Origin of the sequence: Paenibacillus sp. FSL R5-0810 (assembly GCF_038002285.1) — a bacterium.
Classification (GTDB): domain Bacteria; phylum Bacillota; class Bacilli; order Paenibacillales; family Paenibacillaceae; genus Paenibacillus_AQ; species Paenibacillus_AQ lactis.
In genome coordinates this window covers 6111036-6167752 of record NZ_JBBOCF010000001.1, presented here as the reverse complement: position 1 = coordinate 6167752, position 56717 = coordinate 6111036, and the positions used below count along the sequence as shown (strand labels likewise).

General features: G+C 53.2%; 57 protein-coding genes and 1 riboswitch (2 of these 58 cut by a window edge). Of the genes, 12 read left to right on the top strand and 45 right to left on the bottom strand.

What is annotated here, in order from left to right; all coding sequences use genetic code 11:
* The 10 genes from MKX76_RS27435 to MKX76_RS27390 form a co-directional block, all read right to left on the bottom strand.
* Window positions 1-668, bottom strand: partial view of an ABC transporter permease gene (locus MKX76_RS27435; protein WP_341034925.1) — the 5' portion only. The gene continues 109 nt to the left of window position 1, outside the view; the window shows 668 of its 777 coding nt (coding positions 1-668); its start codon is at window positions 666-668; the stop codon falls past the left edge of the window.
* Entirely contained in the window at window positions 665-1597 is a 933-nt protein-coding gene (locus tag MKX76_RS27430) for an ABC transporter ATP-binding protein (RefSeq protein ID WP_213617256.1), read from the bottom strand. The genes MKX76_RS27435 and MKX76_RS27430 overlap by 4 nt, the downstream gene beginning before the upstream one ends.
* A complete protein-coding gene (locus tag MKX76_RS27425; RefSeq protein ID WP_007131651.1) occupies window positions 1594-1788 on the bottom strand; it encodes a PLDc N-terminal domain-containing protein in 195 nt (64 codons plus the stop codon). The genes MKX76_RS27430 and MKX76_RS27425 overlap by 4 nt, the downstream gene beginning before the upstream one ends.
* 37 nt (window positions 1789-1825) lie before the next feature.
* Window positions 1826-2035, bottom strand: a complete 210-nt coding sequence (locus MKX76_RS27420; protein WP_213617254.1) for a hypothetical protein — start codon at window positions 2033-2035, stop codon at window positions 1826-1828.
* Complete coding sequence (locus MKX76_RS27415; protein WP_213617252.1) at window positions 2028-2369, bottom strand: YxlC family protein; 342 nt, start codon at window positions 2367-2369, stop codon at window positions 2028-2030. The genes MKX76_RS27420 and MKX76_RS27415 overlap by 8 nt, the downstream gene beginning before the upstream one ends.
* Window positions 2353-2898 carry an RNA polymerase sigma factor SigY gene (sigY, locus tag MKX76_RS27410; RefSeq protein ID WP_341034924.1) on the bottom strand — a complete coding sequence of 182 codons (546 nt, stop codon included), beginning with the start codon at window positions 2896-2898 and terminating at the stop codon, window positions 2353-2355. The genes MKX76_RS27415 and sigY overlap by 17 nt, the downstream gene beginning before the upstream one ends.
* 1585 nt (window positions 2899-4483) lie before the next feature.
* Window positions 4484-4672 (bottom strand): hypothetical protein, encoded by a 189-nt coding sequence (locus tag MKX76_RS27405; protein ID WP_028407080.1) that lies wholly within the window; start codon window positions 4670-4672, stop codon window positions 4484-4486.
* A 190-nt stretch (window positions 4673-4862) separates the two neighbouring features.
* A complete protein-coding gene (locus MKX76_RS27400) occupies window positions 4863-5501 on the bottom strand; it encodes an MBL fold metallo-hydrolase (protein WP_144878984.1) in 639 nt (212 codons plus the stop codon).
* 3 nt (window positions 5502-5504) lie between these two features.
* Window positions 5505-6071 carry a thioredoxin family protein gene (locus MKX76_RS27395; RefSeq protein WP_210095660.1) on the bottom strand — a complete coding sequence of 189 codons (567 nt, stop codon included), beginning with the start codon at window positions 6069-6071 and terminating at the stop codon, window positions 5505-5507.
* A complete protein-coding gene (locus MKX76_RS27390) occupies window positions 6064-6684 on the bottom strand; it encodes a DedA family protein (RefSeq protein ID WP_007131658.1) in 621 nt (206 codons plus the stop codon). The genes MKX76_RS27395 and MKX76_RS27390 overlap by 8 nt, the downstream gene beginning before the upstream one ends.
* Window positions 6685-6837: 153 nt before the next feature.
* Here MKX76_RS27390 and MKX76_RS27385 point away from each other — a divergent pair, with 153 nt between their 5' ends.
* Window positions 6838-7152 carry a hypothetical protein gene (locus MKX76_RS27385; protein WP_210095661.1) on the top strand — a complete coding sequence of 105 codons (315 nt, stop codon included), beginning with the start codon at window positions 6838-6840 and terminating at the stop codon, window positions 7150-7152.
* Between the two features lie 341 nt (window positions 7153-7493).
* Here MKX76_RS27385 and MKX76_RS27380 read toward each other — a convergent pair whose 3' ends face one another.
* The 5 genes from MKX76_RS27380 to yyaC all read right to left on the bottom strand — a co-directional run bounded on the left by MKX76_RS27380 (window position 7494) and on the right by yyaC (window position 13768).
* A complete protein-coding gene (locus tag MKX76_RS27380; RefSeq protein WP_341034923.1) occupies window positions 7494-9935 on the bottom strand; it encodes an O-antigen ligase family protein in 2442 nt (813 codons plus the stop codon).
* 324 nt (window positions 9936-10259) lie between these two features.
* Window positions 10260-11444 (bottom strand): class I SAM-dependent methyltransferase, encoded by a 1185-nt coding sequence (locus MKX76_RS27375; RefSeq protein ID WP_144870071.1) that lies wholly within the window; start codon window positions 11442-11444, stop codon window positions 10260-10262.
* A gap of 26 nt (window positions 11445-11470) precedes the next feature.
* Window positions 11471-12154 carry a DUF6483 family protein gene (locus tag MKX76_RS27370; protein WP_144878981.1) on the bottom strand — a complete coding sequence of 228 codons (684 nt, stop codon included), beginning with the start codon at window positions 12152-12154 and terminating at the stop codon, window positions 11471-11473.
* A gap of 170 nt (window positions 12155-12324) precedes the next feature.
* Entirely contained in the window at window positions 12325-13122 is a 798-nt protein-coding gene (locus MKX76_RS27365; protein ID WP_144870069.1) for an alpha/beta fold hydrolase, read from the bottom strand.
* 106 nt (window positions 13123-13228) lie between these two features.
* Window positions 13229-13768, bottom strand: coding sequence for a spore protease YyaC (gene yyaC, locus MKX76_RS27360; RefSeq protein WP_144878980.1), 540 nt, complete (start codon window positions 13766-13768; stop codon window positions 13229-13231).
* A 187-nt stretch (window positions 13769-13955) separates the two neighbouring features.
* Between yyaC and MKX76_RS27355 the strand changes: the two genes are divergently transcribed.
* Window positions 13956-14180, top strand: a complete 225-nt coding sequence (locus MKX76_RS27355) for a DUF1128 domain-containing protein (RefSeq protein ID WP_007131665.1) — start codon at window positions 13956-13958, stop codon at window positions 14178-14180.
* Window positions 14181-14353: 173 nt separating this feature from the next.
* Here MKX76_RS27355 and MKX76_RS27350 read toward each other — a convergent pair whose 3' ends face one another.
* A complete protein-coding gene (locus MKX76_RS27350) occupies window positions 14354-15064 on the bottom strand; it encodes a pirin family protein (RefSeq protein ID WP_007131666.1) in 711 nt (236 codons plus the stop codon).
* Window positions 15065-15119: 55 nt separating this feature from the next.
* A complete protein-coding gene (locus MKX76_RS27345) occupies window positions 15120-16136 on the bottom strand; it encodes an asparaginase (RefSeq protein ID WP_144878979.1) in 1017 nt (338 codons plus the stop codon).
* 279 nt (window positions 16137-16415) lie between these two features.
* Between MKX76_RS27345 and MKX76_RS27340 the strand changes: the two genes are divergently transcribed.
* The 3 genes from MKX76_RS27340 to MKX76_RS27330 all read left to right on the top strand — a co-directional run bounded on the left by MKX76_RS27340 (window position 16416) and on the right by MKX76_RS27330 (window position 17692).
* Window positions 16416-16676 (top strand): GlsB/YeaQ/YmgE family stress response membrane protein, encoded by a 261-nt coding sequence (locus tag MKX76_RS27340; protein WP_007131668.1) that lies wholly within the window; start codon window positions 16416-16418, stop codon window positions 16674-16676.
* A gap of 49 nt (window positions 16677-16725) precedes the next feature.
* The gene (locus MKX76_RS27335; protein WP_007131669.1) at window positions 16726-17136 is read left to right on the top strand and encodes a YtxH domain-containing protein; all 411 of its coding nucleotides are present in this window, start codon (window positions 16726-16728) and stop codon (window positions 17134-17136) included.
* 136 nt (window positions 17137-17272) lie between these two features.
* On the top strand, window positions 17273-17692 hold the full coding sequence (locus MKX76_RS27330; RefSeq protein ID WP_007131670.1) for a DUF5665 domain-containing protein: 420 nt from the start codon (window positions 17273-17275) through the stop codon (window positions 17690-17692).
* A 126-nt stretch (window positions 17693-17818) separates the two neighbouring features.
* On the opposite strand, the gene MKX76_RS27325 is transcribed toward MKX76_RS27330, so the two are convergent.
* The 11 genes from MKX76_RS27325 to MKX76_RS27275 all read right to left on the bottom strand — a co-directional run bounded on the left by MKX76_RS27325 (window position 17819) and on the right by MKX76_RS27275 (window position 29953).
* Entirely contained in the window at window positions 17819-18799 is a 981-nt protein-coding gene (locus tag MKX76_RS27325) for a magnesium transporter CorA family protein (RefSeq protein ID WP_144878986.1), read from the bottom strand.
* Between the two features lie 129 nt (window positions 18800-18928).
* Window positions 18929-19699: a sigma-70 family RNA polymerase sigma factor gene (locus MKX76_RS27320; protein ID WP_007131672.1), complete on the bottom strand. Its 771-nt coding sequence runs from the start codon at window positions 19697-19699 to the stop codon at window positions 18929-18931.
* A complete protein-coding gene (rsbW, locus tag MKX76_RS27315; protein ID WP_007131673.1) occupies window positions 19696-20145 on the bottom strand; it encodes an anti-sigma B factor RsbW in 450 nt (149 codons plus the stop codon). Before rsbW ends, MKX76_RS27320 begins: the two co-directional genes overlap by 4 nt.
* 30 nt (window positions 20146-20175) lie before the next feature.
* The gene (locus MKX76_RS27310) at window positions 20176-20499 is read right to left on the bottom strand and encodes an STAS domain-containing protein (RefSeq protein ID WP_007131674.1); all 324 of its coding nucleotides are present in this window, start codon (window positions 20497-20499) and stop codon (window positions 20176-20178) included.
* 129 nt (window positions 20500-20628) lie between these two features.
* On the bottom strand, window positions 20629-22311 hold the full coding sequence (locus tag MKX76_RS27305; RefSeq protein ID WP_007131675.1) for a response regulator: 1683 nt from the start codon (window positions 22309-22311) through the stop codon (window positions 20629-20631).
* A 22-nt stretch (window positions 22312-22333) separates the two neighbouring features.
* Window positions 22334-23200 carry a CheR family methyltransferase gene (locus MKX76_RS27300; RefSeq protein WP_028405770.1) on the bottom strand — a complete coding sequence of 289 codons (867 nt, stop codon included), beginning with the start codon at window positions 23198-23200 and terminating at the stop codon, window positions 22334-22336.
* 111 nt (window positions 23201-23311) lie between these two features.
* Complete coding sequence (locus tag MKX76_RS27295) at window positions 23312-26971, bottom strand: response regulator (protein ID WP_341034922.1); 3660 nt, start codon at window positions 26969-26971, stop codon at window positions 23312-23314.
* Window positions 26968-28143, bottom strand: coding sequence for a SpoIIE family protein phosphatase (locus MKX76_RS27290; RefSeq protein ID WP_007131678.1), 1176 nt, complete (start codon window positions 28141-28143; stop codon window positions 26968-26970). The genes MKX76_RS27295 and MKX76_RS27290 overlap by 4 nt, the downstream gene beginning before the upstream one ends.
* Window positions 28144-28402: 259 nt before the next feature.
* Window positions 28403-28747 (bottom strand): general stress protein, encoded by a 345-nt coding sequence (locus MKX76_RS27285; RefSeq protein WP_007131679.1) that lies wholly within the window; start codon window positions 28745-28747, stop codon window positions 28403-28405.
* 91 nt (window positions 28748-28838) lie between these two features.
* Window positions 28839-29360 carry a hypothetical protein gene (locus MKX76_RS27280; protein ID WP_144870059.1) on the bottom strand — a complete coding sequence of 174 codons (522 nt, stop codon included), beginning with the start codon at window positions 29358-29360 and terminating at the stop codon, window positions 28839-28841.
* Window positions 29361-29425: 65 nt separating this feature from the next.
* Window positions 29426-29953: a DUF948 domain-containing protein gene (locus tag MKX76_RS27275; protein WP_007131681.1), complete on the bottom strand. Its 528-nt coding sequence runs from the start codon at window positions 29951-29953 to the stop codon at window positions 29426-29428.
* Between the two features lie 299 nt (window positions 29954-30252).
* Here MKX76_RS27275 and MKX76_RS27270 point away from each other — a divergent pair, with 299 nt between their 5' ends.
* Window positions 30253-30417: a DUF1328 domain-containing protein gene (locus MKX76_RS27270; RefSeq protein WP_007131682.1), complete on the top strand. Its 165-nt coding sequence runs from the start codon at window positions 30253-30255 to the stop codon at window positions 30415-30417.
* Between the two features lie 144 nt (window positions 30418-30561).
* Here the strand turns inward: MKX76_RS27270 and MKX76_RS27265 are convergent, their stop codons facing one another.
* From MKX76_RS27265 to MKX76_RS27255, 3 genes are all read right to left on the bottom strand, one after another.
* On the bottom strand, window positions 30562-32064 hold the full coding sequence (locus MKX76_RS27265; RefSeq protein ID WP_341035082.1) for a DHA2 family efflux MFS transporter permease subunit: 1503 nt from the start codon (window positions 32062-32064) through the stop codon (window positions 30562-30564).
* Window positions 32065-32113: 49 nt separating this feature from the next.
* Window positions 32114-32563: a MarR family winged helix-turn-helix transcriptional regulator gene (locus MKX76_RS27260; protein WP_007131684.1), complete on the bottom strand. Its 450-nt coding sequence runs from the start codon at window positions 32561-32563 to the stop codon at window positions 32114-32116.
* Window positions 32564-32812: 249 nt separating this feature from the next.
* A complete protein-coding gene (locus tag MKX76_RS27255; protein WP_144870055.1) occupies window positions 32813-33391 on the bottom strand; it encodes a hypothetical protein in 579 nt (192 codons plus the stop codon).
* 190 nt (window positions 33392-33581) lie between these two features.
* Here MKX76_RS27255 and MKX76_RS27250 point away from each other — a divergent pair, with 190 nt between their 5' ends.
* Window positions 33582-33917, top strand: a complete 336-nt coding sequence (locus MKX76_RS27250; RefSeq protein WP_028405767.1) for a hypothetical protein — start codon at window positions 33582-33584, stop codon at window positions 33915-33917.
* Window positions 33918-34103: 186 nt separating this feature from the next.
* On the opposite strand, the gene MKX76_RS27245 is transcribed toward MKX76_RS27250, so the two are convergent.
* Window positions 34104-34979, bottom strand: coding sequence for a cation diffusion facilitator family transporter (locus MKX76_RS27245; RefSeq protein WP_040739873.1), 876 nt, complete (start codon window positions 34977-34979; stop codon window positions 34104-34106).
* A 241-nt stretch (window positions 34980-35220) separates the two neighbouring features.
* Between MKX76_RS27245 and MKX76_RS27240 the strand changes: the two genes are divergently transcribed.
* Window positions 35221-35409 (top strand): hypothetical protein, encoded by a 189-nt coding sequence (locus tag MKX76_RS27240; protein ID WP_007131688.1) that lies wholly within the window; start codon window positions 35221-35223, stop codon window positions 35407-35409.
* 124 nt (window positions 35410-35533) lie between these two features.
* Here the strand turns inward: MKX76_RS27240 and MKX76_RS27235 are convergent, their stop codons facing one another.
* The 5 genes from MKX76_RS27235 to MKX76_RS27220 all read right to left on the bottom strand — a co-directional run bounded on the left by MKX76_RS27235 (window position 35534) and on the right by MKX76_RS27220 (window position 41009).
* On the bottom strand, window positions 35534-37165 hold the full coding sequence (locus tag MKX76_RS27235) for an ABC-F family ATP-binding cassette domain-containing protein (RefSeq protein ID WP_007131689.1): 1632 nt from the start codon (window positions 37163-37165) through the stop codon (window positions 35534-35536).
* A 185-nt stretch (window positions 37166-37350) separates the two neighbouring features.
* Window positions 37351-38379: an MBL fold metallo-hydrolase gene (locus MKX76_RS27230; RefSeq protein WP_007131690.1), complete on the bottom strand. Its 1029-nt coding sequence runs from the start codon at window positions 38377-38379 to the stop codon at window positions 37351-37353.
* Window positions 38380-38516: 137 nt separating this feature from the next.
* Complete coding sequence (gene cydS, locus MKX76_RS29810) at window positions 38517-38618, bottom strand: cytochrome bd oxidase small subunit CydS (RefSeq protein WP_007131691.1); 102 nt, start codon at window positions 38616-38618, stop codon at window positions 38517-38519.
* A 4-nt stretch (window positions 38619-38622) separates the two neighbouring features.
* On the bottom strand, window positions 38623-39660 hold the full coding sequence (locus MKX76_RS27225; protein ID WP_007131692.1) for a cytochrome d ubiquinol oxidase subunit II: 1038 nt from the start codon (window positions 39658-39660) through the stop codon (window positions 38623-38625).
* A complete protein-coding gene (locus MKX76_RS27220) occupies window positions 39657-41009 on the bottom strand; it encodes a cytochrome ubiquinol oxidase subunit I (protein ID WP_341034921.1) in 1353 nt (450 codons plus the stop codon). Before MKX76_RS27220 ends, MKX76_RS27225 begins: the two co-directional genes overlap by 4 nt.
* A 486-nt stretch (window positions 41010-41495) precedes the next feature.
* Between MKX76_RS27220 and MKX76_RS27215 the strand changes: the two genes are divergently transcribed.
* Entirely contained in the window at window positions 41496-42626 is a 1131-nt protein-coding gene (locus MKX76_RS27215) for a virulence factor (RefSeq protein ID WP_028405763.1), read from the top strand.
* Between the two features lie 159 nt (window positions 42627-42785).
* A riboswitch (Lysine riboswitch) is annotated at window positions 42786-42978 on the top strand.
* 175 nt (window positions 42979-43153) lie between these two features.
* Complete coding sequence (locus MKX76_RS27210) at window positions 43154-44545, top strand: amino acid permease (RefSeq protein ID WP_232239355.1); 1392 nt, start codon at window positions 43154-43156, stop codon at window positions 44543-44545.
* 199 nt (window positions 44546-44744) lie between these two features.
* Here the strand turns inward: MKX76_RS27210 and MKX76_RS27205 are convergent, their stop codons facing one another.
* From MKX76_RS27205 to xylA, 5 genes are all read right to left on the bottom strand, one after another.
* Window positions 44745-45887 (bottom strand): transglutaminase domain-containing protein, encoded by a 1143-nt coding sequence (locus tag MKX76_RS27205; protein ID WP_007131697.1) that lies wholly within the window; start codon window positions 45885-45887, stop codon window positions 44745-44747.
* A 106-nt stretch (window positions 45888-45993) separates the two neighbouring features.
* A complete protein-coding gene (locus MKX76_RS27200) occupies window positions 45994-48336 on the bottom strand; it encodes a YcdB/YcdC domain-containing protein (protein WP_341034920.1) in 2343 nt (780 codons plus the stop codon).
* A gap of 339 nt (window positions 48337-48675) precedes the next feature.
* A complete protein-coding gene (locus tag MKX76_RS27195; protein WP_007131699.1) occupies window positions 48676-49305 on the bottom strand; it encodes a bifunctional 4-hydroxy-2-oxoglutarate aldolase/2-dehydro-3-deoxy-phosphogluconate aldolase in 630 nt (209 codons plus the stop codon).
* A gap of 169 nt (window positions 49306-49474) precedes the next feature.
* On the bottom strand, window positions 49475-50971 hold the full coding sequence (xylB, locus tag MKX76_RS27190; RefSeq protein WP_251537541.1) for a xylulokinase: 1497 nt from the start codon (window positions 50969-50971) through the stop codon (window positions 49475-49477).
* Between the two features lie 165 nt (window positions 50972-51136).
* Window positions 51137-52453, bottom strand: coding sequence for a xylose isomerase (xylA, locus tag MKX76_RS27185; protein WP_028405759.1), 1317 nt, complete (start codon window positions 52451-52453; stop codon window positions 51137-51139).
* A 287-nt stretch (window positions 52454-52740) separates the two neighbouring features.
* Here xylA and MKX76_RS27180 point away from each other — a divergent pair, with 287 nt between their 5' ends.
* Together MKX76_RS27180 and MKX76_RS27175 are read left to right on the top strand one after the other, a co-directional pair.
* Window positions 52741-53913, top strand: a complete 1173-nt coding sequence (locus tag MKX76_RS27180) for an ROK family protein (RefSeq protein ID WP_144870045.1) — start codon at window positions 52741-52743, stop codon at window positions 53911-53913.
* Window positions 53914-54061: 148 nt separating this feature from the next.
* Window positions 54062-54265: a hypothetical protein gene (locus tag MKX76_RS27175; protein ID WP_007131703.1), complete on the top strand. Its 204-nt coding sequence runs from the start codon at window positions 54062-54064 to the stop codon at window positions 54263-54265.
* A gap of 117 nt (window positions 54266-54382) precedes the next feature.
* Here the strand turns inward: MKX76_RS27175 and MKX76_RS27170 are convergent, their stop codons facing one another.
* The 3 genes from MKX76_RS27170 to MKX76_RS27160 form a co-directional block, all read right to left on the bottom strand.
* Window positions 54383-54619, bottom strand: a complete 237-nt coding sequence (locus MKX76_RS27170) for a glutaredoxin family protein (RefSeq protein WP_007131704.1) — start codon at window positions 54617-54619, stop codon at window positions 54383-54385.
* Window positions 54620-54673: 54 nt separating this feature from the next.
* The gene (gene trxB / locus MKX76_RS27165) at window positions 54674-55615 is read right to left on the bottom strand and encodes a thioredoxin-disulfide reductase (protein WP_028405756.1); all 942 of its coding nucleotides are present in this window, start codon (window positions 55613-55615) and stop codon (window positions 54674-54676) included.
* Between the two features lie 133 nt (window positions 55616-55748).
* Window positions 55749-56717, bottom strand: partial view of a leucine-rich repeat domain-containing protein gene (locus MKX76_RS27160; RefSeq protein ID WP_144873158.1) — the 3' portion only. It continues 138 nt past the right edge of the window; 969 of the gene's 1107 nt are visible here — the last part of the coding sequence; the start codon falls outside the window, past its right edge; the stop codon is at window positions 55749-55751.

Below are 56717 nucleotides of genomic sequence, written 5' to 3'. Positions count from 1 at the left end.
CCGCCTGTAAGCCATTCCGTAGCGATTGCGCTCAAACGGCCAGGGCTCCATTGAAGATGCGAAGGGAGCAAGGAAGCGAGCATCGTCAGCGCGGCCGCCGAGCCCAAAGCGATGAATGCCGCAGCTGGACCGCGAAGCACCGCCCCGAGCGGGAGCACCAGGGTTACGATCCAAGCCAGCCAAGCGATGTAGAATGCACCCGCCCCGAGCATCGGGCCCCATTCCAGCGTACCGATCAGCTGAGAAGTATAATAAGCCGATCCTGCATACCCCAGGACGAACGAAAGAATCAGCAGAGACATCATCGCCGCCCACTTGGCGATCATCATGGGCAGCACGGATGACATCCGGGGCAGCACGAGCTCCGCCGTTCCGTTTGAGCGCTCCCCTGCCACCGTATTCATGGCGGACAGCACAAGTACCAGCAGACCAATCGTGCTGAACTGGCTCAAAGTAGAGGCCAGGATTTCCTCAGGCGGCGGTACCGTAATCAATGCAGCCGCTTCCGGCGGAATATCGCCGGACATCATCAGGATGTCGGGCAAGTAATACATCATGACCGGCTGCATGACGCCCAGGAGCAGGAATACCGCAGGTACCCATATCCATTTATATGACCGTGCGGCTTCCAACATTTCTTTTTTAAAATGAATCCAAAACATGCTCATGCCCCTACCACCTTCATAAACATATCCTCCAATGAGGAAGCCCCTGCTTCGATGCGCTGAAACCGGATTCCGACATCGGCCATTTCCCGCACCAATGCCGCCCTTGCTTCATCCATATCTTGAACGACCAGCCTTGCAGCTCGATTGCGAATTTCGGCCTCTTCGATAAAATGTCTCCCCGGTAAACTTCTTAGCCAATCAGCTTCCCGCTCCCCAGGCTCAACCTCCAGCAGCAGGAGCGGTTGACGGTATTTCGCCCGCAGTTCGGACAATTCGCCTTGTTCGGCAATTCGTCCGTCGACCATCAGCACCATGTGATCGCAGACCTCCTCTGCGTCATGAAGCACATGCGTCGAGAACAGGATCGTCACCTCGCCACGAAGCCGGTCCAGCAGATCCATCACTTCACGTCGCCCGATTGGATCAAGCGCGGATACCGGCTCGTCCAGCAAAATCATTTCCGGCTCGTGCACTAGCGCCTGGGCGATGCCTAGCCGCTGTTTCATTCCTCCGGAATACCCTGATATCCGGCGATTGGCGGCCTCTTGCAGGCCGACCATTTCAAGCACCTCAAGGCTCCGCAGCTTGGCTTGTTTGCCGGGCAAGCCCGACAGCTTGGCGCTGAAGATCAAATATTCCAGGCCGGACATCCAACCGTAAAATTTCGGGTACTGGGGAAGGTATCCGATCCGCTTTTGCCATCGCTGGTTATCCGCACCGGTTTCCCCAGAATTCCCGTATCGGATCTCTCCTTGAGATGGTGATAAAAGGCCTGCCAGCATGCGCATGGTCGTGGTTTTGCCGGCTCCGTTGGGTCCGAGCAGTGCGGTGCAGCTGCCCCGCTCCAGATTGAATGAAATGCCTTTGACAGGAGTCAAGCTCCCCATATGTTTGGTCAAGTTGTGAATGCGAAGCACAGGTTCCATCATGAAGCCCTTCTCCCTCCGATGAAGTAAGCGACGCTGCCGAGGATGTTCCCAAGCAGGATAATCAGCACCCACATCCATTTCGGTCCTCGAATTTGTTCCGTTTCCGCCTTGGTTAAAGACACCAGGGCCGTTACTGCCAGCACAGCCTGCAGCGCAATAATCGGCCAGATTAATCCCCAATTGATCTCCATTTTGATCACCCTTCATGTTTAATAGAAACCGGTCCCCTCATTTCCCGTTTTGTTGTCTCCGAACAACCAGCAAAACATAAAGGAGCAGCGGCAGCGGAAACGTGGTAGAGCCCCATATCCCCCAGAACCAAGCCCATTTCCCGAGCCCGCGCTTGCGCGCGTCAACGAACAGGGAGGTTCCCTGAGTCAGAACCAGCACGACAATCAGTACAATCAACCATAACGGGACCGTGCTTACATCATTCATGGGATCCCTTCTTTCCTGCGGATCTTAGTTTCCTGGAGCTTGCGAGAATCGCGATGCCTGCCAGCATGCTGGCTCCATGGATCAAGATCAGCACCATCGGAGCGGCCATCGCTGCCATACAAACGATGCTTACGATGAGCAAGGCTGTCAGCATAAAGAGCACAAGCTCGTATTTCATCCGGCGCCGCTTCCGCCGAAGGGTATGCGCCGCTAGCAGCTGAAATTCCTCCAAGGAGGGCGACGGTCCCTCGTCAAACACCCGCTCCAGGCGCTCGAGGTCCCTACTTAAGCCCTCCAGCAAAACCTCGTCCTCCCTATCAGGCTTGTTCGCCATCCTTCTTCAACTCCTTCCGCAATTGCTTAATGCCATAAGCGGTTCTAGATTTAACCGTACCTTCCGGTATGCCGAGCATACCGCCGATCTCTTCGTAACTGTAGCCGTAATAATGCTTCAGCAGAATCGCGATCCGATGCTCTTCGGACAACCCGGCAAGGCCATCCAATAAATCGGTCCACTCCTCCCCCTGCCGCTCCATCTGCCAGCGAAGCCGTCTGACCGACCGCTGCTGCTCTTCCTCGAGCCACCTCTTCTCCCGCTTCCGCTTTCGGGTGCGGTCGATATAGAGCCTGGTGGCAATCGTAATCATCCATGAAGAGAAGGACGAGGTCCCGTTATATCGCGGCAAATTCTCCATGCACCGAATCACGGTGTCCTGGGCGGTATCCTCTGCCACGTTCTGATCCATCGTGATCTTCAGTAAATATTTATATAGAAAGCTGTAATGATGCTTAAAGAGTTGCCCCATTGCATTCGTATCGCCTTGCTGCGCTTTTCGTATCCAATCCTCTTCTTCAAGGATCATTGCTAAACCATCACCTTCTTTCTCTTCCATCGTAATACGATCTGCTCAATGGAATCGTTCAAATCGATTTATATTTTCTTTTATCGGCAGCACTTGCAAGGGCAACTAATAGGATGCGTGCATGAACTCCGATAGGGCAAAGCCAAGGGTTCCGATAGGGCAAAGCCAAGGGCGCTAGGGCCTCCAATGGCCCTAGCGCAAGAGAATGGCCCTAGCGCAAGAGCAGCAGGCTATGTGCAGGGGCAGTAAACCGCGTGCTGGGGCGCCGATTGCGCTCCTCAAGTACTTAAAAGGAACTTGTTCCGGCAATGGAGGACGGTTTGTGCTCCACAAGTACTTAAAAGGGACTTGTTCCGGCAATGGAGGACGGTTTGCGCTCCACAAGTACTTAAAAGGGACTTGTTCCGGCAATGGAGGACGGTTTACGCTCCACAAGTACTTAAAAGGGACTTGTTCCGGTAATGGAGGACGGTTTGCGCTCCACAAGTACCTAAAAGGGACTTGTTCCGGCATTTGAGGGCCGTTTGCGCTCCTCAAGTACTTAAAAGGAACTTGTTCCGGCATTGGAGGGCCGTTTGCGCTCCTCAAGTACTTAAAAGGAACTTGTTCTGACAATGGAGGGCCCTTTGCGCTTCTCAAGTACCTAAAAGGGACTTGCTCTGGCAATGGAGGACGGTTTGTGCTCCACAAGTACTTAAAAGGGACTTGTTCCGGCATTGGAGGGCCGTTTGCGCTCCTCAAGTACTTAAAAGGAACTTGTTCTGACAATGGAGGGCCCTTTGCGCTTCTCAAGTACCTAAAAGGGACTTGCTCTGGCAATGGAGGACGGTTTGTGCTCCACAAGTACTTAAAAGGGACTTGTTCCGGCATTGGAGGACGGTTTGCGCTCCACAAGTACTTAAAAGGGACTTGTTCCGGCATTGGAGGACGGTTTGCGCTCCACAAGTACCTAAAAGGAACTTGTTCTGGCAATGGAGGACGGTTTGCGCTCCACAAGTACCTAAAAGGGACTTGTTCCGGCATTGTAGGGCCGTTTGCGCTCCACAAGTACCTAAATCCGGCATTTGAGGGCCGTTTGCGCTCCTCAAGTACTTAAAAGGAACTTGTTCTGGCAATGGAGGGCCCTTTGCGCTTCTCAAGTACCTAAAAGGGACTTGTTCCGGACAAAGTAGGTAGTTTGCTCTCCAGGACAGCTTGAACAACAAAGCTGCTGCAAATAAAAGAGCCCCTCATTTAGAACGCATGTTGAACACCGCGCCCTAAATAAGGAGCTTCAAGGTATACCTGTATGACAACAAATATGACTTCCATCGACGCCATCATAAAAAGGTGCCCTCGACTCATTTCCCTAAATCAACCCTTAACCATGTATTGTTCTACATTATTAGATTCTACAATACAGATTAATTCTATAATACAAACTGATTCTGCATTACTGAATGATCTGCGTTACTCGCCCTGCCCTGACTGTTCTACGTTATCCGTCCTACCCTGATTGGGCTACCTTATCCGCTCTGATTGACCTACAATATTCACCTTGCCCTGATTGATCTACGTTATCCGCTCTGCCTCCATGCAAGCCTACCTACTCATGGTACCTTCTATACTGCAGACGCTGATGCCATGGCTGCCGGACGAGCATTTCCCCCTTTACCAGCCGACTCCACACGATTGATGATATCTCCGGTTGCGCTCGCAGATGATGGTCTCTCGACATGCTTTCCTTGCTTCCGGCTACATATCCGTCCAAAAGCGACAACTCATCTTTTCTCACAGCGACTCCCCCTAATAACATCCAACCCCAACATAAAACCGCGCATAAAGGCCCATAAAATAAAAGAACGCAAACCGGGACGGATTCCACAGTCTGCGTGCTTCGCAATGGGTAACATTTAATTAACCGTATTGTATCAATCTTGTCTTCGTTTGTCTAGACAAATTTCTCGTTTTTTGTCGTAATTATGTTAGCTTCTGGCCGGCACGTACGGATTATGCTGTTTCTCATATCCGATTTTGGTCCGGGGTCCGTGTCCGGGATATACGACAACCTCGTCGGAAAAGGAATACAGCGTATTTTGGATGGAATGGATTAAATCCCGTTCCCGCCCGCCAGGGAGATCGGTACGTCCAACCCCCATCCGGAACAGAACGTCCCCTGAGAAGAGATCATTTCCACACAGAAAGCTGACGCTTCCCGGCGAATGGCCCGGCGTATGGTACACCTTGAAGGTTTCGCCGATCAGCTGCAGCTCTAGCCCATCTGCCAGATCATATTCAGCAGGATCGGTGGACAGCGGCGGACAAACCTCCGGCCATCTCGTCGATCCGTTCAGCTTCGGATTGGTCAGCCATTCGCTCTCCATAGTGTGCAGATAAACCGGGCATCCCTTCAGCTTGCGAATCTCCTCTACGCCGCCCATATGATCAAAATGCGCGTGCGTCAGCAGGATCGCTTCAATCTCCAAATCCGCGATCCGCTTCACAAGCGGAGCCGGATTCATGCCCGGATCAATGATGATCGCTTTGCCTTCCTCGCTGCCTGTCAGCAAATACGCATTGGTTTCCAGAGGGCCCAAGCTAAAGGTTTCAATATGAAGCGCCATCGTTTAAAACCCCGAAATGAGCTCACGCAGTTCCTTAATGATGACGGCATGAAACTCATATCCTTCCCCATAGGATTGGATGATTTTTTGTCTTGCAGCAGCGAGGTTGTCCTGGTAATCCGCGGCTTCGCGGTCAGGATTGTTCTGTTTAAACTCGATCATATGCTTCTGGACATGCGCAGGCCGAGGCCCCCAAGTCCCCATCACATAACCACCGGTATCGGCAAAAATAACGACCGGCACCGAACGCCCGCCCATAGTAAGAAACTGGTCCATCAGTTCAAAATTTTGTTCCAGAATGAACACTTCTGTCGGGATCCCCGCCGTTTCCATTGCCCGAAATACGACCGGCACGTTACGGACAACATCCCCGCACCAATCCGCTGCCAGGATAAGCACTCTCAGATCATCGCGGTAATTTAGACTTTCGAAGAACTCCCGATCTTCGGGATTCGCCCACTCGAACTGCTCGTATCCCGCTTTGAAGGCCTCTTGGTTCTTCTGCATTCCTTCAACAAACTGCTGCGGGGTGATACCCGTTCCCAAATAGGAAGCCACATGTTTACTCATCTTGTTTCGACCTCACTTTCGCTGATTTTATCCATTTGATCAAAAAATAAAGAATCATGACCGCCAAAGCCCCCAGCAATATTTCCTGCGTATAAGGCTTTGCCTTCTCGCCAATCTGTTCCCATCGGTCTCCCAGCATCCAGCCCAGATATAAAAATAAAGCCGTCCACGGAATGACCGCCAGCGTCGTCAGGAGCGTGAAGCGGCCCACATGCATTTTCGAGATCCCTGCCGGGATCGAGATAGCATGTCTCACAACAGGCACAAACCGCGCCGTAAAAATAACCCCGGTGCCGTATTTGGCGAACCATTCTTCAGCGTAATCCATGTGATGCTTTTTAATCAATATGTACTTCCCGTACTTCTCCAAAAACGGCCTGCCGCCATAGCGGCCGATCCAATAAACAAACAGCTGCGCCAGTACGCCGCCGACAGTCCCGAACAGCATGGCTCCGAGAAAATGAACCTCGCCCAGCGATATCAAATAACCACCGTAGGCCAAGACGATCTCGCTCGGGATCACCTCCACCATCAAGCCAAGCATAATCCCAAAGTATCCCAGCTGCTGAATCCATTCAAACAACCGGCCGACAATATCGTAAAAGAACTCCACGCCAAGGCCCACCTCTTTCTGTTTGCGCTGATTTCTTCTACTAGCCTATTCTACCATAGCCCCGGACATGCCTTCTACTGCGCCCATTTGCCGGAGACACTGTGACTTTCGCCCGAAGAAGGACATATGGTGAAGCAAAAGGAGTGAATAGCGATGTATTCTCCGAACACCAAACAACCGGGCAGCAAGATCCCCTCGCCGCGCGGCATCAGGCGGGCCTGCAGCAAGGAACTGTACCGGACGGCCAAACGTCTGAAGCAATTCATTCCGCCGGAAGCCGTTAAGCAAGGAGAGGAGCTGTACTACCGGAAAGTCATCGGCAACCTGATCTGGATTCATGATAATTACAGCAATAAAAAGCTGCTGTGCGACTGGTGGGAAAAAGAGGTCTGCGGCGAGATCGCGGAGCTGTGGCAGGTTCCGGAGCGGCAGCTCGCATCGGCATTCCGCGATGCCTTTGGCGGTTAGGCCATCGTGGCCCGCGTTTGGCCTAAGTAACAAGCGCCGCCCCTGGTTGCTGCCAGACTCGCGGCTAGGGTGGCAATTTCTTCGGTGAGAGCGGCAGAACCCGGTGGGAGCGCGGGAGCTCTAAATGTGCAGTTTACCTGCAGCGAGAGCAGCATGGTCTAGGTAACTAACAGCAACGCTTGCGCTGGGAGCAGCAATGCTGGGGACGGAGCATGGCCAACCTAGCTATGTAAAGCAAGGCTTGCGGTGGGAGCATTCGCGCTACTTGGAGCGCACAAAGCCTCGGTGAATACAGCATGCCTTTAAGCGGGCAGCCAGAGCTTTCCGCGAGCAAGCAGCAGCTAGGGCAGTGGCGGGTGTGTTGGGGCCTGCCCCGGGCGCGGCCGGATCAGCTGCCGCTTCCCGCGCCCGCTCCATCCCTCTAAAAAGGCAGCCTGCCGCTGGGCTTGCGCCGTCAAATGAAATCGCCGGTCGTTCCGGAGACCAGGCGATGCATGAACCCCTTCGGCGAGAGCGCGGTAGCGCTTCAGCATACCCATTGCCGCCGAAGCGGAGCGTCCGGCTCCGGACACATCCCCGGCGGCGCTTTGCTTCACGGCAAGCGAGGTTAGCGCCAGCACCGCCCGCGTCTGCTTATCGGAACTGTAGCGATCCAGCTCAAGGCTTTTGCGATACCAAACGGCGGCCGTATCGGCACGCCCTGCCAACGCATGCGCTTCCGCGAGCCTCCAGCTCAAACCTGCATGCTGAGGCGCATAACGCAGGCTTCGCTCCAGCACAATCACTTGCTGCTCTGGCGGCAGCAGCTCGGACAAGCCGAACGCAGCCGCGGTATTTGCGGGATTCCACGACAAGGCGGCTCGGAGCAACCCGCCCCGCTCCGCCTCACCCGCTGAAGCCGCCAATCGAAGCTTCATCTCGCTCATGCCCAATGAAGCGGTTAAGACCGCCCAGCATAGGAACCCAAGGAGAAGCGGGAGACGATGCCATTGTGCGGACAGCCGGAGCGCAAACCGGTGCGGCATACAGAATGGCTTAAGCGGAGTACCCGGGAAGTATCGCCGAAAGCCCTCCTTGGGGGAGTCGGTGCGTTGATGTCGGTAGTACCGTACGGTCGGCTTACGGGACGAGATCCAGTGCAGCAGACGGAATCGCCAGCACAGTATCGGTCTTCGCAATTCGGAGGGCGGGAATGACATCCGGCCCTTCAGCCCCGAACGCTGGGATGCGGTACGGCTCCATATTCCAGTCGGCTTAGATAGGAGATGACGCAATGCACCGATGGGTTGGGGGCGTTCTGTGACAGAAACTTCTCGCACGAAAGCGTTCTCCCCTTCTTCTTGCCTCATGGTCCGACACGCCAAAGGAGCCATTCCTGTCCCCATTGCGGACAGCCACAGCATAAGCAGCCATACCAGCGGATAGCTCCAATCAAAATCGATGGCTGCATGCACCGTCAGCACGAGAAATGGCGGCAGCAGTCTCGGACATGCCCTGCCGATCCCTGCAATCAAAGCAAGCAGCGCGGCACAGGCAATCAGCAGGCCGATAATGCCCGTATTGAGCAGCATATCGAGATACCCGCTGTGCACCTCGCCCCCGACATAAGGCTGGGACTGGATGGCGCGGTAAGACTGCCGCCACGTCTCTCCTCCCTGTCCCAGCCACAGCGACGACTTGGCCAGCTGCCACGCGTCGCTATAGATCAGGTGGCGCGCGCTAAGCGTAGCCGCGCCGCCAAGAGCCCGATCCTGCACCTGGTGCAGGATCGCAAGCCCCGCTGCGGCGCATCCCGCCGCAGCAGCAACCAGGGCCGCCGGCGCAAGCACGCGCCGCCGGGGGCCCCCGCTGTGCCGCAAGCGGCACAGCAGCAGGCCGGCGAGCACGCCGCCGGCCCAAAGCCCGGCCAGCCACAGCAGGCCGGGCAGCACCGCGGGCGCCAGCTTGGCATCGGCCAACTGGCGGTACACCAGCGCCGCGCTCGCCAAAGGCGCTGCGGCGGCAGTAAGGAGCGGCGCAATCCGCCGCCGCTCAAGGGCCAGCCCGGCCGCGCACGCAATTGCGGCCGCGAGCCAGGCGCCGCGCGACTCCGTGAGGAGCAGCGCGGCGGTGTAGGGCGGCAGCGGCAGCAGCGCAGCCGCTGCGCGGAGCGCGCCCGGCCGTGCCTGCAGCGCGGGCGCCAGCGCGAACAGGCGCTCAAGCAGGAAGGCGGCCATCACGGCCCCGAACGTATTCGGGTACTGCAGCAGGCCGCCAAGCCTCGCGCCAGTCGCGCTAACGGCCGGATCTGCCGTATGATAGATACCGTACGGCAGATCCAGCACGCCATAGACGTGAAGCAGCGCGCTTCCGCATAACACCGCGCCGATAAGATGCCATCCCAGCCTCAAGGATGCCATGCCTTCCGCTGTCCTGCTTACTTCCCAGGCTGCCGCCGCAAACGAACCGTAAAGTCCCCACAGGACGATCTCCTTCAGCGTACCTTCCATGCTGACGGGTCCTTGAAGACCATGCAGCACATAGATCCCAAGGATTCCCCCGATACCTACCGCTGCAATTGCCCGGTAAGGATCTCTCGTAATAACCGGAAGAGCAGCCCGGTGGTGAGAGGACCGACGGTATCCGCTGATCCGCGCTAGACCGAAAACCAGCAAAAGAAGACCCGCCCAGCTTGCAGCCGCCAAATACAAATCCGAATCAAAGAACCAGCCGGTTTGACTGCAGGCCGTAAGGAGCAGCCCTGTCAGCAGCAGACCGCCATACCATGAGCACCTCTGTGCCATTCGTGCCGCCTCCCCTCCCGTCCGTTCGCCGTCCTTATCGCCGCTTCCTCCTAAGGGTTAGAACGTATAAACGATGAACGGCTCATATTTCCCATATTCAAGATCTATTAGCAAGTGTGGACATGCCCGGGGGAGGATATTCTACAGGAACGAACGATTTCTAAAGTGTGTAGATGCCGCTTTGATTTGCCGCTCCTGATGCAATTTGAAGCGAACCCCCGCCCGCTTGATATATGGTTGGCATCGTAGGGGTTCAGTGCGTGAGGGCATACAAAAAGGCGACAAAAGCGGACACTCCCGCTTCTGTCGCCCTGATTATTAACGTTAAATCGATGATTGATCCGGCAGCAAATCCCTGCAGGCCCGCTCCAAATAAGGATCGGCCTTCAGAAAATCGCGAAATGCGGTATATTCCTGCCACAGCTTATCCCGCTCTCCGGCAGAGCCGCTGACCGCGCGGATCAAAATATTTTTCGGCGTATGCTCCATATCGATAAACTCCAGCAGCTGCGTCTTGTATCCCATCAGGTCCAGCAGCTTCGCCCGGATGGCGTCCGTGGCCAGCGCCGAGAAGCGCTCCTTCAAAATGCCGTGCGACAAGAGCGGCTCCATGACCGGACTGTTGATCTGGGCGAACAGCTCATGCTGACAGCAAGGCACCGACAGAATGACCGAAGCCCCCCAGCGTACGGCTTTCTCCAACGCGGCATCGGTTGCGGTGTCGCAAGCATGCAGGGTGACGACCATATCGACCCGCTCCAATTCGTCATATTCCGCGATGTCGCCGACAAGAAAACGCAGCTGGCTGTAATTCAGCTTTTTCGCCAGCATACTGCAGTGTTCGATCACATCCGCCTTTAGATCCAATCCGACAATATTCAGCGTTCTGCGCGCCTTCACCGCCAAATAGTGATACAGCGCGAACGTCAGATACGATTTGCCGCATCCGAAATCGACGATCGTCAGCGGACGATCCTCAGGCAAATGGGGGAGGACATCCTCCACCATCTCCAGGAAGCGGTTAATCTGCCTGAATTTATCGTACCTGCGTGCGAATACCTTCCCGTCCTCGTTCATGATGCCGAGCTCTACCAGAAACGGAACCGGCTCGCCTTCTTCAAGAATGTACGATTTCTTGCGGTTATGGGACATGTCCACAGACGTCTTGGTCGGGGACTTTGTCAGAATCGACACCTTGTATTTTTTCGAGATCAGAACCTGATAATCGGCTTCCGGCGTGTAAATCATCGCCTGGCGGAAGACATTCTCGAACATATCGATCAGGACGGCCTCCGCTTCCTCCGTCGGCACATTCTGGTGCGTCACCTTGGTGCCCGAATAGTAGGCAAACTGGTAATGAAGCTTGCTCTTGAGCTCGACCGGCTTGACCGTCACCTTGCTGTAGGTCATGCCTTCCCGTTTGCGAAGCTGACTCAGTGTCGCTGTAATTAACGCAGACTGCTCCATGATGTTATGAATCAATTTTCTTAAAGCTTCCAAAGGGTACATCTCACTTTCCTTATTAGATAGACCGGCTACTCCCGGCCGGACAGTTCTTCCTGCTTCCCCGGCATGAATCGCCGGCTCAGCTCCTCCATGCCCTCATGAACCTCCGCAAGCGGGAGCTGTCCTCTCTCCAGCTCCTCCGCAGGCTTCAGCAGAAGCCGATGATAGAAGCGGGTCGCTTCATCGGCATCGATCCCCCTGCTTTGCAGAAGCTGATAAAGCAGATTCTCCGCATCCGCGTAACGTCCTTCCTGCTCGGCATAGGCCATATCGTCACGAACCAGCCGAGCGGGCAGCTCGTACGCGCGGAGCCGTTCCTTAACGCTCCGGATTCTCCCCGGCAAATCGAATAATCCGGGATCGGCCCCGTTCAATGCGGATTTCAAATACAGCTGAAGCACTTTGGTGTAGAGATGAACAGCCTCATCCTCACGGCCCAGCTCCTGCTCGATCTCCGCCTCTTCTTCAAGCAGCCTGGCAGCCCCTTGAAGCCTGTCTGCTTCCAAGTAACCGTGATTGTAAAACAACTGCTCGATATCGGAGGCCGACAGTGAACGCAGCAGCTTGGAATTCAGACGAAACTGGCGCCGGAGCATGTCGTCGAGCTCCCATAAAGCCTCAGTATGCTTGCGCTCCTGCTTCAGGGCAAATACTTTGGCAATCATTTGGGTCATATCCTCTACCATCCGCATAAGATAATCTCTCCGTAACATGAGCTTGCCTCCCCTCATTATCCCTGACATGGGCAATGGCTAATCTACCGTGTATTGCTGACGTTTAAATTGTAGGCTATTCGGAATCAGAAAGCCAGCGGCCAGAACAAAGCGGATACCCCTGTTCGGGAATATCCGCTCATTCGTATGCATCTATTCGATTAAAGCGCTCATTCACTTTCCGCATGCAGCGACTTCATATAAGCAACGATTGCTTCGCCAAGCTTCTCCGGCGTCTCCATCATGCTCATATGGCCTGCTCCTTCAATTACGACCTTCGTCACATTGTCATGGTCTGTCGTAAAGCTGCGTTCCGGCGGAATTAAGGCGTCCTTCTCTCCGGCTACCAGCAGAATCGGCAGCGTCGAAGCAGAGAGCACATCCCGGCGGTCCGGACGCTCCCGCATCGCCAAGGCAGCGCCGATTGCGCCTTGGGGAGGTGTCAAATACCCGATTTCCTTCGCCCGCTGGATGCACTCCGGCTTAAGCTTCTCAGTGTCCGGCGCAAACAAGCCAGGCACGAGGTTATCCACGAAGGAGGTGATGCCCTCGCCTTGTATCGTACTGACCGCCTTCACCCGTTTCTCCTTCGCTTCCTCAGAATCCGGATAGCCGGTCGAATGGATCAAGCCGAAGCCGTGAAGTCGAGAAGCGTAACGCTGGGCAAACGAGAGCGTGATATAGCCCCCGAGCGAATGACCGAGCAGCACAGCCTTCTGAATATCCAGCTCATCCATCAGGAGCTGTACATCATCCGCCATCTGCTCGATGGTATACGATCCCATCGGCGCATCGGACCGGCCATGTCCCCGGAGATCCGGTACAATGAGTCTATATCCGGGAAGGTGCGGCAGAAGCTGCTCCCAGTAGGCAGAGCTTCCGCAAAATCCGTGGAGGAGGATGATCGGCTCCCCTTGTCCCTGATCGACATAACAAATTGTGGTGCCGTTGCATTGTACTTTTTCCATAGCGATACCCTTCTTTCTATCCAGCGGGTGCCGTCAGCCAGACACCCACATTTTATAAAAGAATGCTCTATAATTAAACCAAAAATCCCCGGTTGAAACGAATGTCTCACGGCCTAAGGCCAAAGGCCGAGGCGGCCTGGGAAGCGATTTGCTCCGCCATCTGCATGACCTGATACAAGGATGTTACCTGGAGCGTCCAATAGGGCTTCGGTCCGTGGACGTTGACAACGGCGGCAACGCTATACTGGCCGACGGCAGGCAGTTTGCCGCCCACGGACGCGGCCGGCGTAAGCGGACCCTCCATCGTGTAGAAAAAGCCTACGGAAGAAGGCTGGCCCAGACAAGCGTCAATGGCGATCATGATCTTTCCTTCCGGAATCTCCTTCAACCGGGTTTCGAGGTTCCCGGCATCGCAGGGCTCCTGCAGCGTTCCGATCACAAGCGGGAAGCCGTATTCCAGAAGTCGGCTTCCGGTTAACGGTCCCAGTGCATCCCCCGTCGAACGATCGGTTCCAATACATAAGAACACAACATCTTCAGCGTCATGCCGTTTGGAAATTTCCCGAAAAAATGGCCCCAGCTCCTGGCCCGACATCCTGACTCTTGCAGTCTGTGCCATCGGGAGCTTGCCTGCTTGATCGCTCATGACGGACCTCCTCATCAATATCCAGCCCATGGATTCCATTCGTGCCGGAATCGAAAAATGGGCAACGGGTTTTCCCTGATTTTACCCCATTCTCCTCGTTCTTGGCAAAACTATTGGTCGTTCTGTCGGGGCCGTGTTACAATACAGGGATGAATTGCGTAATCCACCTGAGAGGAAGGTGTTAACCATGGATTTGAATGAAAAGACCCAAGCCAACGTCGAGTATATGATTGAACAGATCAAATCAAAACTGCGCATGGCCAGTGCGGCCGCCATGCAGGCTTCCGCTTTTTCGGTAAGCCAATACGACGATATTTATGACTTATATGAAATGGTCATTACCAAACATAACCTCAGCATCTCGGAAGTCGAAGCGGTCGTCTCGGAGCTCGGCCGCCTTCGGGGCAAGTAATTAGAGCCTCTCTAGCCCCTCGCCTGAATATTCTTGCCAGTACCGCGGCACCCTGTCCGTGCCTGATCAAATCTTGGATTTGACGCTCTTGCAGAATAAACGCATTTACCATACCAAAGCCCCCGATGCTCACCTGTCCTAAAACGAGCACCGGGGGCTTATTGGGTTCATCCCTATGGCATGTCAATGATCATCATCTCCGAGAAGCCTTCACTCGCATTCCCGCGAAATTTGACCTTATCGCATTTCTGAATTCGAGCGGTATCTCCGGAGGTAAGGTCGAACACCCCTTCCTCCGTTGTGATTTCGACATGGCCGCTAATGGCATATACATGGATCCTTCGATCCTCGGACGGCAACGTCAGTTCATGTCCGGTCTCCAGCCTGCCGCTGTACATCTTCACATCCAATGTCATCGGCAGGCTCCCCGCCCCGCTTCCTGTTATGTGGATCGGAGACAGTGGATTCTGCGGCTGCCCTGCAAAAGCACCTTCATGATAACTGGATGGAAGACCCGGTTCGGCCGGCAGGAACCACATCTCCAAATACGATACATCCGCCGCGGGAGAGCTGTTTCTCTCGGCATGATATACGCCGGATCCCGTGTTTACGACATGTACGGTCCCCGGTTTCAATTCTTGATTGCCGGTGTCGTCCTCATACGTCAGCATTCCCTCAAGCACGACATAAACGATGACCAGGTCATGGTGAAATCTTCGATCGAAGCCCTCCAGCGGACCCAGCTTATATTCATTATGAGCCAGCAAGCTCCCGAAATGCTCATTATGCGGATCCACATAATCTCCAAAGGAAAAGCTGAATTCACCGTGTATTCCGTTATGATGGGTTGTATGTCTTTCCGCAGCCGTCATGATTTTGATCATGCTCGGTTCACCTCCGCCGTTTTACTAATCAATACCCCGGCGGAAATTGATCTAATCAGTTCGGACTAGGACCGTGGCCCAGCTTGAAGACCGTCTCCGCCCTGCCGACCTTGCGGCCGCTGTCGTTCAGAATGTCGGTCGGGAATGCCTGCGCCAAGCGCGAAATGGTCTCTTTATTGGCATAACCGATCTGCTCCAAGATGGATTTTGCAATCCAGCCCCACTCCTCCTCCGATCCATCCACGATTTTAAAGGCAACACCTAGTTTTTCCTTCTTAAGACCGAAGCAGTACACTCCTTTAAAACCGCCCTTCGCCACAATGTTGCTATCCTCCAGAAGAACCGTATCGACCTTGCCGCTGCCGGCTACCATGAGCGGGGATGCGTTCATCGCAGACGTTATGGTCAGCACAGCCTCTCTTGTTGCCTCGTCCTTGATCCGGTCAGGACATGCCAGCTTCATGTAGGCCGTCGCCAGCGCCTGCAGCGGCATGGCGAACACCGGCAGCCCGCACCCATCGGTTCCCGTTCGAATGTCGCCTTGAGCAAGCCCGGCGAGATCGGCGATCGTTCTTAGGATTTCCTGCTGCAGCGGGTGATCCGGCTGGTCATAGCCGCTTAAAGGCAGACCGGCCATTTGGCAATATGCGAGCATGCCGTAGTGCTTGCCTGAGCAATTGTGATACCAGCGGCTCCGGTCTCCGTCTGTGCGCAGGAGGCTTTCCTTGCTTGCATCATCAAGCGGCCAGCTGGGTGCGCAAACCATAAGATCTTCACGAATGTTCACCTTGCGCGCGAATTGCTGAAGCACTTCAATATGACGGGGCTCCCCGCGGTGCGAAGCGGCCATGATGGCAATTTCTTCGTCCGTTAATCCGTAGAACTCCGCCATTCCTCCTCGAATGGCAGGAATCGCTTGAAGCGGCTTCGCGGAAGAACGGGTAAACGCGACAAAACCCGGATCGCCTGTATATGCCTGTATCGCTCCTTCCTCATTCACGATACATATATGTCCATTGTGGGCGCACTCCACCATGTCCGCCCGATATTCTTGAACCAATACATTTTCCATGAGCATGAACTCCTTCTATATTCCGTATACAGCGCATTCCTATGTGAATAGGTTTTGAGTCATATTGACAGCGCATCCGACAATGAACCTGAATTTTTGCCAATCTGTATTCAGTATAAGACAAATATCAGCAAATGGCATGAGCCAAAATTCCACAACGGGCGGACATTAATTTCATTGTCGATTGTTGTTGATCTTGTTTCACGGTCAGGGCTCCCGTTTAAATACGAGATAAGCAAGCCCACTCGAAAGTCATTGCTCTGAAAAGGAGGCGATTTTATGTGGGGCATAGTTATTAGCATCGTCATGGCAATTATCATCGGGATTATCGGAGATGCGCTGGTTGGTCATGAAATGCCGGGCGGTATCGTCGGGTCCATGATCGCCGGTTTCATCGGCGCCTGGATCGGACCGTGGCTCTTTGGAGCCTGGGGCCCTGTCATTGGCGGATTTGCGATCGTCCCAGCCGTTATCGGAACCGCCATCTTCGTGTTCCTGCTCGGCCTCGTTGCCAAATTGTTTAAACGACGCACAGCCTAAAGTCTCGTATTCATATTCCACATTATATTAACTTAAAGGAGTGAAAGTTATGAATCACACAGAACAAGAATATCCAGTTCAAAGCGGCTCTCCATTTTTCAAAGGTGTATTTATCGGAGCGTTGGTGGGCGCTGCCGCAGCGCTGCTGTTCGCACCAAAGCCAGGACGTGAGCTTCGCGGGGATCTGTCCGAGAAGCTGAGTGTCGTGACCGATAAAACCAAAGAGGTCTGCAGTTCGGTAAGCGATAAAGCAACCGAGCTGGCCAAGACCGTGGGCAGCAAGGCCTCGGAAGTCATGGCCACAGTGAACGAAGGCCGGAGCAGCGTGATGTCCAGTATCAAGGAGGCGTCTGCGGACGTATCCGATGAGGTATCCAAGGCCTCTCAAGATGTGAAGGACAAGGCGATGGAAACCTCCTCCGACGTCAACCGCGATTTGAAACAAACAACGAATTACTAAGCCTTCGACATACGGCCGAATTAGGTCGCTTCATGGCCAGCTGACTAAAGCTGGCCATTGTTGTTCCGGCCGGGAAGCTTTTTTTCAGCCGAAAGATGTCTTCATTGAATATCCCATCATGAAAGGGGGGAAATCCATGAGTAAAGCAAATCCGTATGATAGCGGGTCACGTTTCGCCGGCCTTTCTCGAAGCGAGCGTAGGCCGCGCTATGAATCTCCGACGAAAGAGGAAGAACGGAAGGCTGCCGTCCCTGAGGATGTGCAGGAGCATCCCTTTGAGCTCCGGCACGAGGTGAAGAAGCTGAACTCGCGGCTCGACAAAATCGCGGGGACTCTGGAAAAGTCCGAGATGAAGGATTTGATCGACAATTACATGAACCCCAAGAAACGCATTATCGCTAATCTGACGGCAGGGCTTGCCCGGGGGCTTGGCTTGACCTTAGGCACTGCGCTTGTCCTCGGTCTCCTCGGCTACATTCTCAGCTTCTTCGTCAACGTGCCGATGATCGGCGATTTTATAGCGGATCTGCAAGGCTATGTCGATCAGGCAAGGTAACCGCGTTGACGGATTTCTTATCCCTTGTTCCATGCAACCCATAAAGCGAAAGGTCTCTTCCTAAGGTTGGCTGCAAGCCCTAAGAAGGGACCTTTGTTCGTTATCTTGAAGATGTTATGATGAATCTTATATATTTTTATCTCTGGACTTCACCCGAAGCAGATCCCCTGTCCATCCCTTACTCCGCATCCATAGATAGATGCCTGACATCCATATAAGGGTAATCAGGATGATCACGGTAAATCCCCATGATGTTTTAATGGTTGGAAGATTTTCGAAGTTCATCCCCCAGATCCCACCGATCACGGTAGGGGGTGTAAACACGACCGTAAAGATCGTCAGCGTCTTCATGATCTCATTGCCCCGGAAGCTGGACACCGCATCATCAATCGATACCAGCGTATCGATTTCCCGCTCATAATGGCGGAACAGCTGCTCAAGCCTCTCCACCCGGTGACGAAGCTGCTGAAAAGAACGGCTGCCTTCGAGGCTGTCATGATATCCTTCCTTCATCGCCGCAATCAGCTCTTGAAACGGAATGAACAAGTTGTTCCAATCCAGCAGCTCAAACCGCGCTGTCAAAATCCGGTCCAATAGCGATCGCCGGTTGTGCTTCTGCATGTCTTGCTCCACAAGGCGAAGATTCCCTTCGAAACGATCCATACCCTCATGGAAATAATGCAGGATGGTACGGGCAAGAACACAGAGACCATCGATCGGCCGCTCGCATTGATGGAGCATCGATCTCCTGTCCTCCTCAGCCATGGCACTGCGTGTGTAATCATCCAGATTAACCGTGATCAGAATCCCGTCTTCCACATAAAAATAATACTGCTCCGAACGGCTGACCTGCGGAGCCCCCTCCGTAACATGGTAAAGCATCGTGCCCATAAGAACGGGCTCCACTCCCCCTTTAAAGCGGACGGACAAGTAATTCCGCCCCTTTAAAGACGAGGCAAGGTCAAACCATTCCCCCGAATAGGGGTACTGCATCCGGAGCTCGCCGATCCACGGAGACAGCCAGTCATTCGTCCGGACATCAAACCACGTCCATCCTCCTGCAAATGAATATACATCACGGCCATCGCTTTGATCCGGTCTTAGCATCATCTCCCACCTCCACTTATGAGCGTATATCTTTATTAATTCCAAAAAAGGCACGCTTATCCTCATTGAGGGGAAAGCATGCCTTATATGCCGTTACTTCTGCTTCTGTCATCCCGAGGCTTGTCCATATCAGTAGAGATTGCTCGACATGATCTGCTTCAGTTTTTCCGTTGCGCGTTTCTGGATACGGGAAACGCTCATTTGCGATACCCCCAGCCGCTGGGCAATTGCCCGCTGGGACTGTCCCTCCTGAAATGCCAACAGCAGCACCTTCTGTTCCTGTTCCTTCAATTGGCTCATCGCCTGTTGAAGATCCATGCGCTTCTCCACGGAATCGAAATCATTCACATCCGAGCTGATTAATTCACCAAGCGTGGCCCCCGTCTCTTCCTGGGATAACGGAGAATCCAATGATACATAATGATAGCATTCGCGTCCGGCCAGCACTTCGACGGTTTCTTCAACCGATAAATCCAAGTATTCCGCAATCTCCTTCACATCAGGGGATCTCTCCAGCTTCACCATTAACTCATCGATGGCTTGCTGCACCAAAGCTCCCTTCTCCTTGATCCGGCGCGGCACTTGGATATACCATGACTTATCCCGGAGGAAGTTCTTCATATGACCGATCATGCTCTTCATGGCATAGGGCTCAAAAGGAATCCCTAAGCTGATATCATACTGTTGAAGCAAGCGAATTAAAGCCATCTGGCCCACCTGGTACAGATCCTCGTACAGGTCGGGGCGATTGCGGGCAATCTTGCCTGCCGCCATTTTTACCATCGGCTCATATTTTTGTATCAGCACGGTTGCAACGTCGTTATCCTTCGTCTGCTGATATTCCCGTATTAAGTCTACGGCTTCATCTCTGGACTCTGGGGGAGTCGCCTTATCACTCATACCCGCTCCTCACTTCTTGCAAGGCGCTTGGTCAGCGTAACCTCGGTTCCCTTCCCTGTCTGGTTCGTTACGCTCACCTCATCCATCAGCGCCTCCATCAGATAGAAACCGAGTCCTCCGATCTGGACCTCGCTGAGATCCTTATCATGGAGGGTCGGGCTGCCAACCGTTCCCACACTGTCAAAACTCTCCCCTTCGTCTCTGACCGTAATGGATAACGACTCATCGGCCACTTGAAAAAGAACCTCAACCATGCCGCCTTCCTGCCCGTACGCATACAGTACCGAATTGTTGCATGCCTCGGACACGGCGACCTTCATATCTTCAATTTCCTCATACGAGAACCCCATCTTCGAGGCGATCCCGTACAAATTCAACCTGACAATATCCACATACTCAGCATTGGCCGGCAAACGCAGTGTTACGGTTTGTACATCTGAATTCATCTCTTTCGATCCTTTCCTATGGGAATTCTTCTATGTCTGAAAGAACTTCGCAATACCCGTCATATCAAACAACTTCTGAATTTGAGGCGGAACTTCCTCAACCGCAAAACGGGCCTGCATGCCGTGTCTCGCTTTCAGGATCGATAGAAGAATACCTATGCCTGTACTGTCAATGTATGTCATTTCCTTCATGTTGACGATCAAGTCTATTTCAGAGTTGCCGACAAGGGGTTCCATGACCAACCGAAAATCAGGAGCGACGGATAAATCAAGTTCACCGCTCAAAAACACGGTGCATACACCATCATTCATATGAGTCTTGGCATTGAACTTATCATTCGTTTTTGTATTCATAGACACTCTCTCCCGAAATTTGTTTTCTCTTTTCATAACCCGATATGTTGCTTGTTGAATCAGAATGCAGCAAATGCGGCGAAGCTAATTTATGGGAATTCGCAGATCCTGCTGCACCCGCTGCAAGCCCTATGCGTTACCAATCCGTATCGGGGAAGCATGCATCCCCTGATCTTCCGATTCCCAAGGAATATAACGGGACAAGAGCTGCTCCACGCAGCTGAATTTGACCGGCTTGCTCAGGTACTCGTCCATCCCGGCCTCCTGGCAGCGCTTCTGGATTCCGTCCATCACATTAGCGGTCATGGCCACAAGCACCGGACGGTCCTCTTCTGAACATAACCCCCGGATCTGACGTGCCGCTTCAAGGCCGTCCATGACGGGCATTTGCAAATCCATAAAGATCAAATCATAGGAGGTCTTGGAGCTGGCCGCGAGGTCGACAGCCTGCTTGCCGTTCTCTGCCATATCTGCACGAAGGCCCATCTTGCCAAGCATGCTGTCCATCAGCTTGCGATTTATCGGATGGTCGTCCACGATCATAATTCTGGGTTGATTTACTCCGCGCACTCTGTACTTTGAGTTCTGCTGCTCTTCCCGCAAACGGTGGTTATCCTCCTCATGCGCACGGACACAAATGGTAAACACAAAGGTCGCCCCTTGTTCCTCCTTGGATTCCACGACGATTTGGCCGCCCATCATTTGAACCAGCGATTTGCAGATGGCCAGACCCAATCCGGTGCCGCCGTATCTGCGGGTCATCGAGGAATCCAGCTGGGAGAACGGTTGGAATAAGCGGTCCATCTTCTCGGCGGAAATTCCGATTCCCGTATCCTTCAAAGTAAACTGAAGCGTCAACTGGTCCCCCTCAGCCTGGGTGAGCGACACGACCAGATAGACGCCGCCTTCATTCGTAAATTTCACGGCATTGGAGACGAGATTGATCAGGACCTGACGCAGACGTCCCATATCGCCGAAAACCATCGATGGAATGGAATCTTCAATGTAATAGGAAAGCTCCAGACTTTTCTTGGCCGCTTCACCGGAGAACAGGCCGAACACTTCCTGTACGCAGGAATGAAGATCAAACGGATATTCCTCCAGCTCCATCTTGCCGGATTCCATTTTGGAGAAGTCGAGAATATCGTTAATGATGGCAACCAGCGAGTCCGCGCTTTTCCGGATAATCGTTGCATACTCCCGCTGCTCCTCCTCCAGATCGGTATCCATCAGCAAATCGATCATGCCAATGACGCCGTTCATCGGCGTGCGGATCTCATGGCTCATCATGGCCAGAAATTCCGTCTTGGCTTTGGCTGCGATTTCGGCCTCTTCCTTGGCCTTGATCAGTTCTTGATTGATTTTTTCAAGCTCCTGCGTCTTCTGATGCAGCTGCATCGACTGAATCTTCAGCCGCTTATTCGTCTGATACATATCGACAAAGCCCTCGATCTTCGATTTCAAGATTTGAGGGATAAACGGCTTCACCATATAATCGATGGCGCCGGCGGAATAACCGGCAAACAAATGCTCCGCTTCCTTGCTGTTAGCGGAAATGAATATGATCGGGATATCCTTCGTCTTGTCTCTCGCCTTAATCAGTCTTGCGGTTTCGATCCCGTCCATGCCCGGCATTTGGACATCGAGTACAATAACGGCAAAATCATACTTCAACAAGTACCTCAAAGCCTCTTCCCCCGAGGTTGCTTTAACCAGCGTATACTGTTCGCTGTCCAGAACAGCCTCAAGGGCAAGCAGGTTTTCAGGACGATCATCAACCAGCAATATATGAATCGGTTCGTGAAACCCCATGGAATCCTCCTAGAAAAGCTTTCTAATTAATCTTCCGGTAAATTTTTTCGACTCGATCCAGCGCCTCGTACGAATCGCTATAATCCGTGAAATGAATGGACTCCTTCGCTCCGAGAACCAGAATCCCGAAGTGGCTCAGGCTTTCATGGAAGAGTCCGTGTACATGATTCCGAAGCTCGTCGTTGAAGTAGATCATGACATTGCGGCAAAAGATCACATTGAATTCATTAAAGGAGCGATCCGTTGCCAGGTTATGTTCTGCAAAAATCATGTTCTTCTTCAGGAAAGGTTGAAAAATAACCGAATTGTATTTCGCTGTATAGTATTCGGAGAACGAACGGGTACCGCCCGCCTCCATATAATTCTTCGTATACTGCTTCATCCGTCTAATGTCGAACACGCCTTCTTTGGCCTGCTGAAGGGAACGGGAATTCATGTCCGTCGCATAGATCCGGGACTTCTCGAACAGCCCTTCTTCGTGAAGAAGAATCGCCATCGAATAAACTTCCTCGCCCGTCGAGCAGCCCGCATGCCATATCCGAATGTACGGATACGTGCGAAGCAGCGGGACGACCTTTTGCCTGAACGTCAGGAACAAATTCGGGTCCCGGAACATCTCCGTTACCGGGATCGACAGATTATATACCAACCGCTGGAAGCATTCGCGGTCATGAAGCACTTTATTCTGGAGCGCCGATATGGTCTGTACGCCCTCCGCATGGACATGATGCCAAATTCTCCGGCGGAGGGAGGGGATGGCATAGTTGCGGAAGTCATAGCCGTAAAAGCGATGGATGCCTTCCAGCAGCAGCTCGATCTCGATCTGCTCCAGCTCCTTGCCGTTATCTTCTCTCCATATTTCTGATTCAGTATGGTCCTTAGATGACATTACCCTCTGCACCGCTTTCCAAATGTTTATAGAGGTTGTTCAAAGTGCTGAAAAAACCGGCTCTTTGAACGCAGACTTCTATGCTATTTGTTCATTACCCATAAAAGCCGTTTACGAATACAGCCAAACCCGCATCAACGACAGAAGCTGCTCGGTTTGAATCGGCTTCTTCATATAATCGGACGCTCCCGCCTCAATGCATTTCGCCCGATCCTCCTTCATCGCCTTAGCTGTCAGGGCAATAATCGGGAGCTTCTCGAACACAGGCATTTCCCGCAGACGGCGCATCGCTTCGTAGCCATCCATCTCCGGCATCATCATATCCATCAAGACCAGATCGTAATCCGGATTCTCCTGAAGCAGCTCGATCGCTTCGCGGCCGTTCTCGGCAAACGTCACATCCATGTTGTATCCTTCAAGCACGCTGGAGAGGGCAAAAACATTCCGGATATCATCATCTACGAGCAAAATCTTCTTGCCTTCAAACAGCTCTTCCTTATTATGAAGCTTCTGCAATATTTTCCGTTTGTCCTCCGGCAGATCAGCCTCTACCCGGTGCAGGAACAGCGTTGTTTCGTCCAGAAGCCGTTCAGGCGACTTCACATCCTTGATAATAATCGATTCTGCGTATTTCCGGAGCTGCAATTCTTCCTTCGAATCCAGATCCTTACCGGTGTATATAATGATCGGGAGATCCGTCAGATCCTCGTCGTCACGAATTTGATCCAGCAGTTCAAAGCCCGTCATATCCGTCAGCATCAAATCCAGCACCATGCAATCATATCGCTTCTTCCGCAGCTCGCTGAGCGCCTCGGCCCCTGTGGATACAGCCGTTATGGACACGTCATCGTGGCCGATCAGCTCGATGATCGAATTGCGCTGAACGTCGTTATCCTCGACGATGAGCAGATGCTTCATCGATTTCTCCGTATACGATTCGATATGCGTAAATGCGTTCTCGAGCGCTTCACGGGACGATGGCTTCTTCAGATAAGCGATGGCGCCCATCATAAGCCCCTGCTTGACTTCATCCACGACCGAAATGACATGCACCGGGATATGGCGGGTCTCAGCCGAGCTCTTCAGTTCGCCAAGGACAGACCACCCGTCGATGACCGGAAGCTGGATATCTAGGATGATGGCATCCGGCTTATACGACTTGGCCATCTGCAGGCCGATGTCGCCCTGTAAGGCAACCAAGCCTTTGAAGCCGCGGCCTCTGGCCATATCCAGCAAAATATTCGCAAACTTGATATCATCCTCAATAATAAGGAGCACCTTGTCGGTCGGTCCTAAATTCGTTCGGTCGTCGTCAACCTGGACTGCTGGCCTAACCTCTTTGGCTACAAGCTTCGCTTTCGGCATTACCAATTCGGTCGTTGGCGCCTCGATCGATGCCGCTGCCTCCCCCTTACTCCGAGAGATTGCTTCAGGCAGGCGGGTCGGCAGGAACAGCGTAAAGCAGCTTCCTTGTCCCTCAGCCGATTCCAACACAATGCCGCCTCCAAGAAGCCGTGAGAGCTCCCGGCTAATCGACAGCCCCAGGCCGGTACCGCCATATTTGCGGCTTGTCGTGCCATCGACCTGCTGGAACGCTTCGAAGATCAAGTCCTGCTTGTCGGCCGGGATGCCGATTCCGGTGTCCTGCACGGAGAAAGCAATATAGTCGGCATCCGCAATCAGATTTGGCGGCAGCTGGTCTTTCTCCGCCAGCTCCACCTTCAACTCCACGGAACCGCTCGTCGTAAACTTAAATGCATTCGACAACAGATTGCGTAGAATCTGCTTCAGCCGGTGTCCGTCGGTTACGATGGATTCCGGGATTCGTTCCCCGAAGCGTACATGAAGGTCGATTTGCTTACGGGCCGCAACCGCTGCAAAGTTCTGCTCCACGAAGGTTTCGATCTCCGGCAGCTGAACCTCCTCGTAATTGATCTCCATCTTGCCGGCGTCGACTTTGGACAGGTCCAAAATTTCATCGATCATCTTAAGCAGATCGGAGCCGGACATATAGATCGTCTGGGCATATTCGATCTGTTTCTCGCTTAAATTTCCTTCCTTATTCTCGGTCAGAAGCTGAGAGAGAATAAGCAAGCTGTTCAGCGGCGTTCGAAGCTCATGGGACATATTCGCCATGAACTCGGATTTGTATTTCGTTGTCGTTGCGAGCTGCTGCGCCTGTTTCTCCAGCTGCTCGCGCGCCTTCTCGATTTCGTAGTTCTTCTCTTCGACCTGCTGCACTTGCTCTTCAAGCGCACGCGTCTTCGCTACAAGCTCGGTATTGTAGTGCTCCAGCTCTTCCTGCTGACGCTGCAGCAAATCCTCCGAGCGCTTAAGGGCCTGCGTCTGCTCCTCCAGATTTTCGTTGGTGCGGCGAAGCTCTTCCTGCTGGGTCTGAAGCTCCTCGGATTGCACCTGCAGCTCCTCCGTCATCGCCTGGGATTCCCGAAGCAGCTGTTCAACCCGCAGACGCCCCATAATATTATTCAGAATGATGCCGAGGGACTCGCTAAGCTGGGACATCAGCTGCTCCTGCAGCACCGTTCTCTCTTCAAAGGATGCCAGCTCCACAACCCCCAGCACCTCACCCTCGAACAGCAGCGGGTAAATCATAATGGAGCTTGGTTTAGCGGCGCCCCAGGCCGATTGAATATTTATATAGCTTTCAGGCGGGCTATTCAGCAAAATCGGCTTCTTATCCAGCGCCGCCTGCCCGACAAGCCCTTCTCCAACCATGAAGGCATCCTTGGGCTCCCCATCTCCTTCGTACGCGTAGGATCCTTTCATTTCCAACCGGTTGGGGTGCTTGTCCTCCTGGCGGATATAAATCGCGCCGTAATGCGCGCCAAGCACCGGCGTAAATTCACTAATGAAACGCTGCCCGACTTCTTCGAGCGAATGGATGCCCTGCAGCAGCTCCGTCATTTTGGCCATGTTCGAGTTAATCCAGGATTGATCCTGCTGGGCCTGCAAATAGGATTGCTCAATTTGCTGTTTCTCCAAAATGTCATCGGACAGTTCCTTGAATACGCGCGCCACATCGCCAAACTCATCCTTCGACGTTACCTTGATGCGGCGGATCGCCTTCAGGCGGCCTTCCCCAAAGCTCTTCAGCATCATGGATACCACATTAATGCCTCGGGTAATGCTTGGGAGGATCCAGGCTATAACCAGAAGCCCGATCAGCAGCCCGCCTGCCATAATATAGATGAAGATTTGGACCGAACGGTTATAGGCAGCCCGGGCGGCGGCAATATCGTCGGAGATTTTCATATTTTGATAGGCACTCAGCTCATTCAGGCTCGACAGAGCCTCCTCCTGGACGGTCTGCCCCGTGGTGTTGCGGAGTGTGTTCGCCTCCGCCGAGCTGCCTTTCGAGAGCAGATCCAGCGTTTTATTCTGATACACGATATAGTCATTGAGCGCCTTATCAATCCGGGTAAGGAGCTGCTGCTCCTCGGCGGTATTGACGGTTCCACTAATTGACTTGAAATATTCGAATGCTTCCTCCGTCATCGTCTCGATCTGCTGCCTTGATACGGAGAAGGTGCCTTGATCATTGCTTATGACCGCATTTGTAAGTAAACGCGCCATGTCATTGACTTCACCTCGAAGAGCGCTTGAAGTCCGAACCTTGTCATAGCGCTCATCATATATCGTATCCATCTGGCTCTTCATATAACTGACCCGGTCATATCCGATCAATGTAAGAACGAGCATAAGGGCAAGCAAGGTCGAAAAACCGATAATTAACTTGCTTCTAAGTTTCATGAATCTGTTCTCTCCCTCTCTCTAAGCGTGATCCAGACCAAACATTTATCATCCTCACGTTCCTGGGACGGATCGTCGACGAAATAGCGCTCCATGACTTCGTTCTCTCTCCAGTGATGAGGGCCGCTCAAATGCTGCTTCAGATCTTCCAGCTTCTCGTCATGCCCCCCCGGAACCTGTTCCAATATCCCGTCCGTGTACAACACCAAATGGCCGTCGCCCTCGTAATGAAGGCTTCTTGGCTCCATCTCGTCAATCCGGTCGAACAGACCGACCGGGCAGCAGCCTTGATCCAGAGTCTGGACGCTTCCATCTTCCCCAAAGAAAAGTGCGGGCGGATGACCGGCGTTTACATAGTCCACCCGCTTCAGGCGGGTATCCACCACCAGATAGATGGCCGTGAAGTAGTACTGGATCAATTGATCCTCGATATGCAGCTGGTTGAACCTGCGGTTTAATTCCTGAATGACCTTCTCCGGCTCAACATAGGTGGTCACCGTGTCCTTGAGGACCGAAGCGATGAACATGCAAAAGAGGGACGAAGTGATCCCATGCCCCATCATATCCAGCAGGATGACGCCATAGCGTCCATCTCCCAGCGGATACCACGCGTATAAATCACCGGCGAGCTCTGCCGAAGGCTGGTATAGCGCGTGAATTTCAAGCAATTCATCTTCAATCGGAGAGCTTAACACCGCGTTCTGCACCTTTGCCGCCAGCCTCAGTTCCTCCTGGACCCGCTGCTCTCTCTCAATATGCCAATCCTTCTCATGCTTCAGCCGAAGCGCGAGGCGAATACGCGCCATGAGCTCTACCTTATTGATCGGCTTGGTCACGTAATCCACGGCCCCGGCATCCAATGCCTCTGCAAGCTTCTTCGAATCGCCGACGGCGGTGACCATAATAATGGGTATATCTTTCAAATGATCGTATTGCTGGACAATACGGCAAGCTTCGATTCCGTCCATCTCCGGCATCATCATGTCTAACAGAATCAGGTCAATCCCGGCTCTTCGGGGACACTTCGCCCTTCCGTGATCTTCCAGGCCAAGATGCTCGAACATTTCAAGCGCTGAAGATGCAGATAGCGTGTCCCGATACTTCTCTTTCTTCAAGATCTCTCGAATAATAATGACGTTAGTCGGATTGTCGTCCACGATTAATATTCTCATTGTCCTCTCCTTCAACGCTCTCTGATACGAAAGAAATCTATTTTTCCTACTAGTATACTATACGAATAATCCTAATCTCTCATCTAAGAAAAAGGCTCTTCTCCATGATATTTCCATCGTCTAGCGGATGGCCATAACGTATTCTTGCAAAACACAGATAAGGAATGAGACCTCTCAAAGTCCCATTCCTTATCTATGCTTTGACCCGCTATACTTGTGCCTTCCCTCAATATCAACACAGACACCGCTTCTGCTTAGGTCAATCGTCTCTTTTGGCAACAACAAGCACTTTGCCAAGATCCAGTTGCTTCTCATAGAAAGCCGCCTCCGCCTCCGTAAATCCTAGGGATACGATTTTGGCACGCAGTTCATCGCCGCGCGAGCGGAAGAAATTCGCCACCGCATCGATTACCCCTTCCTCCTTCAAACCTACCGTGCTGGCATCCGATACGTCAGCAATCCGGTCCGTATGATTCGCATCATGAGCCAGTACATATATGCGGTCGTTATCATAACCGGACTGCCTCAGATTTTGAACCTCCTGAACGGCCAGCGTCCCGTTCTCCACCACTTTCGCATAAGACTTCGTATTTGTTGATGCCATAACGAAAACCTCCCCTATTTGATGATTTACTCGATATAATAGGTTATAGTCCAATGGTTATTAACCATAACGCTCTGCTTTGAAACACCTTTTACTCCAGATAATCGAAAAATAAATCAACGCCGGTTATTTGTCCGGTTTCACGATTCTTAAATACCTTCAGCGCACGGCCGTTGTTCAAATATACATCGCCGTCCTCCGCTTTAAAGTACGGCTTGCCCAGCGCCGTCCGGATCTGTGCCGAAGTCATTCCAACCGACCGGTCCTCAACCCGGAAGCTTTTGGCCGATGGCTTCACATGAACATACTCGGTCAAGCCACGTCGAATCCCGACTTCCATATCTTTATAATGAAACTCTGTCACTCCGCTTATAGCATCACGCTTGACCTGGTCTGGCATTCCCAGCTTGCGTATAACGTCCTGCTTGCGATCCGTCAAGGTTATGCCGTTTAACGATCCGTAGCTCTGCGGAGAGTTGTCGCTGCTGTGTGCTTGCCCGGCTTCTGCGGCATGAACGATCCCCGGGGACATGCCTGCCGTGTTCGCAGGATTCCCCGCTTCACCCCCCAAGTACATCAAAAGTCCCGCTGCTAAGACGATGACCTTCCACATGCGACCTCCTCCTTTCTTCCGCTTAACTGCTTACGTAAAAATGGCATCCTGACATCAGCGTCAGCTTATCTTGCTTTTTGGCGGCGGAAGCTGTTCCACAGCCCGATCGCAGTATCTACGTAAGCGAGCCAATTCCGGCTCTTTGACGGCTTGCTTTGCTCCTGCTGATGGTATACCGCGTCATAGGATTGCAACGTACGTTCTTCGGCCGTCAGAGGCAGATGTTTCGGCTGCTCGGCTTCCACCGGCTGCTTCTTCTCAAGCCGGGCCTGCTTGAAACGGCTGACCATGCCGGCGGATATCTGTTTAACCGCATAGGTTACCTCGCTCAGCGCTTCTCCCAGATTACGAACGGTGTCCATGACCGGGTCGATCTGCTTCATTTTGTGCTGAACATCGACCGTTATATCATTGGTGTTGCGGATCGTCTGTTTAACTTCATAGCTCAATTCGTCAATCGTGGTTCGAACCTCCTGAAGGGTTTGGGTTACTTTTTCGAGCGATTGGGTCGCTGCCTTCAACGTCTTGATCAGATAAACGACCAGGACCGCGAAAGCAACAGCAATGATCGCAACACTGATTTGGGTTAGCATGATGTACGACCTCTCCTTCCCGTATGTTGGTTTTGGTTACGCAATAGTTACCCTATCCCTCAGCCCGCGAAACAAGCTCCGGCCAGCTGCACCTTTATTCACGGGATACGGCCAAGCAGCCTTGTTTCAGCTCGGATCGCCGCGGTTAAAGAACACTACGAAGGCGGGGTGCCGCATAGAGACGATCCACGTCAGATTCCAGCCGGTCCGGATATTCGGCTTGCCGGCACCCTAAAGGAACCATATCCGACTGCTTCAAACTGTTCCAAAAATCAATTCAGAAAGCAGGGTGAATCCTTATGTTGAAATGGTCCGTAATCTTTCTGATTATTGCGCTGATCGCAGGAATCTTCGGCTTCTTCGGCATCGTAGAAGCTGCCGCCAGCATCGCGAAGGTGCTGTTCTTCATCTTCGTCGTCCTGTTTATCATTACTCTATTTACCGGACGCAGACGAAGCATGTAGTGATATCAGAAGCTCTTTGCTTACAGCTTAGACATAAAGAGGAACGGCAACCTCCTCCTCTGCACAAAAAGAAACGGGTGTCCCCCCTGCGGCCATGCTGCAGGGGGGACACCCGTTTTTAGTTCGTTATCTGGTAATGTTCCATTACACCGTCGTTGCCGCTTCCTTGGTTCCCGAAGGGGCAGGCTCTTTCGCCGGCTTCGTCTTCTTAATGAAGAAGGCCAGAATAAGCGAGGCGACAGCGATCCAAGTCGCAATGACGAAGGCGTAGTTAATGCCATATATCGTAGACTCATGGCTCAGGCGAAGAAGATCCGCCTGGTTATTCGGATCGAACGTACCGGTCTTCATCAAAGCCTCGCCATGGCTTTGAGCTTGCGTAGACATGACCGTTACGAGAATGGCTGTACCGATCGAGCCGGAAATCATACGGAGCGTGTTGGACATGGCCGTTCCGTGCGCGTTCAGGCTGCGTGGCAGCTGGTTCAGTCCGGCGGTCTGGATTGGCATCATCAGCATCGACATGCCGAACATACGGGCCGTATAGATGATCATGATCATACCGTAGGACATCGTTTCGCTTAGATTGCTGAACTCCCAAGTCGTTATGACCGTGATGGCAAGGCCGATTACGGCAAGCCACTTCGCTCCGACCCGGTCGAAGATCGCGCCGGTAATCGGGGACATAATGCCCATCAGGATCGCTCCCGGAAGCATGAGCAATCCGGATTCAACCGGAGTGAAGCCGCGGATTTGCTGCAAATAAATCGGCAGCAGAATCATACCGGCGTACATGGCCATCGTAACAATGACGTTAATGAGAGTGGTCAGCGTGAACATATTGTATCTGAAGATTCGGAACTCGAGCATCGGATCCTTGACCTTAAGCTCGCGCCACACGAACAGGATTAGCGCAACCGTACCGACGGCAAGCGTCGAAATGACCGGCGTGCTTGACCATCCGTCATTGCCAGCATCACTGAAGCCGTACAACAGGCCGCCGAACGCGAGCGTCGACAGAATGACGGCAAGCATATCCAGCTTTGGCCGGCTGACTTCCGTGACATTTTTCAGGAAGAAAATACCGATCAGCGTAGCGATCACCGAGAACGGAAGGATCATATAGAACAGAACGCGCCAATCGTAATGCTCCACGATGTAGCCGGAGAGCGTCGGACCGATTGCAGGCGCAAAGATCATCGCGATACCCATCATGCCCATCGCTTTGCCCCGGTTCTCCACCGGGAAGATGTTCAGGAACACAACTGTCATCAGCGGCATAAGAATGCCTGCACCTGCAGCCTGGACAAGACGTCCGGTCAACAGGGATGCGAAATTCGGACTGATAGCACAGACCAATGTCCCAATCGTAAACAGAAGCATCGCGCTTATAAATAATTGCCTCGTCGAAAAACGCGCGATCAAATAAGCCGTTACAGGAATAAGAACGCCGTTTACGAGCATAAAGCCGGTTGTCAGCCACTGGGCAACCGTCGGCTTAATGGCCAGATTCTCCATGATGCTGGGCAGAGCAACGTTCATTAGGGTCTGATTCAGGATGGCGACGAAAGCGCCGATCATCAGGGCTGCTATAATTGGCCCTTTCTTAACAGGTTCGCCGGGGCGAACCGCAGTATGGGTACTCATCATCGCTTCACTCTCTTTCTTAAGTAAGTTTGCACAACTACGGATTTTTCTATGTGGACAGCTTACCTTGGATATGCTCAATGTTCGCTGTTATCTTTCGGTACAAGCAGCCGAGCTGCTTAATTTCTTCATCCGTCAAAAAACCGTACAACATCTCGCTCAATTCATTCCGCTTCTTGGATAGCTGGGTAATCAGCTCACTGCCCTGCTCGGTAATTTCAAGATGCACGACTCTGCGATCCACCTGATCCCGAACACGGCGGGCAAATCCGCCATCAATCAATTTGTCCGAGATACCGGTCACGGCCCCGCAAGTAACATGAATCGAATCGGCCAAATCCGACAACCGAAGGGGGCCCTGCTCATGAAGTTTTTCCAAAGCCGTATATTGCGTCCTGCCTAGTTTAGGGAAGCCTTCCTTCTGCCATTCATTCTGAATCGTCCGAAGCATCTTCTTGAATAACATCTCCAACTCCAGGATTTCATTCCGAATCGGCATCGTCCCGCCCGCTCCTTTACCATCCAGCACCGATTGATTTAGAGCCCGGGGTCTCTCGAAACACGGCTCTCTAAATACTTTAGTACTAAAAGATTTTTTGTTAAACAATTAATGATTATAGTAGGCGAAAATACTCGTGTCAATCTTTACATATTAAATTTTCTTGGTTTTTCTGAAAAATTCCTGACATCAAAAAAGACCCAGAAGAATCGAATATGGATTCGATTTCTGGGTCTTTCGCCTATCCGCTTACTTAAACAGCGACGGTATGGACATCCAATCGAGCGAAAAATTCAGCTCCAGTCCGTCAGATAAAAACTTAACATCCTTAACGGTTACCAAATCCGGCAGATAATCCTTGATCGAGATTTCAATCGGTTCCAGCATGAACACCTTTTGAGGCACCTCGACGCCCCGGATTGTCGTGGATTGGTGATTCAGGATGAGATGGCTTCCTCTTGCCGACATTTGAAATTTCAAAACAGCACCAAAGGGCAGCACGCCATACCGGCCGTTCATTTGTGCTGTCATCACGGTGCCGTTCATTTGAAAATCGGCCCCTGTAATTTCAACGCCCAAGTCATGGGTATTCATATATTTGACCAAATTCTTTTTGCTAAGCTGCGATACTTCCTCAATACTCAGCTTCATGCGGGTGTCCCGGTCCGAAACCATCGTCATCAGCTTTTCCTTGAAATCTACGGTGCGGTACTTTAAATCAAGAGTCTGGGTAGGATATACAAACCAGACGGCAGCACCGGCTACGACAAGCAAAAGGATCAGGATGACCAGGAAAAATCGACCGGCTCTTTTTTTTCGGCGCGCCATCGCAGTCCCCCCTTTACGAAGTAAAAATATCGCTGTATAATAGGCTTCTTTCGTCTCAAAGTATATATGAAGAAGACAGGCTTGTCACTTTTTGAGCGAAAAGATCCACAATTTAGTGATTCAAGTTATCCAGATTGTGGTATTACGTTTTTGTCAAATCATTCTACGGTCCCAAGGAGGAAGTTTATTGATGAAAAAAACTTTAGGCATTACCGCAGCACTTGCTCTGGCCCTGTCCCTTACAGCCGTTGCCAGCGCAGATCCGATCACCGGAACGGTTACAAACGCAACGTACAACAATACGGAAGAGCCGATCATTAAGCCTGACGAAGTGGTCCTGAACCCAACGCCAATGCATGAGCTGACCAAGGTTACCTACTTCTATAACGCGCCTAACGGCAAAAAAGTCGGCGCTTTGGCACCGCAAAAAGTCGATACAACCGGCAATCGCTTTGAAGACGCTCGCGGTGGAGAATGGGTTGAAATTTATACCTGGCTCGGTACCGCTTGGATTTACGTCGATTAATCTAAAGCCGCTGAGCTGCTCTATTAAACACATAATTTTTAGTAAGTCTGTTTTTGCTTGCTAAGCAATAAAGTATTAAGCGCATAAAAGAAACCGTTCATTCGTCAATGGCTGGGTCCTTTACCCGCATTACATAACAGAACGGTTTCTTTGCGTTTTATGCTTATGATTCGCTTCAGGACACGGTCATCCAGTTCCCTTGGGCTCCACATGGATGTGCACGCTCATGATGTCATGGACTTTCTCCATTCTTTCCTCGATCCGGTCGCTGATCCGATGCCCCTCGAGAACGCTGATATGAGGATCTACCTCAATAACGATATCCACCAGGACCCGGTTGCCATGGATTCTCGCCTTCATATCCTTGATCCCTTCCACGCCGGGGGTGCTAGCAATCGTAGCCCGCAGATCGGACAGGCGGCTTTCGTCGAAGCCATCGGTCAAATTGTGGGTCGACTCTTTAAATATCCCCCAGGCTGTCCGGCATATGAGCAAACCTACCGCAATTGCAGCGGCCGTGTCAAGCCAAGGGAGACCGAACTGTGAGCCGATGATGCCTACCGCCGCCCCCACGCTGACCAATGCATCCGATAAATTATCCTTGGCCGCAGCCATTAAGGCCTGATTGTTTATGCGCCGGGCGAGATTCCGGTTATACCGGTACACACCCAGCATCACGATCGCGGAAATGCAAGCCACGCCCGCAGACCATACATTCGGGATTTGCTTGACCCCTTCAAAAAAAGACCGCCCCGCCTCAACCAGCACCTGAATTCCGACAAACGCCATGATAAATGATGCGATCAGTGCAGCGACCGTTTCGGCTCTTAAATGCCCGTAAGCATGGTCGGAATCGGGCGGCTTTCGGGAGATGCGCAGGCCGATTAATACGGCTGCCGAAGCTACAATGTCCGTCATATTGTTAAAGCCGTCGGCAAGCAAAGCGCTGGAGGCAAATACGCTGCCGCCTACAACTTTAAATGCCGAGAGCGCCAGGTATGCCCCGATGCTGACCCATGCCCCGCGCTCCCCCTTTTTTATATTCTCATAGACATCCACGATGCGCGTCTCTCCTTTAACTCAGCTTAACAAGGCAGCATGAAGCGAACCTCTTGATCCTATCCATATTCACACCGGCTATGGCTATTCTTGTCGCGTCGATGTTAATAAGCGCCTTCACCGGATGTACCGCATCGAGCCCGGGTCATTCGTAAAAAACAGTATTAATTATTGTTACCCTTGCGGGGGGTTTTAAAAACGAATAAAATGAGAACAGCTAAACCACGAAGGAGAGGGTGATCCCATGCCCGAGAATCAGGAATCGCGAAAAATCAATTTGGCGGATGCCATCCGTCAAAAGCTGGAGCAGAAGAAGCAGCAGAACTCGGCTGCCGGCAAACCGGGGCAGTTCCAGCCTGGCCAAACCCCTAAACTGAAAAGCCAAAATAACAAAAAACCAAACAATCAGCGTCGCCGCACCGGCGGCTCCTAAAAGAGCCTGCCATCGCTGCTATCCGAAAACGCGAAAAAAAATGCTGCGTCTCTTTCATGAAGAGATGCAGCATTTTTTAATCGTACCTCACGTTCCCTTGCCGGGAGGACCCGGCGCGGCGTTATTACGAGGTAGCTTCTACAGCATACATGCGTTCACGAAGAGCTTTGATCTCTTCGCTCTCCAGATACTCGTCATAGCTCATGACGCGGTCGATGATGCCGCTTGGCGTAATCTCGATAATCCGGTTCGCAATCGTCTGAATGAACTGATGGTCATGCGAAGTGAACAGAATCGTTCCGTCGAAATCAATCAGCCCGTTGTTGAGGGCCGTGATCGATTCCAAATCCAAGTGGTTCGTCGGCTCATCGAACACAAGCACGTTCGCGCCGTTCAGCATCATCTTGGCAAGCATGCAGCGGACCTTCTCGCCCCCGGACAATACGCTGGCCTTCTTCAAAGCCTCTTCGCCGGAGAAGAGCATGCGTCCGAGGAATCCGCGCAGGAATGTCTCGTCCTGGTCTTTGGAATACTGGCGCAGCCACTCGACCAAGTTCAGATCCACGCCGTCGAAATACGCCGAGTTGTCCTTCGGGAAATAGGCTTGGGTTGTCGTAACCCCCCAGCTGTATTCGCCGGATTCGGCTTCAGTCTCGCCCATGATGACCTGGAACAGCGTCGTCTTAGGCAAGCTGTTCGGCCCGACAAATGCGATTTTATCCCCTTTGTTCACCACGAAGCTGACATTATCCAGCACCTTCTCGCCTTCGACGCTCTTGGTGATTCCGTCAACGGTCAGCAGCTGCTTGCCTGCTTCGCGCTCCGGCTTGAAGTTAAGGAACGGATATTTCCGGTTGGAAGGACGGATATCCTCCAGCGTGATTTTTTCCAGCTGCTTCTTCCGCGACGTCGCCTGCTTCGATTTCGAAGCGTTGGCGGAGAACCGCTGGATAAAGGCTTGAAGCTCCTTGATCTTCTCTTCCTTCTTCTTGTTGGATTCACGCTGCAGCTGGAGCGCCAGCTGGCTGGACTCGTACCAGAAGTCGTAGTTGCCGACATAGAGCTGGATTTTGCCGAAATCGATATCCGCAATATGCGTACATACCTTATTCAGGAAGTGACGGTCATGGGATACGACGATAACGGTGCCTTCGTAATCCATCAGGAAGTTCTCCAGCCATTGAATCGACTCGAGGTCCAAGTGGTTGGTAGGCTCGTCAAGCAGCAGGTTGTGCGGACGTCCGAACAACGCCTGGGCGAGGAGAACCCGCACCTTCTCGTTACCGGAAAGCTCTGCCATCTTCTTGTCATGCAGCTCGCGCGGAATGCCGAGACCGATCAGGAGTGCAGCCGCATCCGGCTCGGCGTCCCAGCCGTTCAATTCGGCGAATTCGCCTTCCAGCTCACCTGCGCGCATACCGTCTTCTTCCGAAAAATCGGCCTTCGCATACAGCGCATCCTTCTCCTTCATGATCTGGTACAGACGCGCATGTCCCATAATGACGGTCTCCAGAACCGGATATTGGTCATATTCATAATGGTTCTGCTTCAGAACGGCCAAGCGTTCGTTCGGGGTCATATGAACCTCGCCTTGGTTCGGTTCGATCTCGCCGGACAAAATTTTCAGAAATGTCGATTTGCCCGCCCCGTTGGCGCCGATCAGGCCATAACAGTTGCCTGCCGTGAATTTTATATTTACATCTTCAAATAGTGCTCGTTTGCCATAGCGGAGCGTTACGCCGCTTGTACTGATCATTATCGCATTACCATCCTTTTTCACTGTGGTTACAGCACATTATAGCATAAGTCCGGCAGTTATCGAAGCGTATCGGCGGATTAAAAACAGTTTAAACAAAAAACTCCCACCACCCGCTCTGACAATCAGCGAATAGTGAGAGGTCCAATTCAATTCACGCGTCCCCCCGCATCATCGACAGGGAACTATGACTCTGCATTCCGGCATTCCGGCTGGATCTTGAACGTCTCTCCGTATTTCAATACCCGGATGCGTTCCTTTGCGATCCCAAGGCGCTGGCGTTCCGCCTCCATGCGGTCGAGCGCCTCCTTGGCCGTATCATCGGCCAGCTTGAAGGTTCCGTAGTGCATCGGGATCATCGTCTCGGCCTTTACGTCCTGGAACGCCTGCAGCGCTTCCTCCGGATTGACATGCTGGGAGGTCATGAACCATTCCGGCTCATACGCTCCGATCGGCATTAAGGCGATATGGATGTTGAACCGTTCGCCAATGAGTTTAAAGCCCTGAAAATAGCCGCTGTCCCCGGCAAAATACAGATTCGGCGGGAGCAGGCGTGCTCCTTCCCCGCCCTGTGCCACGTCGCAGCTGTCCTGGTCCGCGCCGTCGTCTTGCGTCCGCCCTTCCTGCTGCGCCGGCTCCAGCACATAGCCTCCCCAATGCGACGTATTGGTGTCGAACGGCGTGCGCCGCGTCCAGTGCTGGGTCGGGACAAACGATATTTTCACGCTGCCGATCGTGGCCGATTCCCACCATTGCAGCTCGATCACGCGGCGAAAGCCCTTTCTGACCATCTTGCGCCGCAGTCCGACCGGGACGATAATCGTTGTCTCGGACCGGTACAATTTCCGAATGGACGCAAAATGCATATGATCGTAATGCGAATGCGAGATCAGAATGACGTCGACCGGCGGAATGTCTTGAATCGGAATTCCGGGCTCACCGAGCCTTTTTGTAAATCCCATTCTCCGCGCCCATACCGGATCGGTAACGATATTCATACCTTCATATTGAATGAAAAAGGTCGCATGCCCGACCCATGTAACGGAGGTTTCGTGCCGGTTGCTGTGCAAATACGGCAAATCCGGCGTCAGGTTCGGAATGACATACGAATAGTCCTTCTTCTTCTGACGGCGCTCGTCACGCCACTGCTTAAACTGCTTTAACGTTTTGTCCGTGCTGACATTATCGATATTGTTATAGCGGACTTTTGGCATGCAGCCTCCTCCTTCCATATCCAGTATTGTACCCTGTACCGGCCTATCCGCTCAACTTTTGCGCTTTGTTGTTTCTTATAACGCAAATGAAATGCAGCGAATCAGCAAATCGACGGCACGAATAATACTCCCCCTGATTAATCTGAAGGGTCCTTATATTTGACGACATAGACGGCCAGGAACACCACGGCTGCCGCTACGGTCAGAAACGGGGCGACAAAGATACCGAAATCCTCCATCGTCTCACCCTCTCTTCGCGGATTTGCCGCGAATGTAATTCGCATCGAACAGGAACAGGCGCATCAGCAGGATCAGCGATGGGATCAGCACGCACAGCCCCAGCACAAATGCGGTGATGAGCGCGACTGCCATCGTATCGTTGGTGATGCTCTCATGGACGTGAATATAATCGTATAGAATGTACGGCAAATGCGACCTGCCGTATCCATACCAGGCAAACGCAAATTGAAGCATCACCATGACAAAGGCCAGGCCCAGCTTGATTTTTTTCCAAACGAGATAAACGGCGATGCAGAAGCATAAGAAGGAAGCAATAAACATCCAGGCCATATGCAGCATGTTCTGAAAATGCACCGGATTCTGATGGTTGATCTGGAAGAAGGCGAATAAGGATGCGAGAATCGTCGGCCCGCTCCATGCCAGCGCATACCCCCGAACGATCCCGAAGGCAACCTCATCCCCTGCCCGCTGGGCATAGTAGGTCAGAAACATCGCCGAGATATACAGCACGCTCACCAGCGCCAAAATAATGACGGACCAGGTGTACGGATTCGTAAAGAAGCTGTACCAATGAAGCACAACCTTCCCGTTATCCTTATCAATGATTCCCCCCTCGGAGATCGCGAGGATCGTGGACAGCGCAGCCGGAATGAGGAGTCCTGTCGCCCCGTACAGGGCCATATAGACTTTATTGGTCCGGGTCTCGGTCTGGCTCCCGTACGTATGGTACGCGTAATACGCTCCGCGGATGGCAAGCAGGACAAGCGCCAAACTGCCGGGCACGAGCAGCGCCGTTCCGTAATAGAAGGCCGCGTCCGGGAAGAAGCCGACCAGCCCGACGACGAAGAAGATCAGAAAGACGTTGGTCACTTCCCATACGGGGGACAAATACCGCTGAATAATGTTGTGGATCTTGTTCCGATGTCCGGTGAGCACGCTGTAAAAGCTGAAGAAGCCCGCGCCGAAATCAATCGAAGCAACGACCAAATAACCGAACAGAAATGTCCATAATATCGTAATGGCTACCATTGCATAGCTCATGCGCGGTCCTCTCCTTCGATTTCAAGTCCCAGCGCCCGGATTTCCTCTTCGGCGCTCTTGTTCCGGAACAGCTGGCTGAGCACGCGAATCGCAGACACCGACAGCACAAGATACAATACGATAAACAGGAGCAGCATCCAGCCGACGCTGGTGGAGGTTGTCGCCGCGTCCGCCACCTTCATGTAGCCGCGCACGATCCACGGCTGCCTTCCGATCTCCGCCAAAAACCACCCCAGCCAAATCGCCGACATCGCTAAAGGCCCTAATGCCACTATACTGAGCAGCAGCCATTTTGGATAAGGCTTTTTGCCCGGAAGCTTGCGGCGAAACAAATATAACAGCGGAATCAGCACGAGAAGCGCCCCGATCGTCACCTTGAGATCAAAGTAATAATGGACCGAGAGCGGCGGCCGTTCATCCTCGGGGAACTCGTTCAGCCCGATGACCTTCGTTGCGGGGTTGTTGCCTGCCAAAATGCTGAGCGCGTACGGTATTTTCAAAGCGTATTTGACCTCATGATTCTCATCGAGGATGCCGCCGTAAATGAGCGGCGCCCTCGTCATCGTCTCGAAATGCCACTCCGCCGCCGCCAGCTTCTCCGGCTGGTATTTGGCCAAAAATTTGCCCGAGAAGTCCCCGATGGCCACCGTGGCAACTGCAAATACGAAGGCGGAGACGACGGTCAGCTTCAGCGCCTTTTTAAAATATACATGCGTGCTTCCCTTAAGAAGGCTAAAAGCCGCAATGCTTGCCAGCACGCCTGCGCTCGTCGTAAACGCGGAGGCCAGCACATGGCTCACCTTCGTCGGCGTTGCCGGATTGAACATCGCGACAAACGGATTCACGTTCGTGAACACGCCGTCAACCAGCTCAAACCCTTGCGGCTGATTCATGAAGGCGTTCATGCTGGTAATGAAGAAAGCCGAAGCGGATGAGCCGATGGCTACGGGAATGAGCAGCAGCAAATGCGTCGATTTATTTTTGAACCGGTCCCAGGTGTACAAATAAATGCCCAGAAAGATCGCCTCCACGAAAAAAGCGAAGGTCTCCATAAACAACGGCAGTGCAATCGCCTTGCCGGCTACGCGCATAAAGGTCGGCCACAGCAGGCTCAGCTGCAGTCCGATCGCCGTCCCTGTCACGACCCCTACCGCAACCGTGATGACATATCCCCGCGCCCACCGCCTCGCCAGCAGCGTATAATGGTCATCTCCCGTCTGGATCCCCCTCCATTCGGCCAGTGCCAGCATAATCGGGATGCCCACCCCGATCGTCGCCAACACGATATGAACAAACAGGGTCAAACCGGTCAATATCCGGCTCATTAATACCGGATCCAGTGAAGACATTAAGGCTCACTCCTTCATATTAATAGCTGCTCGGGTTGCTCAGGCGTCTCGGAGTTATCCGGGATCGCTCCGGTTTAGCAACCGCCTAACACGCATCCTCTCCTTCGCATCAGCCGAAAAAATGGATGAAACGCAGATACCCTTTCACGGCACCGTACAGCATAATCGCGGCAACGATCCAGCACACCAGGGCCAGCGTTCTCTCCTGCTTACGGTACATGCCCGGTCTTCTCCCTCCACTTTGGAATCGCTCTTCTAAATCTTCTATATAAGCTTCTATGTAAGTCCTCCGTAAGAAGCACAGAATTAGGTATCCTGTCAGGCTAGTCGCCTTCAGGTCAATCAGTCCTGCTCAAGGATAGTTTGACAAACCTTTCCTCTTTTTATCCAAAAATTCGCTCTTGCCGGTGGCCAGGCCGGGATGCGATGTTTTTTCCCGCGGGGAACTGAGGTACAATAGGAGCATAAGGAGGCGATACTTGAACTATGAAGATTACATTCATCGAACCGACCCCAAGCCCGAACTCCATGAAGCTTCACTTGGACGAAACGCTGGAGCCGGGCATACGCAAAACATATACGGTTGAAAACGAAAGATCTGCTCCATCCTGGATCCGCCAGCTGCTGCACATTCCTGGTGTGAAAAGCGTGTTCCATACAGCGGACTTCATCGCGCTCGATCGCAAAGGCAATGCGGACTGGCCTTCCATCCTGGGCGCCGTTCAGGAGATATTCGGCCAGGAGGGTCTGGCAGCAGGACTGAATGAAGGCGAACAAGAGGCCGCCTTCGGCGAAGCCCAGGTGTTCGTGCAGTATTTCCGCGGCATTCCGATGCAGATCCGCGTAAAGAGCGGCGCCAAGGAGGAGAGAATCGCCTTGTCCGACCGGTTCACCAAAGCGGTGACCGAGGTTGCGACCGCTACCCTCATTAAAGAGCGCAAGCTGAAGGAATACGGCGTCCGCTACGGCGAGCTTGCCGATATCGCGCGCGAGGTCGAGCAGGAGCTGGAAGCGGCGTTTCCGCAGGAGCGTCTGGATCGCGTCGTGGCGCAGGCGATTGCCCACGGCGCCAACGACGAGGAATTCGTGGAGCAGCGGCGCAAGCTGAGCGATGAAGAAATCGAGACCGCCCTTTCGGATGATGACTGGCGCGTCCGCTATGCCGCACTCGAGGTGCTGGAGCCGAGCGAGAAGCATATCCCTCTGCTCCGCAAAGCGCTGCAGGATCCGAAGATGCAAATCCGGCGGCTTGTCGTCGTTTATCTCGGCGACATTCGCACGCCTGATGCGATGGAGCTGCTGTACGAGGCGATGCGTGACGACGCACCGGCCGTACGCCGGACAGCCGGCGATACGCTGTCCGATATCGGCGATGCTGCCGCTACGCCGGTTATGATCGAATCGCTGAAGGATACCAGCAAGATCGTACGCTGGCGCGCCGCCCGCTTCCTCTATGAGGTCGGAACCGAAGAAGCGCGCTCGGCGCTCGAAGAGGCGGCGAACGACCCTGAATTCGAGGTCAGCCTGCAGGCTCGCATGGCTCTGGAGCGGATCGAATCCGGCGAGGAAGCGGCCGGCACGGTGTGGCAGCAAATGGCCAAGCGTACCCGCTCGTAAGCGGGCGTCATGCCGTCCATGCCCCCTAAAGCGGATGGCCGGGACGAAATCGGGTCAACACTCCAGGCGACAAAATTAACCATTGATTCTCACACGCGATGTGATTTATACTAGGAATCTCTTGTTAGAACTGAATAGAAGGATAGCCTCATCAATCCAAGATGAGGTAGAGGTTGCAGACATGATCAGTAATCGCGTCGAGGCGAAGAGGAGCCGGGGAAGCGCAGATGAAAGGCATGGCTGCCGAAGTGCAGGATATACTCTTGTATTCTGTGCTGGGGTCGTTGCCGAAAGGGACGGAACTGTCACGGGAATTGCATGACGCAATCGCCCGTGTTGCGCTATCTTCATGGAGGGTTTGATGCGGATTACACATAGACCGCAGGTACAGGACCTGGGGTCTATTCTTTTTATTCGGGGTAAAATGACTTGTAGTCGTATCTCTTACTATATAGAAGGAGTGTTTGATCTTGAGTTCTAGAAAAGCACCAGCAGCCTCCCTGAAGCCAAGCTTCAAGGCCCGTCATATGACGATGATCGCCTTGGGCGGATCCATCGGCACCGGCCTGTTTCTGGCAAGCGGAACGGCTATATCCTCCGCCGGCCCTGGCGGGGCACTCATTGCTTATGCCGCCGTCGGCCTGATGGTATACTTCCTGATGACCAGCTTGGGCGAGCTGGCCACGTATTTGCCGGATGCCGGCTCGTTTAGCACGTACGCCTCCCGGTTCGTCAGTCCCGCCTTCGGCTTTGCCGTCGGCTGGAACTTCTGGTACAACTGGGCGGTTACCATTGCCGCTGAACTTGCGGCGGCTACCGTGATTATCAAATTCTGGTTCCCGGACAGCCCGTCCTTCCTGTGGAGCCTTCTGTTTCTGGCCATCATGTTCGGCCTGAACTATCTGTCGAGCAAAGGGTACGGCGAATCGGAATATTGGTTTGCCATCATTAAGGTTGCGACCGTCATCATCTTCCTGATTATCGGCATCCTGATGATCGCCGGCATCCTTGGCGGAAAAGCCGTCGGCTTCTCGAATTTTACGATGGACGGCGGTCCTGTGCACGGCGGCTTCTTCGCCTTGGTAGGCGTATTTATGGCAGCCGGCTTCTCCTTCCAGGGAACCGAGCTGATCGGGGTTGCCGCCGGCGAAAGCGAAAATCCGAGAAAGCATGTGCCGAAGGCCATCCGCCAAGTGTTTTGGCGCATTCTGATCTTCTACATTTTCGCGATTTTCGTTATCGGCATGCTGATTCCGTATACGCATCCGAGTCTGCTTCAATCCGGCGTCGATAACATCGGGGTCAGTCCATTCACGCTCGTGTTCGAACGCGCCGGACTTGCCTTCTCCGCTTCCGTCATGAATGCCGTCATTCTCAGCTCCGTCCTGTCGGCCGGCAACTCGGGCATGTACGCCTCCACCCGAGTTCTCTATTCCATGGCGAAGCAGGGCATGGCACCGAAGTGGCTCAGCCGGCTGAACAGCCGCGGCGTTCCCGTGGCGGCCCTGATCGTGACGACCGCAGTCGGAATGCTCGCTTTCCTGGCCTCCTTCTTCGGGGATGGCGTTGTGTATGTGTGGCTTCTGAACGCCTCGGGAATGTGCGGCTTCATTAACTGGCTCGCGATTGCCGTCAGCCATTACCGGTTCCGCAAGGCGTATATCGCGCAAGGACATGATCTGAAGGAGCTGCCGTTCCGGGCACGCTGGTTCCCGTTCGGACCGCTCTTCGCCTTCCTGCTCTGTCTTGTTGCCATTATCGGCCAAGGGAATTTCAGCGGAGATATCGACTGGCTGACCATCATTGCCACCTATGTAAGCATCCCGCTCTTCCTGGCCATCTGGTTTGGCTACAAGCTCTTTAAGAAGAGCCGTATCGTGCCGCTGCAGGAATGCGACTTAAGCACCGATTCCAAATAAGGCAGTGCGAAGAAGTATATACCTTTTGCGATTTTGAATCTGTCATTGTTCTGCCCATAAGGGAAAAGAGCATATCTAATGTCACGACGGCATACAAAGGGGCGGGCCCCCGTAGAATAACATCTACGGGGGACCGCCCTTTCTTCATTATTGGCTTACATTTGGTTTGACTCGCTTGTATTGAGCACCCACTTCCATGCTACCAGGCGATCTGCACTCTCAAATCATCCGTATCCTCGAATGCGCTGTGATAATATTTGATAGAGCCCAGATTGTTCTTCAGCTGTAATTGCTGGAGCGTCTGAACAAGCTCGTTTTCGCTGCCGTCATATCGGAACACCAGCTTACGGCTCTTCGCAGCCTGGGCGTCCTTCACGAGAGGCTGCAGCTGTTTATAGGATCTGACGATCGCACTTGCATCATAAAGATGATATTCCAGATCCTGCTTGATCGCTTTATAAACGGCCGCTTTCGCCCGGTCCTTGCGGGTCAGCGACGACAGGGTGTCCCGGTAGAGAGTGTCCGCCTTCGGGTAGGACTTCACCCAAGTATGATCCCGGCCCATCTGCTTATCTGTCCGAAGATAATACGTGTACGACACCTCATTTGGGCGGTCCGGGACCGGATCGTCCCATGTCGTGTCCATATGGTACCACTTGCCGTCCAGCAGCACGAGATTCCACGCATGGAGCTGACCTTTCGGATTATCCGGGGAATACGCCGTACCTTCCACAATCTTATTCTCAATACCGGCTTCTTTAAGCAGCTTATGGGTCAGCAAGGAGTAACCCTGGCATACCGTACTGCCCGTGTATAATCCATCGTAGGCGGTATATTTCGTCAGGGTCGTGTCATATTTCAAATTCAGGACCACCCAATCATGGATGGCCTTCACCTTCTCATGATCATTCATCCCTGCCTTGATGATGCTTTTCAATATCGCGGCAGACCGCATATCGACATATCGGGTCTGCTCCGCAGTCTCGCGATAGCTTAACTGGACCGTCACATTTGCCGCGCTAGCTGTTCCATGATAGTCATAGCTGTAGCTTGCAATGGTGTAGTGGATATACGGGTCGCTGGCCATCGCCTGGTCAAGCGCATCCTTCAGCTGGGACTTCAGCGACTTGGTTTCCCCTTGATAAGCAAACCGCACGGTGGACTGTCTGTCGTTCATAGCCGCCAGCAGCTCCTCCTGGATAGCACCGACCGACTTGATGACCGGTTTGTTCGAAGTAGCATACACATCTATAAGATTAGCCGGCTCGGGGACAGCGGCCACGGTTACGGCTAAACTCCCTGCGAGCAATAATTTGGCTATCGTTGATCGGCCTCGTTTCATCGGTATACCGCCCTTCATCTACCTAATCCCTAAACACCTCCATTGTACCATATTTTCTCAGTGTTTAAGGATTATATTTATGTCGATCAAGCACGAATACCGAAGCTTACCAATAATACGTGGACATGAAGGAATCGCTGCGGCCCGAGAGCTTCGAGAGCGCAACCAGCACTTCAGCCGCTTCTGCCCGGGTCACCTCGCGCTGAGGCAGGAACTTGCCGTCAACAGCCGGCAGCAGACCCAGCTTCATGGAGATCAGGGCCGCTCCTTTATTGGTGATCGCCTGCGCGTCCGATACGCCCAGCACATCGGTAGGAAGGCTGAATACTTTTGACAGCTTCTCGTAGTTAAGAATGCGGGTCAGCGAGCCTGCGAGCTCATCCCGGGTCAGCTTGCGATCCAGCGGCAGCGTGCCTTCAGGATCGTAGGACAACCAGTTTTGCCCTACCATGACTTGAATGGCCGGATAATACGGATGGTCCGGCTGCAGCCCGGCATAAGGGTCGACGGTGCTATTGTACATATCCTTATACGACGGGTTGACGGAAGCCGCGACCAGCTGGTACCATTCCCCGAGCGTTATCTGGCGATCCGGATATACTTTGCCGTCCTTGTCCGGCTCCAGCACCCGGAACTTCACCAGCTCTTGCAGCGCCTGTTCCGACGCATGGCCTTCAATGTCCGTCACGGCCGGAACGTCCTTTGTTCCGATTTCCGTTACAAAATTCCGCCAATTTCCGGTTGCTGCATCCAACGGCAGATGGATCCCGCCGTAATATTCCTTCTGCTGCTTATGCGATGGATAATAGACCAGCTTGATGGTCGGCTCTTCCATTTCACCGGCAATCGTCCGGTAGCCGCCGTAATAGGCATACTTCAGGTTAAGCTCGATTTCGCCCAAATACTTCGCTTTGGCCTGCTCCGGCGTCACGGCCGGCTTGGCATCCGCCTTCAGCTCGGACAGGTTGGCAGCCGCATTCAGACTAAAGTTCTGTATTTGGCCGTTCAGATCAATGGCGAGGCTGATCGAATCGCCCATAATCCGAATATCGCCGACATAACGCTGGAAGTTGAATTGATAAGAGCCTCTCTTGCTCCCTTTGGACGGCCCCTCCGCCATGGTCAGCCTCCACTCTTCAGACGCGTTCGGCACCAGCTTCGATACCACCTCATATGCCTGGTTCAATGCGGCCTGCTGCGAGATCGGCTGCTTCACTTCCGCTGCTTCAAAGACATCATAGCGGTATCTCATGTAGGAATATAATTGCCCGGTCTTGGCATCAACCTCGGCCGAAACCATTTCCCCCGCTCCGTAAGGAGCACCCTTCTCTTCCATCCATCGGATATTCCATGTACGCACCTCGGGGTTATTCCACCGGTTGCCCAGCGACTTCGCCTCCAGCTTCATGCCGGACGGAACCGGGATGAGGGACTTCACCCACTCAGCGGCATCATTTCCTCCGGAGAATGTGCCCTGACGCGGCTTGAAGGTCTCCTTCGCCGCCGGGATGCGTCCATCCTCTACCGGGATAATTTCGGTTTCAATCCCCATGTAGCCGATCGGCTTGCCCGAATCCGCATCCAGGTACGATCCCGCCTGCTCGTTCGGTATGTACCCCAGAAAATATTTGCTCTTCCCATTGCTATTATCCCTATTTTCCGGCACGTAGGCCAAGTCGACCGAGAACTGCTTCTCGTAGAGCTTGCGGATCGCGTTCGCGTCTAGCTTAGGCATCGCCGAAGGATATTTCTGATTGCTGTAGCTGCGGTTATAGCTGGTGACATTGCCCTGTCCGTCCAAGGAAATATTGATGCTGTTCAGGTCGGATTCGATGCCGTTCACGGTCGATTGGAAATAAAAAGCGAATACCGGCGGCGTGAACAAGGCAGCTTGCATTCCCAAATAGCCGTTATTTTCCTTCAGGTCCTCCACTTTGACGTCGGAGGTGTGCGTTTTGATCCACTGCAGCGCCTTCTCCTTGGCGGCTTCTCGTGTCAATACGGGCTTGTCGGTGTCGTCTCTCAACCCGTTCGGAATATGCACATTCATGATCTCCCCGGTAACGGCATTGACCTGTGCACTGAATCCAATACTCGAGTACCCTCTCGTAATCGATAATTGCAAGTCCCACGAAAGCGTGTTGCCTCCAAAATTATCCGTTTCCGAAAATTGAGCGTTTGTGACTTTGACATTCTTAAGGATCGGAAACGCATTCCGGATAATTTCTTCCGCTTTCTTGGACGAAATTTTGGCGCCTTTCGGAATTTCGTTGTCGGTCACGCTGATGCTGCCGTCACTGCTGTTTACCGTAACGGATTCAGCAGTAGGCGCGCTGCTGTTTGTAGCCGATGCCGCCCAGGCCGGCTGAGCCATGCATAACATTGCCGTGACAGCCGCCACGGTCTTTTTAACGTGTGCCTTCCTCTTTCCGGTTGAATTCGATTTCACTTTATTCGCTCCTCCCCATGTCTTGGAATTTACCATCGCTTCTCAGCATCGGCTGCAGGTTCTATGTAGGATAAGCACTCCGCTGAAACGCCATATTACCAAGCTATCTAAATAATACCATAACTTGTCTATATATTCCTTATGTAGGAAGCTACAAAAAGATGCCAGAACTGTTACCTATAAAATGAGGAATGCCATCATCCTGAAATTTAACGCTCCTCATCATATATCAGATGCATAGATATCAGGCTCGCGTTCGCTTGTCCTATGGATCGAGGGAAGCCTCAGGGAAAACGATAAGCACATTGTAATCTGCCCATCTCTCGAACTCCTCTTCCACTAGACCTGCTTCAGCCTGTCAACAAAGGCTTGTGCCCGCTCCGCCACGGTCTCGACATTCTGGGTCAGCAGCGCATCCTTCGGAATCAGAGCGCTTCCGAGACCTACCGCTGCCGCCCCAGCCGCAAAATAGTCCTCAAGATTATCCAACGTGACCCCTCCGGTTGCAAGCAGCGGAATATGGCTCAGCGGCCCCTGCAGCTCCTTCAGATAAGCAAGCCCGAGGCTGGCCATCGGAAACAGCTTGATGATTTCCGCACCCGCCGAATAGGCGGCCACGATTTCCGTCGGCGTCATCGCCCCCGGCCATATATCAATGCCCCGCTCCAGCGCATACTCGATCACCGCCAGATCCGTATTCGGCGAAATGAGAAACTGCGCTCCGGCAGAGACGGCCTCCTTCGCCATGTCCACATCCAGCACTGTACCGGCGCCGACATACGCGGTACCGTCGTAACGGCTGCGCCAATCGGAGATCATATCCAAGGCCCCCTCCGTGTTCATGGTCACTTCCATGAGCCGAACGCCGCCCCGGGTCAGCCCTTCACCGATGGTTCGCGCCTGCTCCTTCGTAATTCCCCTTACAATTGCCACCAGCTTGTCACGCTTCAATATATCAGTAAGCTGCATCGTTTATGCCTCCCCTTTCTTATATACACCTCTCGGGCCATCATAAACCCCGTTAGGCAGCAATGCAAATGCAACGAATGGTTCACATTTGACGGGACCGAATGCCTCAAATATAAAAAACAGGCCAGGGGATCCTTCCCCCGACCTGTTTCCTTACAATTCGTTCAATTTACCCGCGAAACTCGGCCAATCCTTTGCCCAGCTCCCGAGTAGCGCCATATACCGTCTGATACAGCCCAAACAGCTTCTCATACTGCTGGGCGGTGTCCGGATTCGGCTTATAAGTGCGCGCCTCGCGCAAAAACTCCTCCGCACATGCCTGCAGGCTCGGGAACCAGCCGGCGCCGTATGCCGCAAGCATGGCCGCGCCCATTGCAGGCCCCTGCTCGCTCTCCAGCTTCACGATTTCGGCATTGAACACATCGGCCTGCATTTGCAGCCAGTCCTCGTTCTTCGCTCCGCCGCCGATGGAAATGACGCGGTCGATCCGCTTCCCCGATGCCCGCAAAATATCGATCGATTCACGAAGCGAGAACGTGATCCCTTCCAGCACCGAACGCGCAAAATGCGGAAGCTTATGCCCTGCATCCATACCGATGAAGCTGCCGCGGATATCCGCATCCGGATGCGGCGTGCGCTCGCCGACGATGTACGGCGTGAACAGCAGGCCGCCGCTGCCGGCCGGAATGTCGCCGATTCCGCTTAACAGCTCGTCGAAGGAGACGTCCGGCGCAAACGTATCTTTGAACCAGGTCAGGCTGTATCCTGCAGCCAGGGTGACCCCCATAATGTAGTACGCGTCTCTCTCGCCGTGATTGAAAAAGTGGACCTTGCCTTCGAAATCCACCTCTCTTCGCTCCTCGTAGGAGAGGACCACGCCGGACGTGCCGATGCTGCACATCGTCTGTCCTTCGGCCAGAATGCCGGCTCCGATCGCGCCGCAGGCGTTGTCGGCGCCGCCTGCGAATACCTTCGTCTCAGGCAGCAGGCCGGACTCCCGCGCAATCTCCGGCAGAAGCGTCCCGCACAGATCAAACGACTCGACGAGCGGAGGACAAATGGAATGAGGAAGCTCGAAGGCATCGAGAATGTCGGTGCTCCACGATTTTGCGGCTACATCCAGCAGCAGCGTTCCCGCCGCATCGGAATAATCCATCGCGTACTCCCCGGTCAACCGGTATCGCACATAATCCTTCGGCAGCAGGAACAGGGCCGCTTGCTTCAGCAGCTCGGGTTCGTTCTCCTGTACCCATAATATCTTCGGCAGCGTAAACCCTTCCAACGCGCGGTTGCGGGCGATGCCGAGCAGCTTCTCCTGAAGTGTATCTTCAATGCGGCGGCACTGTGCCGTCGTACGGGTATCGTTCCACAGGATGGCCGGACGCAGCACGGCACCCTTGCCGTCTACCAGCACCAGTCCGTGCATCTGCCCGGAAAAGCTAAGTCCCTCCACGTCCGAAGCGGATATCTTCGATTCTTCAAGCAAGAGACGCAGGGACAGCAGGGTCTTGTCTACCCAATCCTCGGGACGCTGCTCGCTGTAGCCGGGCTTCGGCTGGCTCAGCGGATACGACTCCGAATGCTCGGCGACAACATTGCCGCTGCGGTCTACCAACACCGTCTTCACCGCACTGGTGCCCAAATCAACTCCGATCACGTAACTCATCTGCATCCTCCTAACGATTCATTTTGAACATCAATCCTGTGAAACTGAAATCTCGAAAATAGCTTTCAAACGTTCCAAGTTTGTGAAATAAGTACACCGGCTTCCTTGGGGGGAGCCGGTGAAGGTTTGAATTTCATGGTTCAGCAATATCAGCTGTTCGATGAATTAGTTCGCAAGAATGTACTGGTTCAGGATCGCTTTAAGCATTTCTTGGCGTCCGGATTCATTTTTACGAGGGGAATCATTGTTCAGGGCGTATTCGGCCAAGGAAGCCAATGTCGCCTTGCCTGCCACAACGTCTGCCCCGATGCCTTCCTTAAAGCTGCTGTAGCGCTTCTCGATGAAGTCCTCGAATACGCGGTCTTCGATAAGCTTCGCTGCCACTTTCAGGCCTTTGGCATAGGTGTCCATACCAGCGATATGGGCCAGGAACAGATCTTCCGGCTCGAAGGACGGACGGCGAACCTTCGCGTCGAAGTTCACGCCGCCGCGGCCAAGGCCGCCGTTCATCAGCACTTCGTACAAGGTCAGGGTAGCATCGTAGATGTTTACCGGGAATTCATCCGTATCCCATCCGATCAGCATATCGCCCTGGTTCGCATCGAGGGAGCCGAGCATGCCGTTGATGCGCGCTACCCGAAGCTCATGCTCGAACGTGTGTCCAGCCAGTGTAGCGTGGTTAGCTTCAAGATTCAGCTTGAAGTGCTTATCGAGGCCGTATTTCTGCAGGAACGCAATGGTCGTTGCAGCATCGAAGTCGTATTGATGCTTCGTCGGCTCCTTCGGCTTCGGCTCGATCAGGAACTGGGCGTCAAAGCCGATTTCCTTCGCATAATCGACAGCCATATGGAACAGGCGGGCCAGATTATCCAGCTCAAGCGCCATGTCGGTATTCAGCAGGGTTTCGTAGCCTTCGCGGCCGCCCCAGAACACGTAGTTCTCAGCGCCGAGACGCTTGCCCACTTCAAGGCCCTTCTTGATCTGTGCGGCGGCATGGGCATATACGTCCGCATTGCAGGTCGTGCCTGCGCCATGCATGAAGCGCGGGTTCGTGAACATGTTCGCCGTGTTCCACAGCAGCTTCTTGCCGGTAGATTTCATGTGCTCTTCAATAGAATCGACAATCGTGTCGATATTGCTGTAGAACTCGCGCAGGCTGCTGCCTTCAGGAGCGATGTCCACGTCGTGGAAGCAGAAGTACGGCAGATTCAATTTCTCCATGAACTCGAAGCCGGCTTCTACGCGGGCTTTCGCAAGGTCCATGCCGGAGTATTGACCCCAAGGGCGAACGGCGGTATCTGCGCCGAACGGATCGGAGCCGCCAGCGGTTAATGTATGCCAGTAAGCCATGGCGAAACGCAAATGCTCTTCCATCGTTTTGCCGGCTACCACTTCGGTCGGATTATAAAATTTAAAAGCATAAGGATTGGTCGATTTGCTTCCTTCATACTCTACTTTGCCGATGTTATTAAAATAAGCCATTGATTGAGTCCTCCTATACCTTGATAAGGTGTGGTTAACGCTTACAGGGATATCCTAACACAGTCGGGCGAACTTTGTCTATTGGTTAAACAAAGTAATTTGCAACCGGTTTGCCCGCGTTGGCACACTTGTCCTTCTCGCCATGTGGCTGCCCTTCCAAGGCACATCCGTTCAACAAGGCCCTTGGTCCCCCTGCTCCTCCTCGACCTGTTGCATTTTCCGGCCTTTACGCCTAGACTATGAGCATATCTAGTCTCAGTCAGCAAGCTAAAAGGATGAATATATCTATGACCAAAATTACCGGTGACCAGGCTCTGGTCAAGAAAATAAACCGCTCGATCATTCTCGAAACGATACGCCGGCATGCTCCCGTGTCCCGTGCCAAGGTTTCCGAGCTGACGGGGCTGAATAAAGCCACCGTCTCTAACCTCGTTCAGGAGCTGGCGACCCATCATCTGCTTCAGGAAATCGGCCCCGGAGAATCCAGCGGCGGCCGAAAGCCGCAGCTGCTCCTCTTTAACGGCCAAGCCGGCTACGCGGTCGGCGTTGAGCTGCGCGTCAACCAAATGACGGGCGTGCTGACGGACCTTGAAGGCAACATCGCCGCCGAGGCAGACGACTCGCTTGCGGAGCATGATGTTGAATCTGTTACGCAGCGCATGATTGCAATGATTAAGGAGCTCATGCAGCAGGCTCCTCCATCGCCGTACGGCATCATCGGGATCGGTGTCGGCGTGCCGGGCATGGTGGACGGCAACGGCACCGTCCTCTTCGCCCCCAACCTGGGTTGGGATATGGTGCCCTTGCAGCAGCGGCTGGAGGAGGAGCTCGGTCTTCCCGTGACCATTGACAATGAGGCCAATGCGGGCGCCCAAGGCGAGCTGAGGTTCGGGGCGGGACAGGATGCCCGCCACCTTCTGTATATCAGCGCCGGGAGCGGGATCGGCTCGGGCATCATCATTAACGGCGAGCTGTACAAGGGTGCCCGCGGGTATGCCGGGGAGAGCGGGCATATGTCGATCGAGGCCGATGGCAAAGCGTGCTCATGCGGCAACCGGGGCTGCTGGGAGCTGTATGCTTCGGAGAAATCATATGACGATAAGGGCGATCGGCTTCCGGCAAGGCGAACCTCGGCATTGATCCGCCATGCCGAGGAAGGCCATGCGGAGACCATCCGCCATTTTCAAGAGTTGGGGCGCTATTTGGGGATCGGCATCACGAATCTGGTGAACGGGTTCAATCCGCAGTCGGTCATCATCGGGGGACCGCTGTCGGATGCAAGGGCCTGGATCGGGGACACGCTGAAGCAGGTCGTTGCCGAGCGTACGCTGCCATATCACAAAGAGCTGATGGAAATCCGCTTTGCGGAGCTCGGCAGCCGCTCAACGATGATCGGCGCTGCTTATTCCGCCATTTCGCAATTCCTCGGACCGGTCAGAGTTTCGGTTCCAGCTACGTAAATGACTAGATTTTGCCATATTTCCCTTGTGGCGGATTAAGGCAAAATCTTTCGTTTTCCGCTATAATTAATCTTGTTCTGTCATGTTCAACCACCGTTTCGGTATGAAACGCGTGTGATGTTATAGCAAAGGGAGAGGAAACGCTCTAATGACCTATGTAAGCACCGAGGATATTTCCCCGCAAATGTTTATTACCGTGCTGCTGTTTCTCCTTGTGATTGCCCCGCTGTTCAGCCTTGGCATTATGAGGCTGTTTCAGGGCAAGAAAAAAGCCGGCTTCACCCTCATGGGCTCCGGCGTAGGCGTGTACATTGTGTTTCAATTGATCATGAGTCTGTTCTTCGACAAATGATGGGCAGGATTTCTCAGACCGGCGCGTCCGGTCATCCAACATGAAAAAGGCTCTTCCCCGTTTCGCGGGAAAGAGCCTTTCTTCGTATAGACGATCACAGGTTCATGCAGCTTAAGCTTAGCCTTCCGGGTTCAAAGCTTTGTTGAACTGAAGCTTGTTCATGCCGAGAATGCGGTGCTCACCGATTATGGTCAATGGTACGGCGCGTACGCCCATATCCCATACTTGCTGGGCATATTCTTCGTTTTGCTCGATATTGCGCTCTTCGAATTCGATGCCCTGCTCGGACAAGAAGCCTTTGACCTGCTTGCAGTGCGGGCAGTTATTCGATGTGTAGACAATGACGTTTTCCATGGTTCATCCAGCTCCTCTATGCTATGATTTTCGTTGCTTCTTCTATCTATCAGTTTACAATACGACCGCGTTATGTTCCAAGCTCTCGATGTACTTCTCGGCATCCATTGCCGCCATGCAGCCGCTGCCTGCAGCCGTAATCGCTTGTCTGTAACGGGTATCCTGCACGTCGCCGCATGCGAAGACGCCTGGAATATTCGTCTCGGACGTACCCGGCGTCGTCACGATGTAGCCGTTCGGATCCGTCGTAATGCTTCCGCCGAGGAAGCCTGTATTCGGATGATGCCCGATGGCCACGAATACGCCGCTTGCTTCGATCATCTCTTCCTCGCCCGTTTCGTTGTTCACCACTTTAATGCCTTTCACGCCTTGTTCGTCCGCAATGATTTCTTGCGGCGTGCGGTTCAGCGCCCATTCGATCTTCTCGTTTGCACGTGCGCGGTCCTGCATGATTTTGGACGCACGCAGCTCATCGCGGCGGTGCACCAGCGTTACCTTGGAAGCAAAGCGTGTCAGGAAGTTCGCTTCCTCCAATGCGGAGTCGCCGCCGCCAACCACGACGATTTCCTTACCGCGGAAAAAGAAGCCGTCGCATGTTGCGCAGGTGCTTACGCCACGGCCTACATTGTCCTGCTCGCCCGGAATGCCAAGATACTTGGCCGTTGCGCCCGTGGAGATGATCAGCGTCTCCGTTACGACTTCGCCCAAGCCTTCAACGTTCAGCTTGAACGGACGCTCGCCGAACTCTACGCTGTTGACCCAGCCCGTACGAAATTCAGCGCCAAAGCGTTCAGCCTGCTGGCGCATATTGTCCATCAGCTCGGGACCCATAATCCCTTGAGGGAAGCCCGGGAAGTTCTCGACTTCAGTAGTTGTCGTCAGCTGGCCGCCAGGCTGTGGCCCCTCGATCACGAGCGGGCTCAGATTCGCGCGAGCCAAATAGATTGCAGCAGTCAGGCCAGCGGGGCCGGTACCTATAATAACGGATTTATACATGTCGTTTCCCTCCTGTATATGTAACGCTTAATTATAATCATTATAAATTAATATTTATTATGATTCTATATTGACCGCATGTCAATAGACCATGCTGCAACCAGGATGAAATTATTGTGAAACCTTTGAAAAATTACAGCGATGAGTTCCAATCCATCGACCGTGGATTGTACAGGTTATCGTCGAGGTCGACATACTCCAATTGCGGTAGTTCACCAATAACAGCCGGGGCACTCGCCAAACGGTTTCGGCCCAGGCTCAGCCACCGCAGCTTCTTAAGCTCTCGCAGCTCAACAGGCACGTCCGTGATCGCCGTATAATTAATACAAAGGTTCTCCAGCCGTGACAGTTGCCCGATCTCGGGAGGAATGCGGTTTAACGATACATCCTGCCTAGGCAAAATAACGTCGACCGAGTCATGGTAGCTTCCACATGCGATGGTCAAATGTCGAAGTGAACTCAGCTTGCCGATCCCCGCCGGGATTTCCAGCAAATTCGCTGTATATACGGTTAACGATTCCAGGCTCCTTAGCTCGAACATTCCCTCGGGCAGGCGGGTCACATAGCTTTCGTGAACCATCAACTCCCGCAGGTCCGTCAGCTGACGAATGGACTCCGGTATTTCCGTAATGCCAAATCCGAATATCTCCAATCTGCGCGGCTGGTGAAACAGAACTGCTTCCCAAAACGCTTCAAACTCCCGATGCTCCGGCAGGCACAAAAACAAGCCGGGTACCTCTTGCGCAAGCCTTCTGGCTTCATCTTCCTCAACCTGAAGACCGCCCATACGTTCATGAGCAACTTGATACAAGAGCTCCCGGCCCTCATGGTCCACAAACGTCAAATCCTCTGGCAACCGGGGATGCTGCCAATCATATAATGCCGTTGCAGCCTCCTTCAACACAGCCGCAGATTCTTTGCAGCACCGGTACATATAAAATGACCCTGGGCTATATTCGATTCCCCTCCCCGGCGTTATATCCCTCTCAAACCTTAGTTCATGCTCCTCGCTCGTTATCGTGTACTCCTCAACGAGATAAGGCTCAAGCAGTGCAAAAATCCGCCCTGCCCCTTCCATCCATTCCGGATTGCCCTCACCAGC

Bases quoted from the DNA above. Each gene is read 5' to 3' on its own strand.
- MKX76_RS27310 (WP_007131674.1), bottom strand. From the start codon at position 20,499: ATGAATACAAAAACGAATGATAAGTTCAATGCCAAGACTCATATGAAT.
- MKX76_RS27345 (WP_144878979.1), bottom strand. From the start codon at position 16,136: ATGGAAAATGTATTGGTTCAAGAATATCGGGCGGACATGGTGGAGTGC.
- MKX76_RS27195 (WP_007131699.1), bottom strand. From the start codon at position 49,305: ATGCAGCTTACTGATATATTGAAGCGTGACAAGCTGGTGGCAATTGTA.
- MKX76_RS27260 (WP_007131684.1), bottom strand. From the start codon at position 32,563: ATGCCGATTCGGAATGAAATCCTGGAGTTGGAGATGTTATTCAAGAAG.
- MKX76_RS27385 (WP_210095661.1), top strand. From the start codon at position 6,838: ATGTATTCTCCGAACACCAAACAACCGGGCAGCAAGATCCCCTCGCCG.
- trxB (WP_028405756.1), bottom strand. From the start codon at position 55,615: ATGTATAAATCCGTTATTATAGGTACCGGCCCCGCTGGCCTGACTGCT.
- MKX76_RS27215 (WP_028405763.1), top strand. From the start codon at position 41,496: ATGAAGATTACATTCATCGAACCGACCCCAAGCCCGAACTCCATGAAG.
- MKX76_RS27420 (WP_213617254.1), bottom strand. From the start codon at position 2,035: ATGAATGATGTAAGCACGGTCCCGTTATGGTTGATTGTACTGATTGTC.
- MKX76_RS27300 (WP_028405770.1), bottom strand. From the start codon at position 23,200: ATGTCATCTAAGGACCATACTGAATCAGAAATATGGAGAGAAGATAAC.
- MKX76_RS27305 (WP_007131675.1), bottom strand. From the start codon at position 22,311: ATGGGGTTTCACGAACCGATTCATATATTGCTGGTTGATGATCGTCCT.
- MKX76_RS27375 (WP_144870071.1), bottom strand. From the start codon at position 11,444: ATGTACCCTTTGGAAGCTTTAAGAAAATTGATTCATAACATCATGGAG.
- MKX76_RS27365 (WP_144870069.1), bottom strand. From the start codon at position 13,122: ATGGAAAAAGTACAATGCAACGGCACCACAATTTGTTATGTCGATCAG.
- MKX76_RS27175 (WP_007131703.1), top strand. From the start codon at position 54,062: ATGACCTATGTAAGCACCGAGGATATTTCCCCGCAAATGTTTATTACC.
- sigY (WP_341034924.1), bottom strand. From the start codon at position 2,898: ATGATCCTTGAAGAAGAGGATTGGATACGAAAAGCGCAGCAAGGCGAT.
- MKX76_RS27265 (WP_341035082.1), bottom strand. From the start codon at position 32,064: ATGAGTACCCATACTGCGGTTCGCCCCGGCGAACCTGTTAAGAAAGGG.
- MKX76_RS27285 (WP_007131679.1), bottom strand. From the start codon at position 28,747: ATGGCATCAACAAATACGAAGTCTTATGCGAAAGTGGTGGAGAACGGG.
- MKX76_RS27270 (WP_007131682.1), top strand. From the start codon at position 30,253: ATGTTGAAATGGTCCGTAATCTTTCTGATTATTGCGCTGATCGCAGGA.
- MKX76_RS27415 (WP_213617252.1), bottom strand. From the start codon at position 2,369: ATGGCGAACAAGCCTGATAGGGAGGACGAGGTTTTGCTGGAGGGCTTA.
- MKX76_RS27425 (WP_007131651.1), bottom strand. From the start codon at position 1,788: ATGGAGATCAATTGGGGATTAATCTGGCCGATTATTGCGCTGCAGGCT.
- MKX76_RS27295 (WP_341034922.1), bottom strand. From the start codon at position 26,971: ATGAAACTTAGAAGCAAGTTAATTATCGGTTTTTCGACCTTGCTTGCC.
- MKX76_RS27330 (WP_007131670.1), top strand. From the start codon at position 17,273: ATGAGTAAAGCAAATCCGTATGATAGCGGGTCACGTTTCGCCGGCCTT.
- MKX76_RS27235 (WP_007131689.1), bottom strand. From the start codon at position 37,165: ATGATCAGTACAAGCGGCGTAACGCTCCGCTATGGCAAACGAGCACTA.
- MKX76_RS27240 (WP_007131688.1), top strand. From the start codon at position 35,221: ATGCCCGAGAATCAGGAATCGCGAAAAATCAATTTGGCGGATGCCATC.
- MKX76_RS27180 (WP_144870045.1), top strand. From the start codon at position 52,741: ATGACCAAAATTACCGGTGACCAGGCTCTGGTCAAGAAAATAAACCGC.
- MKX76_RS27210 (WP_232239355.1), top strand. From the start codon at position 43,154: ATGACGATGATCGCCTTGGGCGGATCCATCGGCACCGGCCTGTTTCTG.
- MKX76_RS27325 (WP_144878986.1), bottom strand. From the start codon at position 18,799: ATGCTAAGACCGGATCAAAGCGATGGCCGTGATGTATATTCATTTGCA.
- MKX76_RS27255 (WP_144870055.1), bottom strand. From the start codon at position 33,391: ATGGCGCGCCGAAAAAAAAGAGCCGGTCGATTTTTCCTGGTCATCCTG.
- MKX76_RS27370 (WP_144878981.1), bottom strand. From the start codon at position 12,154: ATGTTACGGAGAGATTATCTTATGCGGATGGTAGAGGATATGACCCAA.
- MKX76_RS27205 (WP_007131697.1), bottom strand. From the start codon at position 45,887: ATGAAACGAGGCCGATCAACGATAGCCAAATTATTGCTCGCAGGGAGT.
- MKX76_RS27380 (WP_341034923.1), bottom strand. From the start codon at position 9,935: ATGGCACAGAGGTGCTCATGGTATGGCGGTCTGCTGCTGACAGGGCTG.
- MKX76_RS27250 (WP_028405767.1), top strand. From the start codon at position 33,582: ATGAAAAAAACTTTAGGCATTACCGCAGCACTTGCTCTGGCCCTGTCC.
- MKX76_RS27275 (WP_007131681.1), bottom strand. From the start codon at position 29,953: ATGCTAACCCAAATCAGTGTTGCGATCATTGCTGTTGCTTTCGCGGTC.
- MKX76_RS27430 (WP_213617256.1), bottom strand. From the start codon at position 1,597: ATGATGGAACCTGTGCTTCGCATTCACAACTTGACCAAACATATGGGG.
- rsbW (WP_007131673.1), bottom strand. From the start codon at position 20,145: ATGAATTCAGATGTACAAACCGTAACACTGCGTTTGCCGGCCAATGCT.
- MKX76_RS27395 (WP_210095660.1), bottom strand. From the start codon at position 6,071: ATGAGTAAACATGTGGCTTCCTATTTGGGAACGGGTATCACCCCGCAG.
- MKX76_RS27290 (WP_007131678.1), bottom strand. From the start codon at position 28,143: ATGAGAATATTAATCGTGGACGACAATCCGACTAACGTCATTATTATT.
- cydS (WP_007131691.1), bottom strand. From the start codon at position 38,618: ATGGAGGATTTCGGTATCTTTGTCGCCCCGTTTCTGACCGTAGCGGCA.
- MKX76_RS27320 (WP_007131672.1), bottom strand. From the start codon at position 19,699: ATGAGTGATAAGGCGACTCCCCCAGAGTCCAGAGATGAAGCCGTAGAC.
- MKX76_RS27225 (WP_007131692.1), bottom strand. From the start codon at position 39,660: ATGAGCTATGCAATGGTAGCCATTACGATATTATGGACATTTCTGTTC.
- MKX76_RS27170 (WP_007131704.1), bottom strand. From the start codon at position 54,619: ATGGAAAACGTCATTGTCTACACATCGAATAACTGCCCGCACTGCAAG.
- MKX76_RS27340 (WP_007131668.1), top strand. From the start codon at position 16,416: ATGTGGGGCATAGTTATTAGCATCGTCATGGCAATTATCATCGGGATT.
- MKX76_RS27220 (WP_341034921.1), bottom strand. From the start codon at position 41,009: ATGTCTTCACTGGATCCGGTATTAATGAGCCGGATATTGACCGGTTTG.
- xylB (WP_251537541.1), bottom strand. From the start codon at position 50,971: ATGAGTTACGTGATCGGAGTTGATTTGGGCACCAGTGCGGTGAAGACG.
- MKX76_RS27280 (WP_144870059.1), bottom strand. From the start codon at position 29,360: ATGTGGAAGGTCATCGTCTTAGCAGCGGGACTTTTGATGTACTTGGGG.
- MKX76_RS27230 (WP_007131690.1), bottom strand. From the start codon at position 38,379: ATGCCAAAAGTCCGCTATAACAATATCGATAATGTCAGCACGGACAAA.
- yyaC (WP_144878980.1), bottom strand. From the start codon at position 13,768: ATGAGCGATCAAGCAGGCAAGCTCCCGATGGCACAGACTGCAAGAGTC.
- MKX76_RS27400 (WP_144878984.1), bottom strand. From the start codon at position 5,501: ATGGCGCTTCATATTGAAACCTTTAGCTTGGGCCCTCTGGAAACCAAT.
- MKX76_RS27355 (WP_007131665.1), top strand. From the start codon at position 13,956: ATGGATTTGAATGAAAAGACCCAAGCCAACGTCGAGTATATGATTGAA.
- MKX76_RS27335 (WP_007131669.1), top strand. From the start codon at position 16,726: ATGAATCACACAGAACAAGAATATCCAGTTCAAAGCGGCTCTCCATTT.
- xylA (WP_028405759.1), bottom strand. From the start codon at position 52,453: ATGGCTTATTTTAATAACATCGGCAAAGTAGAGTATGAAGGAAGCAAA.
- MKX76_RS27350 (WP_007131666.1), bottom strand. From the start codon at position 15,064: ATGATCAAAATCATGACGGCTGCGGAAAGACATACAACCCATCATAAC.